The organism is Belliella marina (genome assembly GCF_042682445.1).
GTDB classification, from domain to species: Bacteria; Bacteroidota; Bacteroidia; order Cytophagales; family Cyclobacteriaceae; genus Belliella; species Belliella marina.
Window position 1 is genome coordinate 205,239 of record NZ_JBHUHR010000039.1, and the last position, 57,671, is coordinate 262,909.

The 57,671-nt window shown below is 40.0% G+C and carries 47 protein-coding genes (2 of these 47 cut by a window edge); 34 read left to right on the plus strand and 13 right to left on the minus strand.

Features of this window, described 5'->3' with window-relative positions; translation table 11 throughout:
* Window positions 1–513: the 3' portion of a type I glyceraldehyde-3-phosphate dehydrogenase gene (gene gap / locus ACFSKL_RS14815; RefSeq protein WP_376887092.1), read on the plus strand. Its footprint begins 486 nt before the window's first position; 513 of the gene's 999 nt are visible here — the last part of the coding sequence; the start codon falls outside the window, past its left edge; its stop codon occupies window positions 511–513.
* A gap of 220 nt (window positions 514–733) precedes the next feature.
* Here gap and ACFSKL_RS14820 read toward each other — a convergent pair whose 3' ends face one another.
* The 7 genes from ACFSKL_RS14820 to ACFSKL_RS14850 form a co-directional block, all read right to left on the minus strand.
* A complete protein-coding gene (locus tag ACFSKL_RS14820; RefSeq protein WP_376887093.1) occupies window positions 734–964 on the minus strand; it encodes an acyl carrier protein in 231 nt (76 codons plus the stop codon).
* Window positions 965–1,223: 259 nt separating this feature from the next.
* Window positions 1,224–4,382 (minus strand): efflux RND transporter permease subunit, encoded by a 3,159-nt coding sequence (locus ACFSKL_RS14825; protein ID WP_376887094.1) that lies wholly within the window; start codon window positions 4,380–4,382, stop codon window positions 1,224–1,226.
* A 2-nt stretch (window positions 4,383–4,384) separates the two neighbouring features.
* Window positions 4,385–5,437, minus strand: coding sequence for an efflux RND transporter periplasmic adaptor subunit (locus tag ACFSKL_RS14830; RefSeq protein WP_376887095.1), 1,053 nt, complete (start codon window positions 5,435–5,437; stop codon window positions 4,385–4,387).
* Window positions 5,438–5,445: 8 nt separating this feature from the next.
* Window positions 5,446–6,816, minus strand: coding sequence for a TolC family protein (locus tag ACFSKL_RS14835; RefSeq protein WP_376887096.1), 1,371 nt, complete (start codon window positions 6,814–6,816; stop codon window positions 5,446–5,448).
* A 72-nt stretch (window positions 6,817–6,888) separates the two neighbouring features.
* On the minus strand, window positions 6,889–7,353 hold the full coding sequence (locus tag ACFSKL_RS14840; protein ID WP_376887097.1) for a GbsR/MarR family transcriptional regulator: 465 nt from the start codon (window positions 7,351–7,353) through the stop codon (window positions 6,889–6,891).
* Window positions 7,354–7,442: 89 nt separating this feature from the next.
* Complete coding sequence (locus ACFSKL_RS14845) at window positions 7,443–7,847, minus strand: GNAT family N-acetyltransferase (protein WP_376887098.1); 405 nt, start codon at window positions 7,845–7,847, stop codon at window positions 7,443–7,445.
* 52 nt (window positions 7,848–7,899) lie between these two features.
* Window positions 7,900–9,348, minus strand: coding sequence for a protein adenylyltransferase SelO (locus ACFSKL_RS14850; protein WP_376887099.1), 1,449 nt, complete (start codon window positions 9,346–9,348; stop codon window positions 7,900–7,902).
* A gap of 403 nt (window positions 9,349–9,751) precedes the next feature.
* Here ACFSKL_RS14850 and ACFSKL_RS14855 point away from each other — a divergent pair, with 403 nt between their 5' ends.
* The 8 genes from ACFSKL_RS14855 (at window position 9,752) to ACFSKL_RS14890 (ending at window position 20,635) form a co-directional block, all read left to right on the plus strand.
* On the plus strand, window positions 9,752–10,273 hold the full coding sequence (locus tag ACFSKL_RS14855; protein WP_376887100.1) for a sigma-70 family RNA polymerase sigma factor: 522 nt from the start codon (window positions 9,752–9,754) through the stop codon (window positions 10,271–10,273).
* Window positions 10,274–10,384: 111 nt separating this feature from the next.
* A complete protein-coding gene (locus ACFSKL_RS14860; protein WP_376887101.1) occupies window positions 10,385–11,350 on the plus strand; it encodes a FecR family protein in 966 nt (321 codons plus the stop codon).
* Window positions 11,351–11,473: 123 nt separating this feature from the next.
* A complete protein-coding gene (locus tag ACFSKL_RS14865; RefSeq protein WP_376887102.1) occupies window positions 11,474–14,926 on the plus strand; it encodes a SusC/RagA family TonB-linked outer membrane protein in 3,453 nt (1,150 codons plus the stop codon).
* Window positions 14,927–14,939: 13 nt separating this feature from the next.
* Complete coding sequence (locus tag ACFSKL_RS14870; protein WP_376887103.1) at window positions 14,940–16,403, plus strand: SusD/RagB family nutrient-binding outer membrane lipoprotein; 1,464 nt, start codon at window positions 14,940–14,942, stop codon at window positions 16,401–16,403.
* An 11-nt stretch (window positions 16,404–16,414) separates the two neighbouring features.
* Entirely contained in the window at window positions 16,415–17,686 is a 1,272-nt protein-coding gene (locus ACFSKL_RS14875) for a DUF5689 domain-containing protein (protein ID WP_376887104.1), read from the plus strand.
* 258 nt (window positions 17,687–17,944) lie between these two features.
* Entirely contained in the window at window positions 17,945–19,510 is a 1,566-nt protein-coding gene (locus tag ACFSKL_RS14880) for a calcineurin-like phosphoesterase C-terminal domain-containing protein (protein WP_376887105.1), read from the plus strand.
* 212 nt (window positions 19,511–19,722) lie between these two features.
* Complete coding sequence (locus tag ACFSKL_RS14885; protein ID WP_376887106.1) at window positions 19,723–20,004, plus strand: hypothetical protein; 282 nt, start codon at window positions 19,723–19,725, stop codon at window positions 20,002–20,004.
* Window positions 19,979–20,635, plus strand: coding sequence for an ROK family protein (locus ACFSKL_RS14890; protein ID WP_376887107.1), 657 nt, complete (start codon window positions 19,979–19,981; stop codon window positions 20,633–20,635). Before ACFSKL_RS14885 ends, ACFSKL_RS14890 begins: the two co-directional genes overlap by 26 nt.
* Before the next feature lie 453 nt (window positions 20,636–21,088).
* On the opposite strand, the gene arfB is transcribed toward ACFSKL_RS14890, so the two are convergent.
* Window positions 21,089–21,505, minus strand: coding sequence for an alternative ribosome rescue aminoacyl-tRNA hydrolase ArfB (gene arfB, locus ACFSKL_RS14895; protein ID WP_376887108.1), 417 nt, complete (start codon window positions 21,503–21,505; stop codon window positions 21,089–21,091).
* 430 nt (window positions 21,506–21,935) lie between these two features.
* Between arfB and ACFSKL_RS14900 the strand changes: the two genes are divergently transcribed.
* Window positions 21,936–22,439: a GNAT family N-acetyltransferase gene (locus tag ACFSKL_RS14900; RefSeq protein ID WP_376887109.1), complete on the plus strand. Its 504-nt coding sequence runs from the start codon at window positions 21,936–21,938 to the stop codon at window positions 22,437–22,439.
* A gap of 68 nt (window positions 22,440–22,507) precedes the next feature.
* Here ACFSKL_RS14900 and ACFSKL_RS14905 read toward each other — a convergent pair whose 3' ends face one another.
* Window positions 22,508–23,353 carry an SDR family oxidoreductase gene (locus tag ACFSKL_RS14905; RefSeq protein WP_376887110.1) on the minus strand — a complete coding sequence of 282 codons (846 nt, stop codon included), beginning with the start codon at window positions 23,351–23,353 and terminating at the stop codon, window positions 22,508–22,510.
* A gap of 226 nt (window positions 23,354–23,579) precedes the next feature.
* Here ACFSKL_RS14905 and ACFSKL_RS14910 point away from each other — a divergent pair, with 226 nt between their 5' ends.
* The 4 genes from ACFSKL_RS14910 to ACFSKL_RS14925 all read left to right on the plus strand — a co-directional run bounded on the left by ACFSKL_RS14910 (window position 23,580) and on the right by ACFSKL_RS14925 (window position 31,666).
* Window positions 23,580–24,968, plus strand: coding sequence for a 3-keto-disaccharide hydrolase (locus tag ACFSKL_RS14910; protein WP_376887111.1), 1,389 nt, complete (start codon window positions 23,580–23,582; stop codon window positions 24,966–24,968).
* 12 nt (window positions 24,969–24,980) lie between these two features.
* Entirely contained in the window at window positions 24,981–26,330 is a 1,350-nt protein-coding gene (locus ACFSKL_RS14915; protein WP_376887112.1) for a Gfo/Idh/MocA family protein, read from the plus strand.
* A gap of 581 nt (window positions 26,331–26,911) precedes the next feature.
* Window positions 26,912–29,932 (plus strand): SusC/RagA family TonB-linked outer membrane protein, encoded by a 3,021-nt coding sequence (locus ACFSKL_RS14920; RefSeq protein ID WP_376887113.1) that lies wholly within the window; start codon window positions 26,912–26,914, stop codon window positions 29,930–29,932.
* 24 nt (window positions 29,933–29,956) lie between these two features.
* Window positions 29,957–31,666, plus strand: coding sequence for a RagB/SusD family nutrient uptake outer membrane protein (locus ACFSKL_RS14925; protein ID WP_376887114.1), 1,710 nt, complete (start codon window positions 29,957–29,959; stop codon window positions 31,664–31,666).
* Window positions 31,667–31,714: 48 nt separating this feature from the next.
* Here the strand turns inward: ACFSKL_RS14925 and ACFSKL_RS14930 are convergent, their stop codons facing one another.
* A complete protein-coding gene (locus ACFSKL_RS14930; RefSeq protein WP_376887115.1) occupies window positions 31,715–32,731 on the minus strand; it encodes a LacI family DNA-binding transcriptional regulator in 1,017 nt (338 codons plus the stop codon).
* 152 nt (window positions 32,732–32,883) lie between these two features.
* Between ACFSKL_RS14930 and uxuA the strand changes: the two genes are divergently transcribed.
* Together uxuA and ACFSKL_RS14940 are read left to right on the plus strand one after the other, a co-directional pair.
* Complete coding sequence (gene uxuA / locus ACFSKL_RS14935; protein ID WP_376887116.1) at window positions 32,884–34,065, plus strand: mannonate dehydratase; 1,182 nt, start codon at window positions 32,884–32,886, stop codon at window positions 34,063–34,065.
* Window positions 34,066–34,154: 89 nt separating this feature from the next.
* Window positions 34,155–35,339 carry a Gfo/Idh/MocA family protein gene (locus ACFSKL_RS14940; protein WP_376887117.1) on the plus strand — a complete coding sequence of 395 codons (1,185 nt, stop codon included), beginning with the start codon at window positions 34,155–34,157 and terminating at the stop codon, window positions 35,337–35,339.
* A 134-nt stretch (window positions 35,340–35,473) separates the two neighbouring features.
* On the opposite strand, the gene ACFSKL_RS14945 is transcribed toward ACFSKL_RS14940, so the two are convergent.
* Together ACFSKL_RS14945 and ACFSKL_RS14950 are read right to left on the minus strand one after the other, a co-directional pair.
* Window positions 35,474–37,489: an alpha amylase C-terminal domain-containing protein gene (locus ACFSKL_RS14945; RefSeq protein WP_376887118.1), complete on the minus strand. Its 2,016-nt coding sequence runs from the start codon at window positions 37,487–37,489 to the stop codon at window positions 35,474–35,476.
* An 88-nt stretch (window positions 37,490–37,577) separates the two neighbouring features.
* A complete protein-coding gene (locus ACFSKL_RS14950) occupies window positions 37,578–37,790 on the minus strand; it encodes a hypothetical protein (protein ID WP_376887119.1) in 213 nt (70 codons plus the stop codon).
* Between the two features lie 266 nt (window positions 37,791–38,056).
* Here ACFSKL_RS14950 and pxpA point away from each other — a divergent pair, with 266 nt between their 5' ends.
* From pxpA to ACFSKL_RS14975, 5 genes are all read left to right on the plus strand, one after another.
* Window positions 38,057–38,788, plus strand: coding sequence for a 5-oxoprolinase subunit PxpA (gene pxpA / locus ACFSKL_RS14955; protein WP_376887120.1), 732 nt, complete (start codon window positions 38,057–38,059; stop codon window positions 38,786–38,788).
* 3 nt (window positions 38,789–38,791) lie between these two features.
* Window positions 38,792–39,502 carry a 5-oxoprolinase subunit PxpB gene (pxpB, locus tag ACFSKL_RS14960; protein ID WP_376887121.1) on the plus strand — a complete coding sequence of 237 codons (711 nt, stop codon included), beginning with the start codon at window positions 38,792–38,794 and terminating at the stop codon, window positions 39,500–39,502.
* The gene (locus ACFSKL_RS14965) at window positions 39,495–40,364 is read left to right on the plus strand and encodes a 5-oxoprolinase subunit C family protein (protein WP_376887122.1); all 870 of its coding nucleotides are present in this window, start codon (window positions 39,495–39,497) and stop codon (window positions 40,362–40,364) included. The genes pxpB and ACFSKL_RS14965 overlap by 8 nt, the downstream gene beginning before the upstream one ends.
* A gap of 169 nt (window positions 40,365–40,533) precedes the next feature.
* On the plus strand, window positions 40,534–41,217 hold the full coding sequence (locus tag ACFSKL_RS14970) for a hypothetical protein (protein ID WP_376887123.1): 684 nt from the start codon (window positions 40,534–40,536) through the stop codon (window positions 41,215–41,217).
* 64 nt (window positions 41,218–41,281) lie between these two features.
* Window positions 41,282–42,793: a DUF4301 family protein gene (locus ACFSKL_RS14975; RefSeq protein WP_376887124.1), complete on the plus strand. Its 1,512-nt coding sequence runs from the start codon at window positions 41,282–41,284 to the stop codon at window positions 42,791–42,793.
* A 164-nt stretch (window positions 42,794–42,957) separates the two neighbouring features.
* Here ACFSKL_RS14975 and ACFSKL_RS14980 read toward each other — a convergent pair whose 3' ends face one another.
* The gene (locus tag ACFSKL_RS14980; protein WP_376887125.1) at window positions 42,958–44,052 is read right to left on the minus strand and encodes a hypothetical protein; all 1,095 of its coding nucleotides are present in this window, start codon (window positions 44,050–44,052) and stop codon (window positions 42,958–42,960) included.
* A gap of 654 nt (window positions 44,053–44,706) precedes the next feature.
* Between ACFSKL_RS14980 and ACFSKL_RS14985 the strand changes: the two genes are divergently transcribed.
* The 13 genes from ACFSKL_RS14985 to ACFSKL_RS15045 form a co-directional block, all read left to right on the plus strand.
* The gene (locus ACFSKL_RS14985) at window positions 44,707–46,002 is read left to right on the plus strand and encodes an ATP-binding protein (protein ID WP_376887126.1); all 1,296 of its coding nucleotides are present in this window, start codon (window positions 44,707–44,709) and stop codon (window positions 46,000–46,002) included.
* 9 nt (window positions 46,003–46,011) lie between these two features.
* Window positions 46,012–46,587: a Pvc16 family protein gene (locus tag ACFSKL_RS14990; protein WP_376887127.1), complete on the plus strand. Its 576-nt coding sequence runs from the start codon at window positions 46,012–46,014 to the stop codon at window positions 46,585–46,587.
* Window positions 46,588–46,649: 62 nt separating this feature from the next.
* A complete protein-coding gene (locus tag ACFSKL_RS14995; protein ID WP_376887128.1) occupies window positions 46,650–47,414 on the plus strand; it encodes a hypothetical protein in 765 nt (254 codons plus the stop codon).
* Between the two features lie 13 nt (window positions 47,415–47,427).
* The gene (locus tag ACFSKL_RS15000) at window positions 47,428–49,416 is read left to right on the plus strand and encodes a phage tail sheath family protein (protein ID WP_376887129.1); all 1,989 of its coding nucleotides are present in this window, start codon (window positions 47,428–47,430) and stop codon (window positions 49,414–49,416) included.
* Window positions 49,417–49,444: 28 nt separating this feature from the next.
* Entirely contained in the window at window positions 49,445–49,873 is a 429-nt protein-coding gene (locus ACFSKL_RS15005) for a phage tail protein (RefSeq protein WP_376887130.1), read from the plus strand.
* Between the two features lie 3 nt (window positions 49,874–49,876).
* Window positions 49,877–50,320, plus strand: a complete 444-nt coding sequence (locus ACFSKL_RS15010) for a phage tail protein (protein ID WP_376887131.1) — start codon at window positions 49,877–49,879, stop codon at window positions 50,318–50,320.
* Between the two features lie 4 nt (window positions 50,321–50,324).
* Window positions 50,325–50,477 carry a DUF5908 family protein gene (locus ACFSKL_RS15015; RefSeq protein ID WP_376887132.1) on the plus strand — a complete coding sequence of 51 codons (153 nt, stop codon included), beginning with the start codon at window positions 50,325–50,327 and terminating at the stop codon, window positions 50,475–50,477.
* Window positions 50,477–51,169, plus strand: coding sequence for a CIS tube protein (locus ACFSKL_RS15020; protein ID WP_376887133.1), 693 nt, complete (start codon window positions 50,477–50,479; stop codon window positions 51,167–51,169). Before ACFSKL_RS15015 ends, ACFSKL_RS15020 begins: the two co-directional genes overlap by 1 nt.
* Window positions 51,166–52,908 carry a type VI secretion system tip protein VgrG gene (gene vgrG, locus ACFSKL_RS15025; RefSeq protein ID WP_376887134.1) on the plus strand — a complete coding sequence of 581 codons (1,743 nt, stop codon included), beginning with the start codon at window positions 51,166–51,168 and terminating at the stop codon, window positions 52,906–52,908. Before ACFSKL_RS15020 ends, vgrG begins: the two co-directional genes overlap by 4 nt.
* An 11-nt stretch (window positions 52,909–52,919) precedes the next feature.
* A complete protein-coding gene (locus ACFSKL_RS15030) occupies window positions 52,920–53,210 on the plus strand; it encodes a PAAR domain-containing protein (protein WP_376887135.1) in 291 nt (96 codons plus the stop codon).
* A 2-nt stretch (window positions 53,211–53,212) separates the two neighbouring features.
* Window positions 53,213–53,623 carry a GPW/gp25 family protein gene (locus ACFSKL_RS15035; protein ID WP_376887136.1) on the plus strand — a complete coding sequence of 137 codons (411 nt, stop codon included), beginning with the start codon at window positions 53,213–53,215 and terminating at the stop codon, window positions 53,621–53,623.
* An 8-nt stretch (window positions 53,624–53,631) separates the two neighbouring features.
* Window positions 53,632–56,772, plus strand: a complete 3,141-nt coding sequence (locus tag ACFSKL_RS15040) for a baseplate J/gp47 family protein (RefSeq protein ID WP_376887137.1) — start codon at window positions 53,632–53,634, stop codon at window positions 56,770–56,772.
* Window positions 56,773–56,776: 4 nt separating this feature from the next.
* A protein-coding gene (locus tag ACFSKL_RS15045; RefSeq protein ID WP_376887138.1) for a YegP family protein crosses the window boundary here: on the plus strand, window positions 56,777–57,671 show its 5' end (the start). It continues 1,754 nt past the right edge of the window; 895 of the gene's 2,649 nt are visible here — the first part of the coding sequence; the start codon lies at window positions 56,777–56,779; its stop codon lies off the right edge, out of view.

Genomic DNA, 57,671 nt, shown 5'->3' on the forward strand with positions numbered 1-57,671 from the left:
AAGATATTGAATGAGAATTTTGGAATCGTGAAAGGCTTTGTTTCTACAGTTCATTCCTATACCAATGACCAAAATCTCCATGATGCACCACACCGTGATTTGCGAAGGGCGAGAGCGGCAGCTTACTCGATCATTCCTACGACTACACATGCAGCTTTGGCTATGGAGATCGTGTTGCCTGAGGTGAAGGGAAAGATCGAGGCATCAGCCATGAGAGTCCCTGTTCCCGATGGCTCCTTGACCGATTTGATTGTGATATTGGAAAAAGAGACTACTGCTGAAGAAATCAATTCGGTTTTCCGGAATGAATCACAAGGAAGAATGAAAGGGATCGTAGAATATACTTCTGATCCCATTGTTTCGATAGACATCATAGGCAATCCACATTCCTGTATATTTGACTCTGGTTTAACCTCTGCCAAAGGGAATTTGGTCAAGATAGTTGGTTGGTATGATAATGAGTCTGGCTATGCAAACAGACTTGTGGATTTGGTCTTAAAAGTAAAAATGTAATGTGGTTTCCCGATACTTTACCGAGACGGAAATCAATAAAATATATCAGATAAAAATCAACGTACAAAAGCTGTGTACGGTGGCATAGTCAACAGGCTGGATAGATCCTTTGTTGAGGTTGGTCTATAGGACTACTGGAAAAGAAGCGTATTTCTATATTAAATTAAACCTGATATTGGAAAAAAGGCTGCCAAGAGAATCTTGACAGCCCTTTTTTTATTTAATTCATCAGCAACTCTATTAGCTGTACGGGTGCTTTCACCTCTTCAACTTGATCATCAGCTATCTGTTTTTGGAGTTGGTATTCCAATTCGAATATCAAGCCCATTACAAACACCTTGTCCATTCTCAAGTCCCTGTCAAAGCTGTCATATTTTCTTTTTCCAGTCAAGACGATCCCATAATCATGGAAAACCCTTGAGATCTTTTTTAATTCAGTATATCCTTTCATAATTTTTATTTTAGATGCGAGAGTCAAGAAGCGAGACGTCAGACACAAGTGTCATGTCCTGAAACTTCGATATAAAGTGTCAAGTAATTTTAGGACGTAACATGTACCAAGTAAAGCTCTTGTAACTTTGAAATTTTCTAATCTTTCAATTCATTGAACCAAGTATTAAGTACCACGAACAACCCCTAATCCAGAGCAACCTAACCTTCCAATTTTATAATCTTCTAATTTTTCAATTTTAAAATCTTCCAATCTTCAATTACACATACTCCGACGCCTCAGATTCAAACTCCTCTACCGGTGTATCTTCCAGATGGATTTCTTTTTGTTCTGATTTTCCGATCTTAAACAGCAACCTGTCAAACAGATAATAGATCACAGGAACTACCACCAATGTCAGGAACATAGAAGAGATCAATCCACCGATGATAACCCAAGCCAAACTGTTTTTCCATTCAGATCCGGCACCACCTGCCAAGGCAATTGGCAGCATACCGATTACCATCGCCAAGGTTGTCATCAAAATAGGCCTAAACCGGATTTCAACAGCTTTCACAAGTGCTTTCTTGACTTCTACCCCGGCAGCCTTCAGCTGGTTGGTAAAGTCAACCAAGAGGATGGCATTCTTTGCTACCAATCCCATCAGCATGATCAATCCCATGATACTGAATATACTCAATGTGCCTTTGGTCAATGCCAAAGCAAGGAAAGATCCGATAAGTGCCAATGGCAAGGAGAACATCACTACCAATGGGTAAACATAGGAGTCATACAATGCAACCATGATCAGGTAGATCATCAGAATGGATGCAATCAATGCCAACCCCAAGCTTCCAAAACCTTCTGATTGGTTTTTCATCTGCCCTTCATAATTGATCTGTACCTGATCGGGAAGTTCCAATTCACTCAGTTTTTTGGTGATTTCAGCACCTACTTCACCGGAAGTAACACCGGCAACTTGAGAGGAAACATTCACTGAAGGAACCCGATCCCTTCTTTCCAGTCTACTTGCACCCTCTGATTGGATCACTTCTGCGAATTGGCTTAACTTAATCAACTCCCCTCTGTGATTGAGCAAAGTGACGTTTTCCAAATCAGAAATAGATTTCCTGTCAAAATCATTCAGTTTGACAAGGATATCATATTCATATTCCCCATCACTGTATTTGGCATCGTCATTACCATTGAATGCTATCTGCAAGGCACCTCCGACTACATCCATCGTCAATCCCAATTCATTCATTTTTTGCCTATCCACCTCTACACTCAGTTCAGGATTTCCTTCTTCCAAAGAGGAAGTTACTTTTCTGGCTCCCCTTACCCCTTGCAAAATATCCTGGACTACCATTGAAGTGCTGTATACGTTTTCCCGGTCAGGACCAGATACAATGATCTGTATGGGGGATTCATCGGCAGTTCCCAAGATTGAGATTGGCACAGCTGTATACTCTGCCCCGTAGATATTCTCTTCAAGGTAATTTTCCACCATTCTGGAAAACTCAGGTGCAGTGAAATCCCTTTGTTTGGCGTCCACTAATTTGATCGCTATTTCCGAAGTATAAGGGACAGATTGTGAGCCCGAAAGAGATCCACTTGTCATCCCAATTGTAGTGTACACCTGAGATACTTCAGGCAATGAATTCAAGTACTGCTCGACTTCCTGTGTTTTGAAATTGGTTTGTTCAAGGGTTGCATCTTTTGGCAGCTCTACGCGGATGATGAATTCACCTTTGTCTCCTTGGCTAACAAATTCGCTACCTATAAACCCATTGGTGACCAATAGAAAAGAAGAGAAAAACAAGACAATCGTGATGACTATCAATGCCAATTTGTGATTGAAACCCCAATTGAGGATACCAACGAGCCATGCGACAAATGCATCCAAACCACGCTCAAAGCCATAGATGATTTTTCCAAAGAAGGAGTTCTCGTCCAAATGCTCCAACTTGGAAAATCTGGATGTCAGCAAAGGAATCAAAGTGAATGCTACAATCAATGAAATCAAGGTGGCTGTGGCAACCGTAATGGCAAACTGTGTCAGAATCCCACCAATCAAACCACCTGTCATCGCCAATGGTACGAACACCACCACAATAACCAACGTAATGGAAACTACCGTAAAGCCGATCTCACGGATACCGTCATAGGATGCCTGTGCAATTGTTTTTCCCTTTTCGAGATGGCGGTAGATATTTTCAATCACCACAATGGCATCATCCACAAGAATCCCAACCACCAGTGAAAGCGCCAATAAACTCATCAAGTTCAATGTAAATCCAGCCAAATACATGACTGTGAAAGTGGCAATGATGGAAGCCGGAACAGCAATCATCACAATCACGGCATTTCTGATACTGTGAAGGAACAAAAGCATAATCAATGCCACCAATATAATCGCAATAATCAAGTCACTGATTACGTGATCAGCTGCTTCCAAGGTGAAAATGGAGCTATCCTGATACGTCTCAAATACCAATCCTTCTGATGCAAAGGTCTTTTCTATTGCTTTCAATTCCTTGTTTACAACTTCGGATACCTGGACGGCATTGGCATCTGACTGCTTCTGGATATTAAGTCCAATAGCCGCTTTGCCATTCAGCCTAGCCAATACCTCAGTTTCTTTGAAACTATCCCTTACCTCAGCAATCTCTTTGAGGTAAATCGGAGACTCATCTTGTCTATAAGCAATGGGCAAATTCTCCATTTCTTCCAATGAAGTGAATTTACCTGCCAATCTGATCAGTATTTGGCTATCTTCATTTTTGATTTTTCCTGTAGGAAAATCCAAATTGGATGAACGAAGGATCTGTACCACAGAAATGGGGGAAATCCCAAAAGCTTCAAGCTTATTTCTATCCAAGCTTATATTGATCTCACGCTCGGTACCACCCAGCATATTTACTTGGGCAATCCCTTGGATCTTCGATAGGGATGGCAATACCCTGTTTTTCACCAAATCATAAAATTGGGCTGGATCAAGGTCAGAATATACCGCCAATTGCATGATCGGTAGATCGGCTATATCAAACTTCCCTATGCTGGGCCGCTCGGCGGATTCCGGCAAATCGTTGAGGATTTGGTTGATCTTCTGATTGGCATCCTGTACTGCAAAATCAATATCTATCTCCCCTTCCATCAACAATGTCACTATCGAAACACTCTCTTGGGAGATGGAGTTAATCGTTTGGATCCCCTCCAATGATGCCAAGGCATCTTCAATGTGCTTGGTAACAGAAGTTTCTACTTCAGCGGGTGCAGCGCCCGGATATATGGTAGTGACGGTGAGTATATTTTGCTCAAATTTTGGTAAAAGCTCATAAGATAGCTGGTTATATGAGAATAGTCCCAATAAGGTCAGCACAGTAAAGAGCACAACGACGAGCGTTGGTCTTTTTATAGATAATTTGGTTATTTGCATGCTTACTGAACTTTAACTTTTGTACCGTCTTTTACATTGATCAAGCCGGATGCAATCACTACATCGCCCTCTTGAAGCCCTCCTACAATCTCTACATTTCCGTCTTTCAGTGGGTTGATGCTTACTTTTTGATATTGTGCGATATCATCCTTGATAAGGAATACTCCTGGATCCTTCAAACTACCTGTGATTGCCTTTCTGCTGATCTGTAATACATTCTCCTCTTGGGAAAACTCAAACTCAGCAGTACCAAACATCCCTGGTTTGATTTTTTCCAGATTGCCAGCATTCATCAGGATGATTACCTCATATTTGAATGCTGCATCTGCTTTTTCGGAGATGAAATCAACCTTTCCCTTGAACTTTTCATTGGCAACCGCATTTACACGCACAGAAACTTCCTCTCCCAGCTTGATTCTTGATACCTCACTTTCAGATACATGAACATTCAGTTTCATTGGATTCTTATTGATCAGGTTTACCACGGGCATTCCCGGATTCAGTAAGGAGCCCATTTCATAAAAATCTTCATTGATAAATCCTGAGATAGGTGCTTTGATCTTTGTATCATCCAATCTTTTCTGTAAGCCCAATAGTTGGTTTTCAGAAATCTGGAACAACTTCTCACTGTCCTCGAACTGCTTCTTGGTAATAGCATCAGACTGGGCTAGATTCGTGTATCGCTTCAAGTCCCTTTCTGATTGGTCTCTGTTGAGCTTTGTAATATTGTATTCTGATCGGATCAACCTATCATCTATTTGGAGGATGATATCCCCTTTTTTTACATAATCCCCTTTTTTCTTGAATATCTGTACTACTGCGCCATTTGTCTCAGACATCACCTGTAGTTCTTGGTATGCCTTAAAAACCCCATTGGATTCAAAATTTCTAGTAACTGCTTTCTGCTGTACTTTTTCTGTAGTCACAGATATAAAATCACTTGTTTTCATAGCTGCTTCCGCCGTTTCATTTAGCTCTGCCTTATTGTTGTATAGGGTATAGGCAGTCGCTGCTACTCCGCTGAGGAGCAATATGATGATGATAGCTTTTTTCATTTTATTGATTAATTAAGAAGATTTTTGATGTTGCCAGTAGCGTTTAATATTTCCAATTGGGCAATTCTCACTTGGATTATTTGGTTGTTGTAGCTGCTTTGTGCAGTCCTGAGTGTAGATTCAGCTTCCAATAAGTCGGTAAGTGGGCTGAGCCCCTCTTTATAGAGCAACTCTGTCTCGGACATCACTTCCTTGGCAAGCATTAGGTTGTCATTGAGTGAGCTGAGGGTGTGGACTGAGTTAAAATACTTGCCAGTTGAATTCTGGTATTCCAAATTGGCAGACTCTTCTGCCAATGCAATGTCATATTGAAGCTGCTTGGATTTGACTTTGGATTGTGCTGCTTTGGATTTGGTGACAAATCCATCGAAGATGGGAATGTCAAGTCTCAATCCTATCAGGAAACCTTGGTACCAAACTTTGCTCTGGCCAAACCAATCAAAATTTTGTGCAAAGGAATTCTTGTTGAAATCTGCAAATCCACCAAGTTGTGGAAGGTTTGCCGCTTTGATGTTTTTCAGTTCATAATCATACAGCTTTTGCTGGATCCCCAATAGCTGCAAATCTTTCCTGTCATAAAGACTCAAGGCTGACAAGTTGAACCCTGGCAAGTCATTGTCCTTGATTCCCAATTCCATATCCAATGCTATCTCGGTATCCACTGGGATTCCCATAAGCAATTTCAAATAGCCTTCCCGTTGAGTAATGCCTATTTCAAGATTTTCCAACTCACTTTGTAGGCTTGTCAGGTTGACTTTTACCCTGTTGAGATCTACTTTCCTGGCAAGGTCATTTTTATATTGGGCTTCCAATATTTTTTCCAAACCTTGCAACTGGTCGATGTTTGCCAAAAGATTCTCTTTCTGCAATTCCAACTGGACTGTACCAAAATAATTGACCGCAATATCGTAGATCACGTCTTCTTCTGTCTTTTGTGACAAGAGACTGTAAAATTCCTCCCCGGTTTTGGCTGCTTTCAGCCCAATCAGATAGGATTGATTATATATTAATTGGGTCAACTGTACCCCACCTTGAAGAGATTGGGGTACACCGAATGCCACGACTTCTATACTTCCCGGTTCACCTCCAAGAAAGCCGCCAGGCAATGCTTGAGGAAAAACATCTATAAAATTCCTGTATTGTCCATATGCATCGATGTGCGGCAAGCCTGCGCCCCTGATTTCATTTCTGTTGTGCTTGGCCCCTTCTTCATCCAGGTATGCTTTTTTTAAGGTTCTACTATTTTCAAGTCCGATTTTCAAACTTTCTGCAAAAGATAACTTACCGCTGGATTCGGGTGAAGTCTTGATATCCTGTTGTGCTCCCAAATCCAAGGGTGCAATCAGAAACATGGCATAAAATAAATACTTCCGTAACATAAATTAAATTAAGATAAATATACTATTATATAGTTTGTTCTGTAATAAAAGAACTAATTGGGCAAATTTTTTTTACTTTTGCTTTTGGTTTTTGTATTTTTCAAAAATCAAAGGAATCTCTTTTTTGAAAAATTTGATAAAATCCAAAAAATCAACCAGACCACAATTGAATTCAGAGTTGTTGTCTCCTCTTTCTATCAAGACCTCTTCCAACACTTCTTCTACTTTGACAATTTCCATCATCTCTTTTTCCATTTCTGTACAGAAATCTTTGATGGGCAAATGGAAGTATCTTTTTCTGTCTCCTGGTTTCGTATGATATACTACTTTATTGACTGCTTGCAGATATGTCAAAGCGTTGCTGACAGCACTTTTACTTACATTCAGCTCTTCCACTATCTCTTCAAAAGTCACTTCAGCCCTCTCGTGCAACAGCATTAAACCAAGGATCCTTCCAAATAAAGGTTGCATTCCCTTGCATTCGAAGTGCACTCCGATTCTTTCGATCAGTCCACGTTTTTTCTCTCCTAGTGCCATTTTTATATTTGCTTTAGAGCTTATTAACGGGACAAAGGTAAATAAGTTTTTTTAATTCTGTAATTACAGAACCAAAATATTTTATTTTCTTAAAGTTTTTTTTCCATCACTACATAATCCAATCCGGATTTCTTGAAAGTAATGTTTGTTTTACTCAGTCCAAACCCGGAATAAAAATCGATTTTTGATGCCCTGGCATTGCACCAGATTTTTTGAATATTCTTTTTTTGGACGTGGCCTATCATATAGACCAACAATTTACTTCCATATCCTTTTCCCTGATATTCAGGGAGTGTTGCGAATTTCCTGAATTGTGCTCCGCCTTCCTTCTGGAAAACAGAAACTACCGAAATCAATTTTCTATTGACAAAAAGTCCCAAATGTAATGCTTCATCATCCCCGGGGACTTTTACAAAATCTATATCTTTATCGGGCCACATGGCTTTATGCCGAATTGGTAGTGCTTCTTTGGTCGCTATTTCTTTGATCAACATGGTGGGTTATTTTGGTGGTTTTTGGATTAAAATGCTAAAATAGTATAAATTTTCAAGTTCCACAGAAAGTTTGGTAGCCATCATCACCTTCTATAGGTGGAAATTGATAAGCGGTAGTATTTTCTTTGGCTTGGTAAGGGGTTTCCATTATATGAAGCAATTCATTGAAAATCCCATAATCATTGTTTTCAGTTGCCTGAAAAAGAGCTTCCTCTACTTTATGGTTACGGGGAATATATTGGGGGTTGTACTGGGACATAAGAGCTTGAACCTCCTCCAAGCTTTGTCCATTCCTGGTAGCCCTTCGAATCCAATTCACATACCAATCTTGGAAACTATCACTTTGAAATAGTGGGTTTTCTGAAAAATCCCCTGATTGTATATCCAAAAAGGTATTGGTATAGTCAGCTTTATATTGATGCATCAAATTCAGCAAATCTTCTATTAGGGCGATGTCATTGGGCTCCTCTCCTACCAATCCCAATTTATTTCGTATTGCTTGATTCCATTTTTGCTGGTAGATGCTTGGAAATTCATCCAATGTTTCCTGTGCCTTTTTGATAGCGATTTCTTGGTTTTCATCGATTTGTGGAATTAAGGAAATGGCAAGTCTCGAAAGGTTCCAATGTGCGATTTTAGGCTGGTTGCCAAAAGAATATCTCCCCATGGTATCTATAGAACTAAAAACCGTTTTGGGCTCATAGATATTCATAAATGCACAGGGACCATAATCTATTGTCTCTCCGGAAATACTCATATTATCGGTATTCATCACACCATGTATAAACCCAACTCGCATCCAGTCTGCAATCAAATCAGCCTGCATATCCATCACTCTCTTGAGTAAATCCAATGCAAGTTCATTTGAATCCTGGATCTCTGGATAATGTCTTTTGATCACATAGGCAGTGAATTCCTTTTGTTCCTCCAAGGATAAATATTGATGGGCAAATTCAAATGTCCCCACTCGGATATGGCTCTTCGCAACCCTGGTAAGGATAGCACCTTCATTGTCCCATTCCCGCTGTACAGTCTCACCAGTCGACACCACTGCCAAAGAGCGGGTACTTGGTATCCCCAAATAATGCATGGATTCACTGATCAAGTATTCCCTCAGCATGGATTTCAGAGTAGCCCTCCCATCTCCACCTCTGGAATAGGGAGTTCTTCCCGATCCTTTCAGCTGGATATCAAACAGGTTTTGACCTTCGGTCAATTGCTCTCCTAGTAATATAGCCCTCCCATCACCCAACATGGTGAAATTGCCAAATTGGTGCCCTGCATAAGCTTGGGCAAGTGGCTTTGAGCCATTTGGCAGTACATTTCCAGAAAAAAATTGGCTTAATTTTTCTTCATCCAAGGGATTCATTTCCAAACCGAGTGACTTTGCCAATGATTTGTTGTGCAAAAGCAGTTTGGGGGATTTTACCGAGATTGGATTCATTTGGGTGAACAATCTTGGGGGCAATTGGCTATAGGTATTTTGGAGATTCCATTTCATAATTCAAAAGTGCTGGGTTTAAATCTGCAACAATACAGAAATTCAAAAGTCAAACAAGCAGGTAGGTAATATAATTCCCTGGGAAATCTCTTTTGAAAAGAAACTACAGGTCAACCGATAGATTACGATAAAGGGATGAGGAAAAAATGTTAAAGTAACCTTTCGAGTGTCTATGCATAATCACCATGGCATATATCCCGCATACCAATCCACCGAAATTGATCCATCCTCGAAGGATTTCGCACTTTGAAATTGTAAAAAGCGATAACATTTACGGATAATCTGGTATTTTTTCCTTAACGTTACCTAAAAAAGTCCAAAGTTAATAATATCATAACCCTGCCAAACAAACCTTTTGACTTGACCGAATTATCTTTATATTTGAATAAAAGCAACACAATCTATGCTGTTGGTAAACAGTCCTAAGCAATTCGAAGAAATATTCAATGAGTACTGGGAAGTGCTCTACAAGGCTGCATTTAACCGAACCAAAGACCAAGCAATCACAGAAGATATTGTCCAGGAAATTTTTATTGATTTTTGGCAGCGTAGAAAGGAAATCCAGATCAAGACAAGTCTTAAAGCTTACCTATTGACGGCAGTCAAATATAAGGTGATAAAACACTTTGCATTTTCGGATTTGCACACAAACAATTTACTGGATTGTGAAGAAATTGGAATCCATGATTACAACAAGATGGAATTTGATGATCTATATGACGCATTGGAAATAGCCATCGAAAAACTGAGTCCGAGATGTCAATTGGTCTTTAGAATGAGTAGGATTGAAGGTTATTCAACCTGTGAGATTGCAAGCAAATTGGACATTTCCACACAGACAGTCCACAACCAACTGAGCAAGTCACTGGGAATAGTAAGAAAGGAATTAAAGCATTTGACACCAATTTTATTGATGTTCTTTTAGTATATACATTAATAAAATATTAAGAAATTAATGTTTTAGTAACTTTTTATTAACCCGCATGCATAGTAGTGATTCCCTATTTTTTGGACTATATAGTATAGACCTATTGAAATGGACAAAAATATACTATACAAAACCCTCCGCAGACTATTTTCCGGAAAGGCTACAAAAGAGGAAATAAGGGATATAAATAGCTGGTATGATTCCTATGATACGGAAGAAAAAACTATCATTGAGGATTATAAAAATAGAAGCAGGCAAGAAATCAGGAATGAGCTATTCACCAACATTCAAGCTAAATCTGGCATACAATCTCTCGAAAGGACAAGAAGAATCCGGAATATCACTTTAGGATTAGCTGCCAGTTTGTGTATTGGTCTGTTTACACTTGCTTGGAGAATCTCCAGTCCATCTGTTTCAAAACAGCAGCAGGATACTTTTATCAGCTTTGACAATGGGGTCGGCATGATCAAAAAAGTGAAACTTCCCGATGGATCATCTGTACAACTTCACCATAACTCTACAATTGAAGTGAACAAAAATTTTTCACAAAACAGGTCTGTATACCTTAAGGGGAAAGCATTTTTCGATGTCAAGCCAAATGAAGACCTTCCATTTACTATTGAAACCAATACTTTCAAAACCACAGTTCTTGGGACATCCTTTTCGGTTGAGAGCAGGCTTGGGGGAATCGAAAGAGTGGCAGTAAAGTCAGGCAAGGTGGTTGTGAAGACAGATGAATTTGGGGAGGTAAGGTTGGGAAAATTTGAGTCTGTAGAACTGAACAATAGTCAACTGTCCCAAAATACCATTCGCAATGCTGATTTAGAATTCGGATGGACCGACAAGACCATAGTCTTTGACAATACGGAGGTCAGTTCTATGATCCAGCAGATTGAAGATTGGTATGGGGTAAAGATCTCATGCAACTGCAAAGATTTACCGAAACGAAAAATATCAGGTGCCTATAAAGACATGAGTTTAGAGGTATTGCTGACCGCCATACAATTTTCCATTCCACTAAAATTTGAAATCAATGAAGAAAAAATCCAGATAGAGTTTCAGGAATGTAAATGAAGTGGAGCCGCGGCAACGGCTCCACCCATATAGTTCCAAAATCAATAATCCCGCAAAGAATCATTAACAAGAACATCTAAAATTATGAAAAAAAAGTTACCCCACTCATTTAATCTGATTACAATGAGATTATTCCTAACCTGCTTGCTCCTGGTCATCCTGCAAAGTCTCGTATTTGCAGGAAACAGTGATGCTCAACAAATGCATGAGATACAAATTAAAGTATCCAACAACAAACAGAAAGTCTCCCAGTTTTTTGGTGATGTAGAAAGCCAAACCGAGTTCAAATTCTCCTACGAAACTGGACTGAACCTCGGTCAAGAAGTTCATGTCAGGACTAAGAACCTGAATTTGGAAGAGCTGTTGATTGAGATATCCAAAAACAGTAACCTAAAATTCAAACAGGTCAACAAAACATTGGCAGTAAGTCCAAAGGCATCCACTGCAGCAATTGCAAGTCGTTCTTTGGATGAAACCACCGTAACAGGTCGGGTCATAGATGAAGAAACTGGGGAAGGCTTACCTGGTGTCAGCGTGGTAATCATGGGAAGGAATAAAGGTACGATTACCGACATGGAAGGAAATTACAGTATTTCTCTGGAAGAGGGGGAAATATTGGTATTCTCGTATGTAGGTTTCAAGAAAGAAGAGATCTTGATCAGAAACGAAACCATCGTCAATGTATCCCTAAAGCTGGATGACACTTTGGAAGAAATCGTGGTGACAGCACTTGGCATCAAGAGAGAGGAAAAAGCCCTTGGATACTCTTCTAGAACAGTCAGTGGAGAAGAAATCACCGATGCCTTGCCGAACAACTGGAGTGATGCGCTTACAGGAAAAGTAGCAGGCCTTAACCTGATAAAATCAGGTGGCGGACCTGCAGGGTCAACCCAGATCATCCTAAGGGGTGAAACTTCTTTGACAGGTGACAACTCCGCGCTGATCGTGGTAGATGGAGTCGTGATTTCCAGTAGTAGTGGGCAGTTGACAGGACAGGGAAGTGGCTCGTATCTGAGTGCCGATTCCCCTGTGGATTTTGGCTCTAGCCTTTCCGATATCAATCCGGATGATATTGCCAGTGTCACGGTATTGAAAGGTCCAGCTGCGGCAGCATTATATGGATCTAGGGGAGCCAATGGAGCGATCATGGTCACTACAAAGAGTGGCAGCAATATAAACAACAAAGGGCTTGGAATCACATTTTCCTCCAACACTGCCTTTGACTATATCAACAGATGGCCGGATTATCAATATGAATATGGCCAGGGAAATGTAGGTGGAGACCTCTATTATAGTTATGGCAATACCGAAGATGGACCAAGTACCTTTTCGACCAGCTCTGCTTGGGGACCTAAGTTTGATGGTCAATATTATTACCAATATAATCCTGATTTTCACAGACTCACACCACCAGAGCGGACATTGTGGAAAGCATATCCGAATAACCGTCGGGACTTTTTTGAAACAGCAAAGACTTTTACGAACAACCTTTCGATCCAGGGTGGAAATGAAAAAACGAGGACTAGGCTTTCATTTACCAATATGAGGAATGAGTGGATTGTCCCAAATACCGGCTATAACAGAACGACTATTGCTTTCAGTGTCAATCACGAAATCACCCCCAAACTTAGCTTAAGCACCAAAATCAACTATAATTACAGACAGTCTGATAACTTGCCTACCACTGGGTACAATAACCAGACAATCATGTATTTCATCAGGGGGATGGTACCAAATGCAGACATCAATTGGTTCAAACCAGCCTGGGTTCCTGGACAGGAAGGTGTATTGCAGAATAGGCCATTTTCCAATCTTTTGGACAATCCGTACCTACAGGCATACGAGATGCTCAATGCATCAGAAAGAAATGGCTATGTAGGAACTGCGCAGGCCAATTACAAATTCACTGAGGAACTCAATCTGATGGTACGGACTACTGTCGATTTGATGTATGAATCCAGAAGCCAGCAAAGACCAATGGGAACCCAGAAATACAATGAAGGGATGTATCGTGAGCAAGATATCTATGCACATGAGATCAATTCAGACTTTTTGCTTTCCTATAACAATACCAGGGCAAAAGATTTTGATTTTAGTATGTCCCTAGGCGGGAGTTTGATGAACAATACCTATCGCAGGGATGAATATAGAGCAGAAAGGCTGTTGTTTCCGGGAATCTATAATTTCGCCAACAGCAAGGATCTGCTGATACCATTGCCGTACAGAAGAAATTATGCTGTCAACAGTCTTTATGCATTGGGTACATTCAGCTTCAAAAATGTCCTGTTTCTAGATGTCACAGGTAGACAGGATTGGGCAAGTACATTGGCCTCCCCCATCAATGGCAATGTGTCTCCATTTTTCTATCCTTCAGTAAACCTGAGTGCCATCATCTCTGACATAGTCAGCATGCCCCGCCAATTTGATTACCTCAAATTGAGGAGTTCCTATGCATCAGTTGGCGGTGGCGGTACGACTGCATATTTGACTGATTATGCCTATAGCCCTTTGGCTACTTTCCCAGGGGGATTGACGAATCCAGGTGCGATACCTGATCCAAACCTCAATTTCGAAAGGACCAGGAGTGTTGAAGTTGGTATGGACTTGAAGATGTTCGGAAACAGGTTTGGCTTGGATTTGACTGTATATAGAAGCAATTCATTCGACCAGATCTTGAGTACTCCGATAGATCCGGCGAGTGGTTATACTTCCAAGATTGTCAATGCCGGAAATGTCCAAAACCAAGGGATAGAAATTGAGTCTTACGTCATTCCAATCAAACGGAAGAATGGGTTGAATTGGAGGATTTTTGGCAATTTCACGCATAATGACAGCAAGGTTATCTCATTGGCGGATGGTATGGAAAACATGGTATTGGGTACTGTTTTTGGAAGCCGCGGCACTGTAGAGGCAAGACCTGGAGGTAGATATGGTGATATCTATGGATTGGGCTATGAAAGGGCTCCAAATGGTGACATTCTATATGAAGGTGGCTATCCTGTCTTGGGAGACTCTATTCTTTATCTTGGCAATGCCACTGCACTCTATAGGTTTGGATTGGGCCATGAATTCAAGTACAAAAATTTCAGGTTCAGCTTTTTGTTTGATGGACAGTTTGGTGGACAAGCATATTCTCTGACCCACTCTGTACTGATGGAAGAAGGAAAACTCAAAAAGACAATTCCCGGAAGATACAATGGAATCATCGGAAATGGATCGATTGCCAACAGCGATGGGACTTACAGGCCAAACGATGTAGTGGCCACTTCTATCCGGGATTACTATTTCAGACATTTCAACAGGGACAATCTGGAATCTAATATTTTCAGTACAGACTATATCAAGCTGAGAGAAATGAGATTCGATTATAAAATCCCTGCCAAATACTTACAACGGGTATTGCTCCAAAATGCCACAATTGGTGTTTATGGAAGGGATCTTTTTGTATTCAGCAATTGGCCTTCATTCGATCCTGAATTTGGAACATTGGGAAATGGTGATATCTCAAAAAGTGCAGAAGTCGCCCAGTTTCCTTCTACCCGTACTATAGGCTTCAATATATCATTAGGTATTTAAATCAAGCATAGAAATGAAAACGAAAAATATATTCATAGCATATTGGATCATGGTTTCTGCTTTTGTGACATTCTCTTGTACAGAGGGGTTTGTGGATATGAACACCAACCCAAATGCATCGACAGCTGCAAACCCTGAATCCCTTCTGGCCCCTACCCTGCATGACTTGGTATGGAGAAATCAAAACAGAGCCATGAGACTCAACAATGAAATCATGCAGGTCCATGTGACCACCGTAGATTCAAGGGAGTTTCACAGGTATTTCATCAGGCCAACAGAATCTGATTATATGTGGAGAAACTGGTACGTGCAGTTGACCGATATCAAAGATATGTACGACAAAGCGGAAGAAAGCAAACTTCCAGGTTTTGAAACATTCAAAGGGATTTCCTTGGTATTGGAAGCTTGGACGTTTTCCATGTTGACTGATATGTTTGGTGACATTCCATTTTCGGAAGCCAACCAAGGGAAAAATGGAAACGTTACACCGAAATTTGATCCACAAAAGGATGTTTATCTCGGTCTGTTCGAAAAACTGGAAGAAGCCAATACACTTTTGGCTACCAGCGGAGATTTGCCCGGTGTCCTTACAGAGTATGACCCCCTGTATGCTGGAAATGCTTTGCTTTGGAGGAAATTCGGAAACTCACTTTACTTAAGGTTGCTCCTGAGGGCTTCAGGAAAAGCGGAAGCGAATGCCTCCAACAAAATACAGGAAATAGCAGTCACTTCCGGAAACTTATACCCGGTATTTGCCAATGCTGAAGAATCTGCCATATTACCGGTTGGCAATACCCAGCCGCTTACCAGTGCATTTTTCAATTTCCGGGATTTTGACTTCAATGGAGACAAAGGCTATTCTGAGTTTTTTATCAACAACCTCAACTCTTGGGAAGATCCCCGTCTTCCTATTTGGGCAACAATTGCTTCGGGAATCTATGCAGGTATCCCAAGTGGATGGTCTTCTGGTCAAATCCCCGAAAGACAGAGCACGCTTCAGGTTGGTTTGAAAACCGACCCAAGGCTTGGCAATATTATGAACCATGCAGAGCTACAGTTTATCCTTGCCGAAGCCAGTCTGAAAGGGTTTATAAGTGGAGATCCAAAAGCATACTATGAAGCAGGAATCCAGTCAGCTTTGGCTCATTGGGATTTGGAATTGCCAGAGGATTTATTGGAAAGGCCTTTTATCTCTTGGGAGGATGATTGGGATTTTGACCAAAAAATGGAAGCCATCCATCTCCAGAAATATTTTGCACTTTTCTTCACGGATTTCCAGCAATGGCATGAGTATAAAAGGACAGGCCACCCAGGTCTGATACCAGGGGAAGGCACACTCAATGATGGGAAAATGCCAGCCAGGTTTGGCTACCCGATCAATGTGCAGGCTTTGAATGCAACAAACTACAATGAAGCAATACAAAGAATGGGACCTGATAATATCAATACAAAAGTGTGGTGGAATATTGAAGATTAATTTATAAGCACATGAAAACGAAAATAATTATACCTTTTCTAATACTGATATTTGGGTTTACATCTTCTTGTATGAAAGAGGATATCAACCCTGCCGAAGGAATACCGAACCCAATCGCAGCACTTCCTGTAGTGCACCAGGTGTATAAAGGTGAACCACTACCCTTGGGGCCAGAGAGGCTTTCCGGGGCAAAATTCACCCAAGGATATGTGATTTCTGACCAAGAGTCAGGCAATATCCCCTCCAACCAAGTGGTAATCGAATACAATTGGAGAGGATTGAACAGAGGACTTGTCCTCTTTTTGGAAGATAATTTGGCTTCTACATTCAGTACCGGTGATTTCCTTCAATTAGACCTGACCAATACGACTATTGAGAGGGTCAATGGTACCTTGGGTATCAGTGGCTTGACACAGAATAAAATCGAGAAACTGGAAGATCCGAAGGAACTGGAAGCTGCCTCTGTTGATATAGCCAGACTGAAGGCAAATTTTTCCAATTTTGAAAACACCTTGGTCATGGTAACGGCCGATTTGATTGAGTTTCCTGAAGGAGGGACAACATTGGCAGGGAGAAATTATATCATAGATGGAAGTGGTGACAGTATTGCGATCTATACCGACCCTTCAGCAGATTTTAGCGATGTTAGGCTGGCTCCCAGTGCAGGATTTCGGGGCATTGCCTATCAAGGCAACGATGGGATTGAAATCAGGTTAAGAAATGCCAACGATTTGATAGATCCAAGTGGTCCTATCTACAGTGGTTATCCAGAGGATTTCGAATTTCCTGATGCAGGCGAAAAGGCTAGTTACAATATGCCAGCAATAGATAACCTAGTCACCTTGGCAACTGGTGAATGGAGATTGTTCTACGCTATTTTGGGAGACATAGCCAATAGGGACAGGTATGTGAGTGGAAGCCAAGCTGTCAGGATGCAACAAAATCTCAATTTCCCTATTTTCCTGGAGATGAATTATGACTTGCCCAATGGCGCATCCAAAGTTACCTTTTGGTATGGTTCATACTTCAATGACCAAAGCTGCACATTCCAATTGGAGTATTCGGTTGATCAGGGTGAGACCTGGGAAATTATCGGAGAACCTATTACTGATGCCCACACCTTTGCCACCAGCCCAATTGCAAAACAAGCTTCATTCCTCGTGGATATCCAAGAACCTGTAAGGTTTAGAATCAACAAATTGGGCCTTGGTCCAAGCAATGGTTCTACGGTACGCAATGGCAGGTTGGGAATAGATGATTTTGCAGTTTATCAGAGTTACTGACTTAACCTGAATTCTAGGTCGATCCGAAAATAACGTAAAACGGCCAATCATAAGGAGGCAAACTAAACTACTATCGGTTAAAGACAGATAGGTTTGGTTTCGCCTAAAGGAGACTAAAGTGCATCCAAGACTTTGTGTTCTTTGTGAAAAACTTGGTGATCCATGTGGTTATAATTTTTACCACATGGAAGACAAGTTCGGCTAAATAAAAAACAAAAATAGTAATCGTTGCATATAATCAATTTTAATATAACACAAATGAAAAAAATCATCAGTGGGATCATCTTTACCTTGTTTGTAGGTAATATTTCCGCCCAAGAAATTGCCAAGGGACTAGTTTTTGAGGACCTCAATGGCAATGGCAAAAAAGATAGAAATGAAAAAGGGATTTCCGGAGTAGGCATATCCAATGGAAAAGAGGTAGTCACAACCGATGATAAGGGAGCATACAGCATTGAGGTGAGTGATGGCGATTTGGTTTTTGTCATCAAGCCTACTGGATACTCCTTGCCATTGAACGAATATAATTTCCCAAAGCATTATTATATCCACAAGCCTACTGGATCACCAGAACTGGAGTTCAAAGGATCTGACAAGACAGGCCCACTTCCAAAATCCATAGACTTTGGGCTTCGAAAAGTCCAGGAGAACAAAAAGTTCACAAGCTTAATTTTCGGTGATCCACAACCCTATGATCTGGAAGAAGTTGGTTTTTTCGAAAGAGCAATCGTCAATAACCTTGAAGGTGTAGAAGGTGTAGCTTTTGGGGTTTCTTTGGGAGATTTGGTTGGGAATGATTTAAGCCTATTTCCCCATTACTCTAAGGTTATGTCAAAAATCGGGATTCCCTGGTACAATATCATGGGTAACCATGACCTGAATTTTGATGTGGAAGAAGACAGATTATCAGATGAAACATTCCAAGAACATTTTGGGCCGGCTACCTATGCATTCAACTATGCAGATGTACATTTTATCCTTTTGGAAAATATCCTGTATCCTGACCCAAGGGACGGTGTAGGCTATTGGGGAGGATTTAGGGATGATCAGTTGGAGTTTATTGAAAATGACTTAAAATTAGTTCCCAAGGACAAATTGATCATTTTGGCAATGCACATCCCATTGTTTGAAGAAGGTGATTCTTTCAGGGATGCAGATCGAGAAAGGCTTTTTGAGTTGCTGGCAGATTACCCTAATACTTTGTCTTTTTCAGCACATACACATTACCAGAGACAGGATTTCTTTGGAAAAGAAGATGGTTGGAAGCAGGAGAAGCCGCATCACCATTACAATGCCGGTACACCTTCGGGGGATTGGTACAAAGGCGTGTTGGATGAAAACGGCCTGCCTACTTCTACCATGAGGGATGGAACTCCAAAAGGCTATGTTTTCTTGGATATAGATGGAAACCAATACAAAACCAGGTATCAGGTCGCAGGAAAATCTCCAGATTACCAAATGGAAATATTCGCCCCAAAAGTAATCGAACAGGGGAAAAAGACAACTTCCGGCATCTATGTCAATTTCTTCATGGGTACAGAAGGTGATGAAGTAAAATACAGGATCAATAATGGCAAATGGGTAAAACTCAATTACCTCGAAGACTATGATCCAAAATATCTTGTCGACCTTTTGCAATGGGATACGACAGAAAAGCTTTTGGATGGCAAAAGACCTTCATTGCCAAGACAGAGTCATCATTTGTGGAGAGCTAATATACCGAATAAATTGCCTGTGGGAGTCCACACCATTGAAGTTGAAGCGACAGACATGTATGGACAAAAGCATTCTTCCCAAGCAAAAATGGAAGTTCGGGAGAAATAGTCATTGATCCCAGGATTTATGGATGTTTACCATCCAGTTAGCTATTCAAGGATATTGTTTGAATAGTTATTTAGTCAATATTTAAAAACATTATGATTATCCACAATGGCACCAGAAGGTGAACATATCACTTGTAATTATGAGAATAATCATCAACAGTCTACAGTCATCCGACCACAGCCGATTGAAATGAACTTCAAACAATATTATAAATGGCTACTGGTGTAAAAGCGGATATACATAATAAGATATTTCAATCCAACACAGTTAAAAAGGTCATCTCAAATTTGGGATGGCCTCTTTTATATCCAATTTTCCCAAAGGGACTTAGCCCTGATATCTTCACTTTGTTGGTATTATTCCATCGGAGGTTTGTTTTGCCATTTATGAAGAAAATTATAGCCCAACCAAAACTATGCTTTGTTCAATGTGAAATATCTTCTAAATTGGAATTTGAAAAAAATAAATATGGGTTTGAAAATATTGGTTATTGATATAGGGGGAACTAATGTTAAGGTTAGGGTTAATAATGGTGAAGAGAGACGCAAGATTCCTTCCGGTACTTTTATGACACCCCAAAACATGGTGAATGAAGTGTTGAAACATACAGAAGATTGGGAGTATGAAGTAATTTCCATTGGCTTTCCCGGTGTTATCAAAGAAGGAAAGATCACCTCAGAGCCCAAAAACCTAGGTCATGGCTGGGTAGGTTTTGACTTTGGGTCAGCATTGGGGAAACCCATCAAAATCATGAACGATGCTGCCATGCAGGCATTGGGTTCTTATGAATCTGGAGTGATGCTTTTTCTCGGGTTGGGAACTGGATTGGGTTCGGCGATCGTTAGCCATGGCCATGTAGTTCCGATGGAACTGGCTCATCTGTCTTATAAAAAAGGGGTTTTTGAAGATTATCTAGGCAAAAAAGGATTAAAGGGCCTGGGGGTTGGGAAATGGACAAAGCATGTGAACGCAGTAGTCAGAAGGTTTACCATCGCTTTTATTCCAGATGACATAGTCCTAGGTGGAGGAAATTCAAAGCACTTGACCAAACTACCACCAAAATGCAGACTGGGAAACAACCATATGGCATTTGACGGTGGATTGAAAATGTGGGAAGATCGATAGATGCATTAAGTATTAAAGTCAAATTCACTTTAAAATTCTGTCCGTATTGTTGCTTGAACTGTTCAGTATTGAAACAATACAAAATGTAAAAAGGCTCTATGATAGCCTGTAGAGCCTTTTTGATACTGGTACTTTTTTTGGAGCTGATAATTTAAAATACAGTTATGATCAGTTTCCTACTTTGGTGTATCCTATTTATATTATGTTGGCCAATCGCCATTTTGGCTTTGTTGTTATATCCAATTGTTTGGCTACTTCTTCTCCCCTTTCGACTATTGGGGTTTGCAGTCGAACTTTCTTTTGATTTGGTAAAGGGTATATTTATGTTGCCTTTTAGGATTTTGGGGGCGAAATAAAGAATCTCCCCAAAACATATCCAACTCTTGAAAGAAATACCAGTACCCAAAGACCTGTAGTGTTCCAAAAAAGAGGTTCAGATTGAAAGAGTTGTGACTACCACTCCCCCCTCCTGTTTTTCTTTTTGTCGGCATTCACTTTTTTGGCTTTTAGTCTGCTTTCTATTGCCCCTTTACTTGGTTTGGTTGCTTTGCGTATTTTCTTCCTCTCGAAGGCTTTATGGAGAGCATCATAAAACTTTCTTATGGCTATTTCTTTATTCTGCAATTGGGAGCGCTTTTCCTGGCTTTGGAACATCATCTTTCCTGTAGCATCTACTTTTGCTGACCATTTTGCCATCAGGATTTCCTTTTCCTCATCAGAAAGCACTTGGGATCCATTGATATCAAAAAACAGCTGGACTTTGGAATTTACCTTGTTTACATTTTGCCCTCCAGGACCACTGCTCCTTGACATTTGGAACTCAAACTCTGGGTTGAATAGCTGGAGCTTTATTTTCTTATGAATATGCATTTGCTTGGGTTTGCCTTTCTAATAATCTAAATATATGATTATCCGCTACTTTGCCAGTAAGGAAATAACAAAGCTATTAAGTTTCGGATAATCGTCAACGGTCAAAAGTTAACAGTCAAGAGACCAAATAGTTCCTTTGCTGGAGATATTTAGATATGAGTATCCGCAATGACACCAGTATGTAAATTGAATTATTCAATCAATCGGATAATCGTCGACGGTTGACAGCAGCAGAAACTAAACTACTATCGGCTAAAGACCGATAAGTTTGGTTTCGACGAAAGGCGGCTAAAGTGCATCCGAGAATATCTCTTTAATAGATAGCTGCTTCATTCTAACTTTGCCAATAACCAAAAATCTGCGGGAAATCTATCCAATCATCGATAAGGAATATTAATTTTGTGATAATTCACCAACGAATCATTTATACATGATAGAAATCCGTAAAGCCTCCTTGGATCAGTTGATAGAAGTCCAGAAAATTGCATACGCTACTTGGCCTGAGACATTTTCCAACATCCTGACTCCTGTTCAAATAGATTATATGTTGAACTGGATGTATGATTTGGATGCCCTGAAAAATCAAATGAACGAGAAAAACCATGTTTTTTTGTTGGCATCTGAAGATGAAAAATTTTTGGGATTTTGTAGTTATGAACTCGCCAGTGAAAACAGCAAAAAGGTTAAGATTCACAAAATCTACATTTTACCCAATACCCAGGGAAAAGGAATAGGGAGAAAGCTGATCGATGAAGTTAAGAAGCTGACTATCCAAAATGGGTTTGGATCCCTTTATCTCAATGTGAACCGATTCAATTTAGGTGCAATTGACTTTTATCTGTATCTGGGTTTCAAAGAAGTGAGGAAGGAAGTAATCGACATAGGAAATGGCTTCATCATGGATGACTTGGTATTGGAAATGGAAGTGCAATAAAAGAAATCAGCTCCTTCCAACATAGAAAGGAGCTGATTGATATTATAAACCCTAAATTATTGAAATTTTTAAACGCCACTAAAAGCACTGAATCCACCGTCAACAGGTACAACTATCCCCGTCACAAAAGAAGAACCGTCTCCCACCAACCACAACAAGGTTGAATTCAAATCCTCTGGTTTCCCAAATCTGCCTAATGGCGTATGATCTATCACTTGGTTGCCTCTAGCAGTCAAGCTTCCATCTTCATTGGTCAGCAAGGTCCTGTTTTGTTCAGTTAAGAAAAAGCCTGGAGCCAAGGCATTTACGCGTATACCCATTTTTGAAAAATGGACTGCCAGCCATTGGGTGAAATTCGAAATAGCTGCTTTTGCCCCACTGTATGCAGGGATTTTGGTCAATGGTGTAAATGCATTCATGGAGGAAATGTTGATGACAGAGCAACCTGTTTTTCCTACCATATCTTTTGCAAAAACCTGAGTAGGTAGCAAAGAGCCAATAAAGTTGAGATCGAATACAAACTTGATCCCTTCGGGATCAAGATCAAAGAAGGTCTTTAACCCCTCTGTATCCAGATCACCTTCTTCCAAGAATGGCTTGGCTGTAGTTCCCATAGGGTGGTTTCCGCCTGCGCCATTGACCAATATATCACAAGGTCCCAATTTTTCATTGACTTCTTTGTGTGCAGCTACCAAACTTTCTTTTTGAAGGACATTGGCTTTTACACCAATGGCAGTTACTCCTTTATCTCTTAATGATATAGCAACCTCTTCTGCCTTTTCCAGATTTAAATCCAAAATAGCCACTTTTGCACCTTCATTTGCCAAAGCCAGTGCCAATACACCACAAAGTACACCACCACCACCGGTAACTACCGCAACTTTTCCTTCTAGGGATTGAGTTATCTTATCCATGTTTTCGTTTTCTCTCCTTATTTATAATGTCAGCAATTTGAAGATTATACCAAAGAGAGGCAAACCAAACAATCAAAAAGTACGCAAACGATTTCATTGGGTTGGGAATATTGATTTTGGGTTTGCATCTCGCAAACGATTTCGTAAATTAAAGCTTTTTAATACTGTTATTACCGCATAATTCTCAATATTGGACTTTGAAAACGATAGAACTCAAAACAATAAAATGAAAAATTTGAAAACATTAGCGCTTTTGTTCGGACTGGTATTGGGATTTTCTTCCTGTAAATCTGAACCCAAAGAAAAAACAGATGGAAATTGGAGAAATTTGTTTGATGGAGAAACCTTAAATGGCTGGAAAACAGTCATGGGAGAAGCTCCATTTGAAGTAAAAGACGGGGTGATTATAGGTACTGCCATATTCAATACACCAAACACTTTTCTGATTACAGAAGAGACCTTTGGGGATTATATTTTGGAAGTGGACATTATGATCAACCACCCATCTTCCAATTCCGGTGTGATGGTTCGTGGCCAGTATGACCAATCGGGTCGAGGTGGCAAAGGACTGGTCTATGGATACCAGATCGAATCTGACCCAACAGATAGAGCTTGGTCAGGGGGGCTTTACGATGAAGCTAGAAGAGGCTGGTTATACCCACTGGATTTAAACCCGGACGCCAAATCTGCCTTCAAAATGGGGGAATGGAACACTTATAGAATAGAAGCTATTGGCAATGAAATCAAATCATGGATCAATGGCCAAGAAGTAGCCTATGTAGTAGATGATATGGACAAGAGTGGATTTGTAGGATTGCAGGTTCATTCAATCTATGATGAAGCACATGTAGGTGAGAAAACATATTTTAGAAATGTCAGGATCCAAACCGAAGATTTGGAGCCAAAGCCATTCAAAGGTGATGTCTTCGTAGTAAACACCGGATACAATGAATTGACAGATCTGGAGAAGCAAAATGGCTGGAAGCTATTGTTTGATGGAGAAAGTTCAGATGGTTGGGTTGGTGCCTATAAAGAAACCTTCCCTGAAAAAGGATGGAATATCAAAGATGGTGTATTGACAATCCAGGGAGCTGATGGTTCGGAATCCACAAACTTCGGAGATATTGTGACCACAGAGATGTACAGTGCTTTTGACTTGGCTTTTGACTTTAAGATCACAGAAGGGGCAAATAGTGGCGTGAAGTATTTTGTCACTTTATCAGAGGGAAATACTGGTTCGGCAATAGGCTTGGAATATCAGATATTGGATGATGAAAGACACCCCGATGCCAAAATGGGCAGAGATGGCAACAGAACATTGTCATCACTTTATGATCTGAAAACATCCACAAAACAAGCCAGGTTTGTACGCAAACCGGGAGAATGGAACCAAGGCAGAATAGTAGTCTATCCTGACAACAAAGTGGAGCATTATATCAATGGAGTAAAAGTATTGGAATATGTGAGGGGATCAGAAGAGTTCCGGGAGCTCGTTGCACAAAGCAAATACAAAATTTGGGAGAATTTTGGGGAAGCTAAGGAAGGAAGAATCCTACTTCAAGACCATGGTGATGAAGTAAGCTACAAAAATATCAAGATCAAAACCCTACAATAACTTGTCTGAAAAATGAACAACAAATCATCATCTCGAAGAGAGTTTATCAAGAAAACGACACTTCTTTCTGCCGGTATATCCTCTCTTGGTTCTTTGGGTTTCTCAGCCAAGAGCTATGGAAACATCTTGGGGGCTAATGATCGGATCAATGTAGCGGTAATTGGATTGGGAAGAAGGCTGGAAGCATTTATCCCTCCCTTGACCAATGGCAAAAACAATGTCACGGTAGCTTACCTCTGTGATGTGATGGAATCCCAAAGGGAAAAAGCGGCCACTACATTTTCCAAGAGGTTGGACTATACACCAAAGCTTGAAAACAGTTTTTTCAAAGTAATAGAAGACAAAAGTGTAGATGCCATTATCAATGCTACTCCCGATCATTGGCATGCACCAGGGACTTGGTTGGCATTGGAAGCTGGAAAAAATGTATATGTAGAAAAACCATGTAGCCACAATCCGAGAGAAGGTGAATTGCTTGTAGAATACCAGAAAAAATATGGGAAAGTAGTCCAAATGGGCAACCAGCAGCGTTCTTCTGACCATACCATTGAAATAATCAAAGAGATTCATAATGGAGTAATCGGAAATCCATACATGGCTACAGCATTCTACAACAATGGAAGAGGTCAGGTTCCTTTACCTAGCCCATCAAATCCACCGAAGGGATTGGATTGGGACTTGTACCAAGGTCCTTCTCCAAGAAAACCTTACATGCATGATACTTGGAACTACAATTGGCATTGGTATGGCTGGGATTTCGGGACAGCCGAAACGGGCAACAATGCAACCCACGAGCTGGATATTGCCAGATGGGCTTTGCAGGTCGAATTTCCAAACCATGTAGCTGTTGATTCCGGTAAATATCATTTTCCGGAAGATGGATGGGAAATGTATGACACGATGTTGGCTACATTCAAATTTGACAATAATAAGACCATCATCTGGGATGGAAAAAGCAGGAATAACTATAACATGTATGGTGGTGGCCGGGGAACAGTCATTTCAGGTACGAATGGTTCTGTATTTATCGACCGCGAACTTTATCGGCTGTATGATGTATCCGGAAAATTGGTCAAAGAAGTAAGATCAGCTGGAAAAGAAAGTGGAACAGGCTTAGGTGGTGGTGGTGATACCAGTACTGAGCATGTAGTCAATTTCTTCGATAGCATCAGGGGAAAAGGAAAACAACGCTCACCAATCGATGAAGGTGCCAAGAGCAGTTTGCTATGCCATTTGGCAAATATTTCGTCCAGGATCGGTGAGGATTTTGACTGTAATACCGCCAATGGCCATATCTACAACAGAAAGGGAATGGAACTTTGGTCCCGAGAATATGAAAAAGGCTGGGAACCAAAAATTTAAAACTTGATTTCAATTTGAACAAAGGCATTGAAACCCAAATCAGTTGGGTTCAATGCCTTTTTTTATGGAGTATCTTTGATAGGATAAAAATAAATGTTGAGGACAGTCCTATAATACTTTTGATACAGGGAATTTACCAGTAAATGAATTAGCGTTGATATTTCTGTTGAATAGTTTCCAGCCCTATTTTATCTGGCTTAGTGGTGAAAAAATTTAACCACAAGGGACACTATGAATACACAAAGGACACAAAAATATCAAACTTATATCTTCGTGCAATGACGAGCTATTTTCCTCTATAATGAAAGGTTAAATTTCATTATAAATGAATTTTGACTGATAAATATTACTCTTGACTAAATTTCAGAAGAACCCTACCCACTTGTAAAACAAATCCCATTTTCGCAATCGATTGCGTAATTTAGTGAGATAGCTTACTTTTTTTTTCAACAATACTATTAAATTTAATTAGGCAAAACAATCAAAACTTGGTAGAATATTTTTTATGTATCTCCATGTGCAGTTAAAAGATTAGAAAATACATTGCTTTACCTTAATAATTAACCATAACCCAATTTATCATGAAACAGAAGTTTTACTTAAAATCAGGAATTTTCATATTCCTGCTTGCATTGTCCATGAATCTATACGGACAATCGAGGGTAGTACGAGGACAGGTGACCGATGAATCAAATGATCCGATTCCAGGTACAACCGTCCTCGTAAAAGGCACTACAGTCGGTACCACTACCGATTTGGATGGAAATTACAGTATAACAGTACCAGACAATGGAACCCTTGCTTTTTCATTCATAGGTTTTGTTTCCAAAGAAGTTCTGGTAGCCAATCAAAGCATTGTCAATGTCATCCTCCAAACTGATTTGTCAGACTTGGAAGAAGTCATTGTCGTTGGTTACGGTACCCAAAGGAAAAGCCAATTGACCGGAGCCATTTCGTCAGTTGGTTCCAAAGAAATCCAAGAACTACCGATTTCCAATGCAAGGCAGGCATTACAAGGCCGTGCTGCAGGTGTTGATGTAACCATCGCAGGAAGTAAGCCTGGCGCAGGACCACAAGTCAGAATCAGGGGAAGAAGGTCCTTCAATGCCGGAAATGACCCATTGTATGTGGTTGACAATATTCCAATTGTAGGCAATATTGATGATATCAACCCCCAAGACATCGTTTCTATGGAAGTATTGAAAGATGCTTCTGCTACAGCAATTTATGGTTCCAGGGGTGCAAATGGAGTCGTACTCGTGACTACCAACAGAGGTAAGGCAGGCAAGACAATTGTTTCTTTCGACATGTTTACCGGGATCAATAAATCACTGGGAAGAATCGAGGTGATGGATGGTCCACAATTTGCCGAGTACAAAAGAGAGTCAAGAAGGGCTACTGGTGACTACCCTGAAGGACCTGCCACTCCAGATGCAGATGCAGCGCTTTTTGAACCTGTCGAATTGGAAGGTATTGCTTCGGGTAGATCTACCGATTATGTCGGTGCCTTGCTCAGGACCGGGATCATCCAAAATTACCAAGTGGGCGTACAGGGAGGCAGTGAAAAAACAACCTTCTTTATCTCAGGTAACTACTTCAATGAAACCGGGGTTATCAAGAACCAGGACTTTTCAAGATATACTTTCAGGGTAAATCTTGACCATAAAATCAATGACAGGATTACAGTGGGTACCTCCACCCTATTGGTAAACAGCCTTCGAAATGGAGAAAACTTCAACCCAATCGGTGGAGCCATGCAGGAGAATCCACTCGGAAAACCATTTGATGATAATGGCAACCTGATCTTTCTTCCTACCAATGACGGATTGAGAACCAATCCATTTGCAGAAATTGTACCAGGAGCCCATCTCGATGAAGTATCTAGATACAGGATGTTCAATAGTATTTACGCTACGGTCAAACTCCACAAAAACCTATCTTTCAGGACAAACTTCGGTCCTGATTTCAGTTTTCAAAGGGAAGGAAGGTTTATAGGTTCACAGACCAATGCCAGAAGGGGAGCCCAGCCAACAGGAAGTATAGGCGAAAGGTGGGATTTTAACTATACACTTGAAAACATATTGACCTATGAAAAGACCTTCAACGATAATCACAGATTGAATTTTACAGGTCTTCAGGCACTTCAGCAAGACAAGTCAGAAAGGTCAAATATATCTGTGCTGGGAATTCCAGCTGCCAGTCAGCTATATCACCGGTTGGGAGATGCAAGTCAGATTACCGGTGCCAATACAGAGTTGATAGAATGGACTCTCTTATCCTACATGGGGAGGATCAATTATGGATTTAAAGACAAGTATTTATTGACGGCAACCATGCGGGCAGATGGATCTTCTAGGTTTGGTTCTAATACCAAATGGGGATATTTCCCTTCAGTTGCATTAGCATGGAACATTACCAATGAACCATTTATGGCCAATTCAAGCATAGACCAGTTGAAACTGAGAATGAGTTATGGCTCAATTGGAAACCAGGGAATTGACCCTTACCAAACCCAGCCACTCTTGGGCAGAACTGTATATGCCTTTGGAACAACTCCTGCCTTCGGATTCAGGCCCAACTCCATCGGGAATCCAGATCTGAGATGGGAATCATCCGCAACACTCAACATAGGTCTGGATTTTGGGCTTGTCAAAGGCAGGTTGAGTGGTAGCATGGAATTTTATGATACCCGTACAAGCAGCTTACTTGCCCCCCAGCCACTACCCAATTCAACAGGTTTTGGTGGATTCATAACCAATGTTGGGCAGACTCAAAACATTGGCTTTGAGCTGACCTTAAGTTCAATCAATATTGACAAATCTAATTTCAGATGGTCAACAGATGTAGTTTTCAATACCAATAAAGAGCGCATCCTAAGCCTTGCCGGTGGAAAGGTAGATGACATCGCGGCAGCAAGGTTTATAGGACAGCCACTTTCTGTATTCTATGACCTGAAAAAAATCGGGATTTGGCAGACCCATGAGGAAGATGTGGCAGAATCATATGGAGATAAGCCCGGTGAAATCAAAATAGAAGATTTCAACGGTGACGGAGTCATCAATGCCAATGACAGACAGATTTTAGGTTCTGCAGTTCCAGACTTCATCCTTGGTGTCACCAATAGGTTCAACTATAAAGCCTTTGACTTCTCGTTCTTTGTATTCGCAAGAGTGGGCCAAATGCTTCGCAGTGATTTCCACAGTGCAAACAACCACCTGTTTGGAAGATATAATAACCTAGCGGTGGATTATTGGACACCTGAAAACCCAACCAATGAATTCCCAAGGCCAAACCAAAACCAGGAATTCCCGAAGTATAATTCCTCCATGACATATTTTGACGGTTCCTTTGTCAAAATCAGGAACATCAATCTGGGATATACATTGCCAACACCTTTGGCCAATAAATTGAAAATGCAAAGTCTCAGGATTTATTCCAGCATTCAGCAACCCTTCATTTTTGCAGAATACAGGTCTAGATACAAGGGCATAGATCCTGAAACCTTCATAGATGGTGAGCAGGGAGTAGAAGGTGGAAGGGTCAGTTCAAATGTTGCACCGGCCATTACTACATATACCTTAGGCCTTAATGTTAGATTCTAATCCGGACAATTAAACAATCTAGTTATGAAAACCATAATAAAAACATACATAAAATCATCCAGACTGCTCAAATCCACCATACTTCTGGTTTTGTTCATTGCAGGATCCTGTCAGGGATTATTGGATGAAGATGTCATTTCCAGGATAGGGAGCGATTATATGAATACCGCAAATGGATTCAATGATGGTGTCAATGCAGCCTACAGCACTTTGAGAATGTGGTATGGTACCGAAAGGGGAAACAACTTTACCGTATTTGGTACAGATACTTATAGACAAGGTTCAGATGGGAGCTGGAAATTCATCAATGAATATACCAACCAGTTTGACTCCAGAACTGGCCAACTGAATGAAATATGGGATGAATTCTACAGGGGGATCAATACCTGCAATGCACTGATAGATAGAGCCCCAAATGTGACTGGTATAGCAGATGCAACTATGGATATGCGCTTGGCAGAAGTCAGATTCCTCAGGGCCCATTATTATTTTATATTGGTACAGCTCTTCGGAGGGGTCGACTTAAGGCTGACTGAAACCCTTTTGCCTACCAAAGAAATAGAAAGATCAACAGCTGCCCAAGTATATGAGGCTATCATCAAGGATTTGAACGAGGCCATTCCAGACCTTCCTCCTGTCATCAGGTCGAGTGATTACGGAAGGGTCACACGTCCTGCAGCTGAGCATCTACTGGGCAAGGTACACTTGACCAGAGCCACATCTGAAGCACAGGCCAGTGACGATTATGCCAAAGCGGAGGTACTGTTGAAAAAGGTGGTTTCAGATTATGGGTTTATACTTTTACCTGATTATCAGGATGTACATGGTTTTGGAAATGAAGTCAATGACGAAGTCATCTTCTCTGTCCAATATACCCGCGATCCATTGACTAATTTACAGAATAATACAAATGAAAACCCTGTTTTGAACTCAGGAAACAATGGCCATGTGTTTTTCCTTATGGAATATGATATTCAGCCAGGTATGAGGAGAGATACCGAAAATGGCAGGCCATTCAAAAGGTTTAGGCCTACCGATTATACATTGAATGTAGTATTTGCTGATAGGGAAAATGATGCCCGATATCAAAAATCCTTCAAGCATGTCTTCTATAGCAATAGGCCGGGAACTTATAACACCACATTTGATACCTCAAAACCTTCAGTCACTTTTGCCTTAGGCGATACGGCCATGTATTTGCCAGGAGTGGAAGTTTCCAGTGCTGTGAGGGCTACAAAACCTTATCAGGTATTGACACCGAGTTTATATACAGATAAATTATACCCTACTTTGAATAAATTCCTTGACCCCGGAAGGGCTGATTTGACCCAGTTTGAAGGCGGCCGGGATTATATAGCTTTCAGGTTGGGAGATACTTACCTGATGCTGGGCGAAGCACTTTTCAGACAAGGGAAAAATGCCGAAGCAGCCACAGTTGTCAACCATGTAAGAAGAAGAGCAGCATTTCCAGGGAAAGAAGCAGCCATGGAAGTGACAGCAGCTGACATCAATCTTGAGTTCTTTGTCGAAGAAAGAGCAAGGGAGTTATTGGGTGAGCAAATGAGATGGTTTGACTTGAAGCGTTGGGGTTTGTTGTTGGAAAGAGTCAGGTTACACAATCTCGACGCAACAGCCAATATCAAAGACCACCATGTACTCAGACCTATACCACAAAACCAAATTGATAGGGTTATCGGTGGTGAAGCAAATTTCCCGCAAAACCCGGGATACTAATAATTACCACTTGTTATTAGAAAGGGCCTCTCGTTTGGGAGGTCTTTTTTATTTTCCGGTAGATTCTCTCAGGCTGATTTGGGATGGCAAGACGATGGTTTTATCTTCCAAGTCCGGTTGGTTTTTTCTTGTCAACTTTTTCATCAGCAGATTGGCACATTCCTTACCGATTTCAAATGCAGGTTGGGATATGGTAGACAATGGTGGATTCAATAAATCAGCAATTTTCATATTCGAAAAACTGATCATCTTCACCTGATCCGGCATTTTGATGTTAGTCTTGGCAAGTGCCCTGTAGGTAGCCAAAGCAAGTTTCTCTACAGAGGCCAATACACCATCGGGTCGGTCAAGCTTATAAAAAAGGTTTTCCAATAAGTCGATATTTTTGGCTTCCGAATGTCCACAGACGACTATCCAGCTATTTTCGAAAGGGATGTTATGTGCTTTCAATGCATCTAAATACCCTCGCATTCTTTCTTTTCCTATAGAAATCTCTTTTGATAAGACCAAAAAGATGATTTTCCTACAACCCTTCTTGATGAGATGGGTAGCTCCATTGTATCCGGCTTCATAGCCGTTGGTAATGAGTTTTGTGGTTGGGAAATCATGCGGGATTCTGTCAAAAAACACAACAGGGGTTGTTCTGTTCTTCAAAATATCCAAATGTTTTGATTTTTCATTTTGCCCGGAGATAGACATCACGAGTGCATCTACCCTTCCCCCAAGTAACAAGGTCAAGATATTCTTCTCCTGCTCTATGTCTTCATTGGAATTATATACCAGCAAGTGATATCCATGAACTTTGGTTACAGTTTCCATTCCATCGATCACTTGGCTAAAAAAATTATTGATCCTCTCAGGAATAATCACTCCTATTGTTTTGCTCTTTTGTTCTCTCAGGCTTCTTGCATACGGGTTTGGCTGGAAATTCAGTTCCTTTGCCAAATCCAACACTTTTTTCTTGGTATTGGCACTGATCTCATGGCTATCATTCAAAGCCCTTGATACCGTCGAAGGGGCGAGTTTAAGTTTTTCAGCTAAATATTTTATTGTAATTTCAGCCATTGCAAAATGTAGAGTGGTTTAAAAGTGTACAAGGAGGTTCAAATATGATTAAAATTTCGGAAACGATTGCACATAAAATCCCTAAATACACATGAATCGGTCATTCTATTTTGTAAAATTAAACTTTGAACCATAAGTTTTAACACGAATACATGAATCAACCGATATTTAAAATGGAGCAGACCATGCGTTGGTATGGCCCAAAAGACCCAGTCAGCCTGAAAGATATCAGGCAAGCAGGTGCTACCGGAATAGTGACCGCACTTCACCATATTCCCAATGGTCAAACTTGGACCAGGGAGGAAATCAGCAAACGGAAGCAGGAGGTGGAAGCGGCTGGTCTGGTGTGGTCTGTGGTGGAGTCTATCCCGGTACATGAACAAATCAAGACCCGTTCTGGAAATTATAAAACCTATATAGAGAACTACAAAACGAGTATTGAAAATTTGGCGGCTGAAGGAGTATTTACCGTCTGCTACAATTTTATGCCGATCTTGGACTGGACCAGGACAAACCTGTCCTTTGAACTTCCCAATGGAGCCAAGGCTTTGCGTTTTGAAAAAAATGCAATTGTGGCATTTGATGTTTTTATACTCAAAAGACCAAACGCAGAGAAAGATTATTCTGAAGAGGAAATCAACAAAGCCGCAGCATATTTAGAAGGATTGGACGAAAAATCAAAGGAACTCATCGTCACCAATGTGATCAAAGGATTGCCTGGTTCCGAGGAAGGATATACTTTGGAGCAGTTTCAGGCTGCATTGGATACTTATGATGGGATTGGAAGAAGTGGATTGGAAGAAAATTTGAGGTTGTTCCTTTCTGAAATTGTTCCCGTAGCCGAAGAAAACAAAGTCTTTTTGGCCATCCATCCCGATGATCCTCCATTTGATATTTTTGGTTTGCCGAGAGTCATGAGTACATCCAAGGATGTGAGAAGATTGATATCAGAAAATCCAAGTCCCTATAATGGAATTACATTCTGCACAGGTTCCTATGGGGTCATTTCGGAAAACAACCTCCCCGAAATGGTCAAGGAATTTGGCGAGCGGATCCATTTTATACACCTCAGAAGTACCAAAAGAGATGAAAATGGAAACTTCCACGAAGATAATCATCTGGAAGGAGATGTGCCGATGGTCCGTGTAATCTCAGAATTGATCACTATTCAGCAGCAGCTGGCCAGGTCAATCCCCATGCGCCCCGACCATGGACATCAGATGCTGGATGATCTCAACAAAGTAACCAATCCAGGATATTCTGCCATTGGAAGACTCAAAGGATTGGCAGAAATCCGCGGAGTCGAAGAAGGTATTATTTTCTGTAAATACTAAATAGAAAATTTACCGTTGGAAAAAGACAGTTTTGGATTAAGAACATATACAAACTATATTCAAAAATCTAAAACCTAAAAAAGTAACCGTTGAAAAGAAGGAATTTCATAAAAGCAGGTGCCATACTTGGAGTTGGAGCAGCTATACCTGCATTTTCTATACATCATCATTTAAACAGACAATATAAAGTCGGGATCTTGGGCTATGGAGACCGTGGTTCTGGACTCCACAGTGTCTTGGCACAAATGCCGGAGAAGTATAAAGTCACCGCTATTTGTGAAACCCTGGATTTCAGGATCCAAAATGCCCGTAAAACCATGCTGGATTCTGATGTAAAGGTTTTTAAAGACCATAGGGAAATGGCAGCATACAAAGGGGTAGATATCATTTTCATCGCCACGCCACTTTCCATGCATTTTGATCATGCCAAAACTGCCTTGCAGGCAGGCAAGCATATCTATTTGGAAAAAGCCATGACCCATACCATTGAAGAAGCAAAAGCTTTGCAGGAATTGCATAGACAGTTTCCAAAGCAGACGATTCAGGTTGGCCACCAATACCGGTATTCCCCGCTTTATTTTAAGGTGAAAGATTATATCCAATCAGGGTATTTGGGGAAAGTGACCCAGATAGAATCCAGATGGGATAGGAATCACAATTGGAGAAGGCATGTGCCAAGTCCAGAGTTGGAAAGACAGATAAATTGGAGAATGTATGAAGAGTATTCGGGCGGCCTGGTTGCAGAGCTTCTCTCCCACCAGATGGATTTTGTCCATTGGGCTTTTGATACCGTACCTACCAATATCTTTGGGACAGGAGGCATTGATCATTTCAAAGATGGTCGAGAGACCTTTGACAATGTTCAGGTGGTGGTCAGATATGAGGAAGAGGGTATAATTGGTAATTATGGTGCTACTTGCAGCAACCAATATGAGGGTTATATCTTCAAAATAAAGGGTAGCAAAGGAACCATATCTTTATTGACCAATGATGGTTACTTCTACCCCGAACCAGACCATTTGAAAGAACTCCAACAGATCGATGGTGTCTCCGGTGCTACAAAAATCGAGTGGTCAAACAACAAAGAAGGAATCAAATTGCTAAATGAGCCCCTGAAAGATGGGACATACTATGCTTTGGAGGACTTTTATAAATCCATAGAAAAATCTACTGAACCCTATTCCAATGTCTTCAATGGAGGAAATACATCCATAGCAGTGGCTATGGCAAATGAATCCCTGAAAACTGGCGTATTGCAAAAATGGCAGGGATAAATAAAGTCTTATGTTTGGGAGAAAAAAAAGAGGGGGCATTTTGCCCCCTTTTTAATGAAACAATATCAATCCCCAATATACTCATCCCAACTCAATTCAGCTTGAGGGTGTGGAAATTGGGTGAATATTACAACTCAACTTTTCCGTTTTTCCAAAACCATGGCTGTTCTATTTGGCAGATAGATTTGAATATTGTTTTGGTCATCAGTAGGATAGCTTATGCTGGGATCTATCCTCTGAAAACCGCCGAATTCAGATTCATCAGAGTCAAGGATTACCATATATTCACCGGGAGTTGGGACATTGATCTCATATCCAAAGTAAGACTCACTGATATTGAAACTGAATACAAAAATCAGATCAGCTCGCTCAAACACCAAAATCTTTTTCTCTGCATCAAGGTAAATCTGCTTGGCATGCTCTGATTTCAAGACTTTGTGTTGATCGATCAGACTGATCATTTTCTTGTCCCAGAGATCTAAGTATTTGTATTTTAAGTCTTCATTATCTGCCAAAGACCACTGCCTTCTGGCATATTGATAACTCCAATCATTACCCACACGAGGAAAATCCACCCACTCTGGATGCCCAAACTCGTTTCCTATAAAATTCAAATACCCTTCACCACCAAGACTGATAGTGATCAATCTGATCAGTTTGTGGAGTGCCATCCCCCGATCTACTACCAAATTTGTTTGTTCTACTCCCATGCTGAAGTACATTTCTTTGTCCATCAGCCAAAAAGCAATGGATTTGTCTCCTACCAATGCCTGGTCATGGGATTCCGCATAAGCTATGGTTTTTTCTTTCTTGGGCCTATTCGTCAACTCGTGCCACATCTCGAACATGTCCCAATGTTCATCCGGTTTATGTTTCAGGGTTTTGATCCAAAAATCAGGGATTCCCATAGCCAATCTAAAATCAAATCCTATTCCACCATCCTCTGGAGATCGACTGATCCCCGGCATACCACTTACTTCTTCTGCTATGGAGATTTGGTTTTCGGAATAGGTATGGATCAAGGTATTGGCAAGTTGTAAATATAGGACTGCATCGTAGTCCACTCCTTCATCGAAATATTTTTCTGTAGAATCAAAGTCAGTATGTCCATGGTGCAGATACAAAATCGATGTGACACCATCAAACCTAAATCCATCAAAATGAAATTCTTCCATCCAATACAGGATATTTGACAAAAGGAATTGCTTAACCTCCAGCTTTCCATAGTCAAACAATTTTGAGTCCCAACCTTCATGGTATCCTTTTGGTCCAGGGTGAAAATACTGGTGGTCTGAACCGTCGAATTCATTCAGACCTTCATTGATATTTTTGACAGCATGGGAATGGACTATGTCCATGATGACAGAAATACCCATTTCATGAGCCTTATTGACCAAATATTTCAATTCTTCCGGAGTACCAAACCTTGAGGTAGGTGAGAAAAAATTGGAGACATGGTAGCCAAATGACCCATAATAAGGATGTTCCATGATTGCCATCATTTGGATGGTATTGTATCCACCTGCTTTGATCCGGGGAAGTATATTCTCGGCAAATTCCAAATAGGTTCCCACACCAAGTTTCTCTTGTGCCATTCCTATATGACATTCATAGATCAAGGGGTGTGATTTGTTGTTTTCTGCCGAAAAATCGTGGTCTGTCCATTGAAATTCAGTTTCAGGAAACCATAACTGACCAGCAAAATCATGGTTTTCAGGATCTTGCTCTACCCTTCTGATGTAAGCAGGAATCCTATCATAAGCTCCATTATCAGCTTCTACATGTACCTTTACTTTTCCTTTGTGCAGAATTTTATCCTTGTACTTATCATAGGGAAGGAAAATCTCCCAATCTCCACGATAGTTCCGTTTCATCGGATGGCTGTACCTATCCCATTGGTTGAAATCCCCCGTTAAAAAAAGATTGTGTGCATTTGGAGCCCATTCTCTATAAATCCAGCCATTCCTGAGTTTTTCGAAATGGATACCATAATACTCATGTGACCTGGCAAATTCCAAAATACTTCCACTATAGGAAATGATTTCCTCCATTGCAGACTGGTATCTCTGATATCGCTTATATATGTCCTGGGTATGTCCTTCTAGCCAAGATTCATCTTGGATGATAGGAAGAATGTTAGGGTCTTTCACAAAAATAGTTTTAATGGAATTCTAATTTAGAAAAAAATGGACTCCTTTCCGCTTAATGAGATAGAATCCTTCCTAAAATTTTATAGACTCAGATAAAAAAGTAGAGCATTGCCGAAGCACAGATATAACCAAAAAGAAAACATAGGAAAATAGAACCGCCCAATGCAAATTTCTTATACTCTGGCAAATGTCTATGGCGAAATGATGGGTTCAATTTTTTGATGTACCTTTCTGGCATAATGGAAAGGAACGCAAGTCCATATATTGCTGTCAGCAAAATAAGTGTGAATAGTGTTTCCATATCTTTTTACTAGGGTTGGACAAAGTTAATATTTATGGTCGTTTTTGAAATAAATCCAAGCATTATTTTCCGTAGTAATTGATGGGCATCTTCATGCCATCCATTGGCTCAACCCTGGGAACTCTTCATCGTCTGCTATGTAACCATCGTGTACTCAGACCACACTTGAAACTTTGTACTATCACACATCCATATTCTATGTCAACAAAGAATTGGAAAAATCACGTTTCAAGCTAATTGTACTAGGTAAAAAAGTTAACTTTGATATGATGAGTAAGATCAATACAGCTATCGACATAAATTGCGATTTGGGAGAGGGCATGCCCAACGATGCACTTTTGATGCCTTTTTTGGGAAGTTGTAACATTGCATGTGGTGGGCATTATGGAAATGCAGTGACTATATACAATGCATTGGCTTTGGCAAAAAAATACGATGTCAAAATTGGTGCGCACCCCTCCTATCCTGATCATGCTAATTTTGGTAGGATTAGCTTGGATATTGAAATGAAAGCATTGAAGGAATCCTTACTTTCCCAACTAGCTGGTTTTGCAAAAGTATGTCAATCCCAAAACTTAAAAATCCATCACATCAAGCCGCACGGTGCACTTTACAATGATTTGGCCAAAAGAGAAAATCTAGCAACCATGTTCCTAGATCTGATACGGATTGATTATCCCGATGCCATACTTTATTGTCCACCTAGTTCAATCATTTCGGAACTTGCACCTCAATTCAATGTAAAGATAGCCCTTGAAATATTTGCTGACAGAAATTATGAAGACGATTTGACATTGGTATCTAGAAATCATCCCAAAGCCCTATTGACAAACCCAGATGAGGTTTATGGGCATGTAAAAACAATGGTTTTCGGAAAATCCATCAAGACTATTTCAGGGAAATCCATACCTGTCAATGCTGATACATTGTGTGTTCATGGAGATAATCCAGCTGCATTGGAGATCTTGAAAATGATCCATACCCAAATTTCAATTTAAACTATGGTCAAAACATATTTTCAGATCCATCCAAATCTAATTGAGATAAAATGGCCCAAGGAAATCAATGATAAGATTCTCTTGGAACAGATTGCTGTGAAATCATTTCTGGAAGAATTTTACAGAGATATTATCCTTGAAATAAGAATAGGTTTCAACACGCTCAGCATTCTCTTTGACATAGAAATCAGCAATCAACCCTGGGATGAAATATGGAATAAGGTTTTGAATGTCGATCATTCAGAATCCGGTATTGAATCCACCACCTGGAAAATCCCAGTATGTTACCAAGGAGAGTTTGCATTTGATCTGGAAAATTTAGCCAAAACTAAAAAAATAACCACATCTGAATTGATCACTATACATTGCTCCAAACCCTATAGACTTCATTTTTATGGATTCTTGCCTGGATTTATGTATTTGGGAGGATTGGATTCTAGTTTGCATTGTCCCCGTAAATCAAGCCCCAACTTGGTTATTCCAAAAGGGTCCGTAGCTATAGGTGGTAGCCAAACAGGTATTTACCCTATGCAAAGTCCGGGAGGATGGCATGTAATTGGGAAAACACCGTTGGTTCTTTTTGATAACCAAAAAACAGAAGTTACTATAGCAAAACAAGGAGATCGAATCCAATTTCAAAGTATAGAAATGGATGAGTTTGACTTCATTTCAAATCAAGTAAAGGAAGGAAAATATAACTGGGAAAATGCTTAAATCCATATCCTATATCCATTTCATCAAACCAGGTGCACAGTGTAGTGTCCAAGATCAAGGTAGGTTTGGTTATGCTGATTTCGGTGTTCCCTATTCAGGAGTTATGGATCGATTTTCATTTTTTCAAGCCAACATGCTGTTGGGAAATCCTGAAAATGCTGCGGTGTTGGAGATTGCCATGCTCGGCCCTATCATGGTTTTTGAAATGCCTACCAGAATTGTTTTTACAGGGGCAATAGCTGAAATCTACCACAATAGCTCCCAGATTCAGATGGGGCAGGTTGTAAATATAGCTGCTGATGATGAAATCAGAGTTGGGAAAATAATACATGGTCAATGGCTCTATATGGCAATTGAAGGTGGTTTGGAATCGCCTGTTTTCATGGACAGCAGAAGTTGGTTTGCAGATATCAGTGAAAAGTCCCGAATTGCAAAAGGTGATTCCATCAGCTATTTGTATGAGGATAGATACCATTCCAATCTTCTATCCCACCCCAAACTGGATGGCTTATGGTTTGAGGATGAAACTTTGGATGTATTCCAAGGTCCTGAATGGCAGGAATTACCCGAGGATATCCAGCTACAAATCCTTCAGACTGAATTTGAGATTTCTCCTGTTTCCAATAGAATGGGAATTCAGCTTAAAAACCCCATGCCAAATCAGTTGGAGCAGATCCTCACTTCCCCAGTCTATCCCGGAACAGTCCAGCTGACTCCTTCCGGAAAACTGATCGTCCTGATGAGGGATGCTCAGGTCACAGGGGGATATCCGAGAATTCTTCAGCTCAGCGATCATGCAATCAACATTATTTCCCAAAAAAACTTTGGTGAAAAAGTAATGTTTAGTATACTTGAATCATGACAATTCCTTTTTAAGCAAGATTATTGGTTTTGTACCTGATATTATTGATATTAGATATTGATGGATATCTATACTGTTCTGGTATTGATTTTAAAATCTTGGTGTCTTGATGAACCTTAATTTTACCCATAAAAAAATTACTTTTTGCCAAATTATACATCCACAAAACATGATAGATATTTTTAAGCAAGAACTACGGTTTCTAAAATCTATGCCCCATACCAAAAGGATCAGGTATCACAGGGGAAATAAAGCAAAGAAAATTTGTGTGACCTTACTTTTTTATTTGTTGATAAAAATCGTGGTCGCACTTACAATTGGCTTACCCATATTAGCATTGTTTCCAAAAATAAGTGATGCATACATTTTAGATATTGATTTGGATTTTGAAGGTATATTCTTAATAGTATTGTTTGTCCCCTTAGTGGAAGAATTGGTATTTAGGTTACCACTCAAACTTTCCATTCTCCGATTCAATTTCTTCCTCTTCCTTATTTCGCTGGGTAGTTTTTTCATCCACATGTATGTTGGTTTCGGAATGCTATTGATATGGGCTCTATCATTGAATTTATTTTTCAGCAAAAAGTATTTCAAACTTATTAAAACAAAATGGTTACGATATAAGGTAGAGGTTTTTTACCTATTTACATTTCTTTTCGGATTGATGCATGCCGGAAATTTTGACCCTCAAATCCTCCCATGGTATGTTTTTCCCATAGTATTTCTCCCCCAATTGATCGGTGGATTTTTTACTGCCATTGTCAGGTTACGGTTTGGCTTTTTTTATGGGGTATTGTTACATTCCTTTTATAATGGAGCCATTACTTTGATAGAATTTATTACTGAATCCTAAGATTCTTTTCCTAATGCCAAAATCAATTTATATATTGAAACTTTCATAAACTTAAAACCAGAGCATGGATCCACAAATTGAAAAACAGATCTTGGGACAGGGTATGTCCTTGGAAAATGCACAAGAGCAGATCATCAATTTTAAAAATGGATTTCCTTTTTTGCCGATTGTTTCAGCAGCAAAAATTGGAGATGGAATCAAATTATTGAGTCAGGAAGAAATTGAAACTTTTCTGAATTCCTATCCATCGAAAGCCTCAAAAATTAAGGTGGTCAAATTCGTCCCTGCAAGTGGTGCAGCATCAAGAATGTTCAAAGACCTTTTCTCATTCCTTGATGGAGATGGAGATCTGGAAAAGAGTTCTTTTACCAAAAAATTCATCGATAATCTATCCGATTTTGCTTTCTATAATGACCTAGACGAAACGTTGAAACAAAGAGGTTCCAGTATTCTGCAAGCCCTCGAAGCTAGGGATTACAAAAGCATTGTCGGTGGGCTATTGAATGAAGATGGTTTGGCTTACGGTATTTTGCCCAAAGGTCTACTGAAATTCCATCATTATGAAGATCATGATAGAACTCCAACTTATGAACATTTCATCGAAGGGGTCATGTATGCCATTGGGAAAGACAACACAGTAAGACTACACTTTACCGTATCACCTGAACACGAGTCAAAATTCAAAGAGGAAGTTGCCAAAATCCAAAAACCATTGGAAGATAAATTCAATGTGAAATTTGATGTCAGCTATTCCCAACAAAAGAAATCCACCGATACCATTGCTGTAGACATGGACAACAGGCCATTTGTGGAAGAGGATGGATCGATTTTGTTCAGGCCTGCTGGTCATGGAGCTTTGTTGGAAAACCTCAATGATATAGAAGCTGATCTTATATTTATCAAAAACATCGACAATGTGGTTCCAGATAGATTCAAGGGGGAGACAAAGAACTATAAAATTGCCCTTGGGGGATTACTCTTGGAGATTCAGGAGCGGGTTTTTGAAGCTCTGGAAAAATTAGAAAATGATTATTCAGAAGAGAATATTGCTTTGGCTGAAACAGTACTTATCGATGACTTGGGAGGAAAGCTCTTGAAAGACTATGCCAATCTGGACACTGAAGGGAAAGTTCGGTATTTGTACCAAAAGCTGAACAGGCCAATCCGTGTATGTGGCATGGTCAAAAACACAGGAGAACCAGGCGGGGGACCCTTTTGGGTCAAGGATGATGATGGTTCCCTGTCATTACAAATCGCAGAGACTGCACAGATTGATCTGGATAAGGTCTTGCAAAAAGAAATCATGCAGTCATCAACACATTTCAATCCAGTGGATTTGGTATGTGCAACCAAAGACTACAAAGGCAAAAAATTTGATTTACTGGAATTCAGGGACATGAAAACAGGTTTTATAACCGGAAAATCAAAAAGCGGCAGAGATCTAAAAGCCCAAGAACTTCCCGGACTTTGGAATGGTGCAATGGCAGGTTGGAATACAATTTTCGTAGAAGTTCCCCTGATTACATTCAATCCTGTGAAAACTGTAAATGATCTGTTAAGAGACGAGCATCAATAAAAAGTTGATAAAGTCAGGAACAGCAAGTCAATTATTTTAGAACTAATTGACTTGCTGTTCCTAGTTATTTTTTATCAGTCGATCAGTTATTGGTCAACCAAATAATATAAGTAGTAAATTGTTGTTTTTAAGGTGAATAAGATAAACCAACTTTGGCATTAAATTCATTGGTTTGAAGCTAGATCTAGTTTATAAAAGGTCACAAAATCCTCTTCAACTTCAAAATAATCTTGATTTTTTAGCGCAAGGATTTCACCTTCATTATTGACTACAGATGACCATATTAATCCTTTTGGTAAAAGAATATCCTTTTGAACCAACTGATGGTCATTGTCAAATACAGCTGCATACCGAGGAATATTATATATGAAATCCATCCATTCAGTTCTATTTTCAGGATTATGGTTTCTTGAAATTTCTTCTTCTACACCTTTGGTGTAAATGACAATTACATCATTTTCTCTTCTATAGAGTTTTTCAATTTTACCAAAAATAATATTCCCTTTTTGCTCGTACCATTCTTGATAATCTTTCATTGGAACGCCGGGCATTGGAATGGCATCTTCAATATTCAGGTCTACCTCCTTTACAAACTCTATTTCTCCTTCATTTTCCTTGTAAACAAAATATTTCATCTCTGCAAGTAAAAAAACAATCCATTCCTTCCCAAACTTGATAATACTAGGAGGTATAGCATTATAAAATTGGCCTGTACTGTATACTGTATTCTCGGGGAATTCCATGGTGTTTCTAATCGTACCGGATATAGGATCAAAAACTTCTATCAGTGGACTTTTGTAATTACTTACCAATAAATCAGCAAGATCATCCCATGGAATCCCTTCAGAGCCAATACTTTCTCTTTCAGGTCGACTATAGGCATAATTTTCTCCAATTTTCTGTGCTGAAAAACTAAGTCCATTCAAATAAAAATAATTATCTGGAATGGGAATTTTATTTACAATCTCACCTTCGTTAGAAAATTGAATCAATCCACTATGCTGATCCATGATGGTAAACTTCCCTTCTAGAAAACCAATTCCTATTGCCCATTTGATGGCATTTGGACCTTCAGATGGTAATTTATATTTTTGGTGAAAATTTCCTAAATCATCAAAAAGCACATACTCATCATTGGAATTCCACCTTCCCAAATACAATCCATTATCAGAATTGTAACCATATATAAACAGATTGCCTAAGTAATCAACTTGAATGGAGTCAACTATTGCAATTTGGAATTCCGCTTCACTGTCCATGTTTGCCTTTTCAGTATTACAACATGCCAGGGTGATAAGACTAATTATGAGAAGAAAAGTTTTATTTTTCATTTAGGAAATGTACTTCACTTAGCTTGATAAAAAAACCTAAAAATTCTAAAATATACTTATCGACTTGCTAGGCAATAGACAAGATAAAAGATTTTATCTACGTTGTTGAAGACTTGATCAATGACAGGTCTCAATTGTTAATTTTACGTTAATTTAGGAAAAAAAGCATAAAATATTGGAGAGGATATTTTTTATATATTATTTCCTGTGTATATTTGATCTGCAAATATTAATTTTGTTATTTCGCAAATGACAAGGTAACCTAATTATAAATTTAGGTAAATCAGTTTTTACTTTTGCCAATTATTTCTTGCCAGCATAATAATTTTGATCTGGCAATATGAATGGTAAACAGTTTTTGAGTTTTAGAATGATTACCAAAGTCCCAACCCAGTATTTGAAGGGATTTCAAATATAAATCTTAAACAGTGATTAAAATGGCGCTGTTTGCTTTTCGGTCCTCAATTCGTAACTGAGGTTTTATTCCCGTTGTTGGATTTTTCATCTATGTCATAGATCGGAAAATGGGGTTTGGCTTTTTGGATACTGTTTATTTTAACTTGAAATTTTAAAACATCGACTATGGATGTTATTTACATGAACCAATTTTTAATGGAAGTTTTTGATTTTAGGAAGCAACATCCAAAATCGAAGATCAATCTGAAATTCAAATCATCGGGAAGTCCTGATTTGGATGATTTTATAGCTGAAAACAAACTAAAGACAGAAGAAATCATTTTCCTTTTGTTGGTTTTGATTCCATATATCAATCCTAATTTCCTGATCACCGTTTTCAAGGAATCATTTTCTCCAAATACTGACAATCCAATCATGGGTGGTGTCAAAGGCAAAGGGCATCGTGGCGTTTTGCCAAATGGCGAATTACTACTATACATTTTGGCAGGGGAAGATTTGGAAGCCAGGTTGAACTATTTTCCATTGTTGGACGAAAGCCACTTGTTTTTCAAAAAACATATCATCCAAATGATGAATTCAGCTTCCGAAGAGCCATTTACAGGTGAAGTATTGGCCATTAGCAAGGAGTATTTGGAACTTTTCATCCTTGGGAAAAAATACAAGCCTGTACTCAGCAGCAAGTTCCCAGCCCAATTGATAGAGACAAAATTGGATTGGTCAGATCTGGTACTTGGCAAAAATACAACCAGTCAAATCAAGGAAATACAAATTTGGCTCGAACACAATGAAACCCTCATCCAAGACAAGTCTTTTGGAAAAAAACTGAAAGCAGGCTATGTCTGTATGTTTTATGGACCATCAGGTACCGGCAAAACACTGACGGCTACGCTTTTGGGCAAGTATACCAATAAAGATGTGTATAGAATAGACCTTTCCCTAGTTGTCTCCAAGTACATTGGCGAAACAGAAAAAAACCTGTCCTTACTTTTTGATGAAGCTAAAGACAGAAATTGGATTCTATTTTTTGACGAGGCAGATTCGATTTTTGGCAAGCGGACCAACGTGAAGGATGCCCATGACAAATACGCCAACCAAGAAGTTTCTTACTTGCTGCAAAAAATCGAAAACCATAATGGCTTGGTGATCTTGGCTTCCAACTTCAAAGGGAATATTGATAGTGCATTTACCAGGAGATTTCAATCGATCATTGAATTCGAGATGCCAAAAGTACCCGAAAGATTAAGGCTTTGGCAAAGCAACCTACCAAGTGGGCTTCCTTTGGAAGATACGGAAGTATTGGAAGGCTTGGCAAAGAAATATGAGTTGAATGGTGCTAACATCATCAACATCATCCATTATGCAGGATTGCAATCCCTTGATCAGAAAAACAAGAAAATAAAGCTGGAAACACTCCTGCAAGGCATCAAAAGAGAATATAAAAAAGAAGGTAGGCTGATTTAATCCAAAAAAATGATTTACGAAACTTTACAAATATTGACTTCCGACTTAAGCAATGGTTTCCGGGAACTGACCGAGCAGGAAGGTATTGTAGAAATGAATCATTTGATTTCCCAAAATGAAGAGGGAAGTCCAGAGAAAGTAATTGTTTCGCTCCTGCACATGATGCAAGAAAGCACACTCAAAAACATACCAAACAATTTTCAGATTGGTAGCAGAACCCAGCAATTGAACAAAAAGGTGCCACTCAACCTATATGTTATCTTTTCCAGTAATTTCTCTGCCTATGACAATGCCCTGAAAAACCTATCATTCATCATAGAATACTTTCAGGCCAAGAATGTTTTCACCGATAAAAATGCCCATTTCAACAGAGAAGGTGAAGAAATGAAAAACCTGAGGGAGTTCAAATTTACTGTGGAATTGTTTACCCCGACTTTTGATGAGCTGAACCAAATCTGGGGTGCCAATGGTGGAAAGCAAATGCTTTCGGTTATTTACAAAGTAAGTGTGGTCCAGCTCGAAATGAGAATTCCCCAATCACAGACGGGTATTGTTACGGATATCATTATCAATTCGAAATTATAAATATGGGCAATACGTATACATATCGGACAATTTTTGATTTTAAGATCAGCCATAGTTATTTTTTGAATAGAGGTCAATCAATATTTGAAAATGCCTCTGAGGAAGAAAAAACTAAAAGGATGCAGGATTTTGATTGGAGGGAATTCATACGCCTCACTCCCACCCCAGAAACTGCGAAATTGCTCATTAACCATCGGTTGATTCTAAAAGAAAGCAGTCAAATACTTTCAGTGATAGGCAAGGTTGATCAAGATCAAAATGCATTGATTGGTATCTCGCAACATGAATTCTTTCAGTTCTATATTATCTGGAATGACCCTGATTTCATCAATTATACTCCATTGGAGGTTACTGGAAATAGTTACTTGTTCATCAGCAACCATCCGCTTTTGGATTATCTCCCGGATTTTGTTGATATAGACACCAAACCAATCAATGCAAATCATCTGGTCGATAAAAATGTACTGGCCAACAATATGAAAGACAGTGCGCCACTACCCAACAAATGTATCGGTGTAATCTCCATTGCTTCCAAATCTACATTTGACGACCTGAGCTTAATTGAAAACGACGGGACTTTGAAACCTAGTCAACATTTCACCATACATTTTGAAAACAGGTCCACCTACTGGAAATATATCTTGAAATCCGGTGAAGCTTTGATCACAGAAGAAATGCTTCCCTTGACCAAAAATGGCTTTATAACAATCACAGAGGATCATCTGACAAATATCTCTGATTATGAAACCATTTTCCCCAATCCCAACAGCGCAAAGTTTACTACCGAAGATGGCAAAACATACTCAGAAATATTTATAAACTATTAAAATCAATTCAAACATGGCAAGTACTTATAAAACACCAGGAGTCTATGTAAGGGAAATTTCCAAGTTTCCGCCTTCAGTGGCTCAAGTAGAAACGGCTATCCCTGCATTTATAGGATATACGAAAAAAGCTAAAAAAATCACCAATGATGATTTACTGAACAAGCCTACCCGGATTACTTCTGTGTTGGACTTTGTTTTGCTTTTTGGGGATGCACCAGAAGTCACGATCAATTCGGTTGACCTCAATGCGCTCAATCAAGTTACAGCGATTGATATTACTGACAAATACTATATGTATGAAGCCATCAGGTTGTTTTATGCCAATGGTGGTGGTCCTTGCTACATTGTCTCAGTAGGTAAATATGGGGATTCGATCCAAAATGGAGATGGCGTTAGCAGCCCAGGTTTTCTGAAAGGACTGGATGCGATCAGAAAGCAGGATGAGCCTACCATTCTTCTGGCTCCAGATGCGGCCATGATGAGCCAATCTAACATGAACTCATTGCACCAAGCCATGCTGAGGCAATGCAATGACCTACAAGACAGGGTTTGTGTTTTTGACCTAAAGGAAAATGCAGGGAAAGACTATTCTGAGATAGTCGAGGACTTTAGAAATGGAATTGGGATGAATCACCTGAAATATGGTGCAGCCTATACACCTTGGATAAAAGCCAACCTGCCAAGGGAAGTGGACTACAAAAACTTAAAAGGAAAAATAGAACAAGCAGGTTCTAATGTAGATTTGGCAGATTTGGTCAAAGACCCTTTGTCAAAAGCCACTGCAAATGCCTTGGATAACCTTGTCGATGATCAAGACGATATCGACGATGCTTTGACTTCAATTCAAACCCTAGGTTTTCCTTCTGTTGAAGCAAGGTTCGAAAGCTTGGCAACGATACTAAGAAATGGACCAACAAGACCAAGGTTACAAAATTTATTGCAGTTTTATATCAACGTGATCGATACAGTCAGAGATACACTTGATATTGGAGATTTGGAGAATATCACATTAAAGCATAGAGGAAGCCCAAGCAGTCTGTTTGAAGTACTTACAGAAGACCTTGCAGGATCAGTCAATGCTGGATCTATTCATCAGGTGGTAGATGAAATCAGAAAAATGATCGCTGACAGTACCCCTGCCAATACTACTTTGGATAGCCCAGTTAGCGTTAGTTCTGCTTCTGGCTTGAATTTGGCCGATCCTTCTGCATCTACGACAAATTATTTTGGGACTGGGGCAAACGATGCCGAAAAAATCGCTCCGCATATCCCTGCAATCGCTGGATTTTGGCCTGTATTAAGATCGTCGGTAGAACTTATTCGGGAAACTGTTGACAATTTGATCAAAACAACCCAAGAAGCTGCAGTTGAATCCATTCCTGCCTTGAAAAATATTTTTGTAGCCATTGCAAATGAATACCTCACTTTGCCACCTAGCTCTGCGATAGCTGGGGTGTATGCATCTGTTGACAGTGACAGAGGGGTATGGAAAGCACCAGCCAATGTCTCCCTAAACAATGTAGTGGATGTCACGACCCTGATTGATAGACAGATCCAGGATGGGCTGAACATAGACACTGTTTCAGGCAAATCCATCAATGCCATCAGGCCATTTACAGGAAAAGGAATTATGGTATGGGGCGCAAGAACCCTCGCCGGAAACGACAATGAATGGAGGTATGTCCCTGTGAGAAGATTTTTCAACATGGCGGAAGAATCCATCAAGAAAGCTACTGAACAATTTGTTTTTGAACCAAATGATGCCAATACATGGGTAAAGGTGCGTGCGATGATAGAGAATTTTCTGATCCTACAATGGCGGGCCGGAGCACTAGCCGGTGCTACACCTGATGATGCATTTTATGTAAGGATAGGATTGGGCCAGACGATGACTGCAGAGGATATTCTCAATGGATATATGATTGTCGAGATCGGCATGGCTGTGGTAAGACCGGCAGAGTTTATCATATTGAATTTCTCCCACAAAATGCAGGAATCTTAATTATTAAAATCATTTAAACTATAATCAAATGAGCTATCCATTATCAAAGTTTCATTTCTCTGTTGAGTGGGGTGGAACAAAAATAGGTTTTACTGAAGTATCCGGATTGGATGTAGAAACAGAAGTCATAGAGTATAGACATGGGGCAAGTCCCGAATATGGGAAAATCAAAATGCCCGGCCTGAAAAAAGAGGCTAACATCACCTTGAAAAGAGGCACATTCGCCAGTGACAACGAGTACTTTGAATGGTACAAAACTATTTCGATGAATAAGGTTGATCGAAGGGATGTGACGATTTCATTGCTCAATGAATCCCATGAACCGGTAGTAGTCTGGAGGATAAAGAATGCCTGGCCAACCAAAATCCAGTCGACAGACCTCAAAGCCGATGGGAACGAAGTTGCTATCGAATCCATGGAATTGGTGCACGAAGGCTTATCTATCATCAACGACTAAACCATGACCTACTACCCTCCCGTTGGCTTCCATTTCAAGGTTGAATTCAATGGAATTTCTTCACAGGAATTCGATGTGCAATTTCAGACGGTATCCGGTCTTACTGCAGAATTGGAAACCGAGGAAATTGCCGAAGGTGGTGAAAATAGATTCAAACACACCCTACCTGTGAAAAGCAAATACAGCAATCTGATTTTGAAAAGAGGGATCGTCCTTGATTCAAAACTGATTGATTGGTGCAAGAAAGCCATTGAGGATTTTGAGTTCAGCCCGGTAGACCTTACCATCAACCTGCTCAATGAAGAACACCAACCTCTGTTGAGCTGGTCGGTCGTCAATGCCATTCCGGTCAAATGGGAAGTGGATGAATTGAATGCCATGGATAGTAAGATCATGATGGAGTCATTGGAATTGAAATACAATTATTTTAAAGTAATCAAATCATAGGTATATGCCAATTGAGATCAAGGAACTTCACATAAAGGTCCATGTCGCTTCAGAAAGTAGCAACGGAAACACCAATCCAAGCAATTCAAAAGATGACATGATCCAAGAAGTCATAGAAACTGTATTGGAGACACTGGATCGTAAAAAGGAACGCTGATGGCTAACTCAGGTGCATTGAAGAAAATGTTTATCAAAGCATTTAGCGATGAAGAATTCAAAAATGAAGTAGAAGGTGGTACCTATACTGCACTTTTGAATCCTGAAGGCTATACTTTCAATTATACGACCGTCCAAAACGAAGACCAGGCCTCTGGCACAAGTGGAGCTGCCCCAAAATTCAATAAGATTCTACCACAAGAATTGGAATTTGAGTTCCTTTTTGACAGAACCGGAGCGATCAAAGACAGCCCTGCCAAAAATGAAGGCATCATAGATGATATCGAATTATTCAAAAAAGTAGCCTTCGATTACCAAGGTGATACACACAGGCCCAATTACCTTAAAATTGCCTGGGGCTCTTTGCTTTTCAAGGGGGTCTTGACCAGTTTGGATATCAATTTCAAGCTCTTCAAAGCCGACGGAACACCACTCAGGGCTGTAGCTAGTCTGAAGGTTACTGGATTTGTTGAGGACAATTTGCGGGTGGCATTAGAAAACAACCAATCACCTGACCTGACCCATTACAGGGAAGTGAAATTGGGAGACACGTTGCCTTTGATGAGCAATCGGATTTATGGTGATTCCAAATATTACCTCGAAGTGGCTAAAGCCAACAGCATCTTTGATTTTAGAAACCTGAAAGTAGGGACACAAATTTACTTCCCACCATTAGAAAAATTGACTAAATGAGCAATAGCGAAACCATAAACACAAGCAGAAGTGCTGATTTGGTCACTCAAACCATTTATATAGATGGTAGGGAGTTGTCTAATGTTTTTCATTTGCTCAATGTGGTGGTACACAAAGAAGTCAATCGAATCCCGATGGCAAAGCTTGTTTTTTCGGATGGAGATCCTTCTACGAGAGATTTTTCCTTGAGCAATATGGATGAACTGATGCCGGGCCAATCGATCGAAATTGCCGCTGGATACCATAGTGATGAAACAGTCATATTCAAGGGGATTATTATCAAGCATCAAATAAAGGTAAAAGGCACATCCTCCTATTTGATAGTGGAGTGTAAGGATCAGGCTGTAAAATTGACAGTTGGCAAGAAATCCAAAACCTATCATGATATAAAAGACAGTGAAGTCTTCGAACAGCTTCTTTCCGAAAGCCAAATTGATCATCAGGTCGAAGCTACAGCCTATACCCATAATAAGTTGGTCCAATACAATAGCACGAACTGGGATTTCATGGTATCAAGGGCTCAAGCTTGTGGGAAGCTTTGTTTTGTTTCCGACGGGGAAATAAAGATAGAAGCACCAAAACTCGACTCTGACATTATCCAAAAAGTGACCTTTGGAGCCACCATACTTGATTTTGATGCAGAAATGGACGCTAGGGATCAATTCAAAAAAGTGGTTGCACAGACTTGGGATGGTCCACGACAGGAAATCATTGAATCCGAAAAGGAGCTTGCAAACCTTTCGTTGCATGGGAATTTCAGTAATACCGATTTGGCAGATGCCATTGGCTTGGACAGCTTTGAACTGAAAAATGGAGGCAATATCTCAGATGAACTGCTTCAGGATTGGACAGAAGCTACGATGCTTTACCAATCTTTGGCAAAAGTCCGGGGAAGGGTGAAGTTCCAAGGCATCCCGGAAGTATTGCCAAACACCTGTATCGAACTTGAAGGCGTTGGTGATCGGTTTTCCGGACGGGCATGGGTCTCAGGTGTTTTTCATCAAATCAACGAAGGGAATTGGACTGTAGATGTGCAGTTTGGAATGAATCCAGAGTGGTTTTCAGAAATCTACAATATCAATGCCTCTCCGGCATCTGCCTTGATTCCGGCGATCAAAGGCCTGCAGATAGGCATTGTGAGCCAACTTGAAGATGACAATGGTGAAGATAGGATTCTTGTCAAGATCCCTATCATCAATTCATCGGATGAGGGTATTTGGTGTAGGGTCTCTTCCTTGGATGCTGGCGAAAGTCGCGGGGTCTTCTTTAGACCGGAAATCGGTGACGAGGTTGTAGTGGGCTTTTTGAATGAAGACCCCAACCAACCCATCGTGTTGGGTGGATTGCACAGCAGTGCAAAACCCGCTCCCATAACAGCAAAAGACGATAATCATGAAAAAGGGATTATTACCCGCAGTGAGTTGAAAATCACCTTCAATGATGATACAAAGACGATATGTATCGAAAGTCCGGGTGGTAAAAAGATTTCTTTGGATGAGGACGGCAGCCAAATTTCAATCGAAGATGAAAACAGTAACCAGATCATTTTGGATGCTGATGGCATACAAATCATATCCGGCAAAGACCTTAACATCAAAGCCTCCGGTGATATAGCTATAGAAGGGATGAATGTCACTGGGAAAGCGAGTGCACAAATCAAAGTCGAAGGAAGCGCTGGTGCGGAAATCAGCAGCAGTGCATCTACGGTAGTAAAAGGAAGTATAGTACAAATCAATTAAACAAGATTCAAATGGGAATGCCAGCAGCAAGAATCAATGATATGCATGTCTGTCCAATGGTAACAGGTACTGTCCCGCATGTGGGCGGCCCTATACTGCCACCCGGAGAACCGACAGTTTTGATCGGCGGAATGCCTGCCGCAAGGGTTGGTGATATGGCTACCTGTACAGGACCACCAGACAGCATTATTGCCGGATCAGCCACAGTAATGATTGGGGGGATGCCAGCAGCTAGATTGGGGGATAGCACTGCACATGGAGGATCCATTGTGCTTGGGGAATTCACAGTATTGATTGGTTAACCATGGAAAACAAAAAACCATTTCTGGGAAAAGGATGGTCATTCCCTCCTACTTTCAACCAAAAATCCGGTAGCATAAAAATGCTTTCCGGTGAAGAAGACATTGAAAGTAGCTTGGAGATATTGCTATCCACCAAACAAGGGGAACGCATCATGCACCCGAATTTCGGCTGCAACCTGGAAGAACTGCTTTTCAATCCCCTAGACAGAACCTTGATCACCTATATTTCTGATTTGATCAAAACGGCCATTTTGTATTACGAACCCAGAATAGATGTACAGAAAATCGAAATCTATGAAGATGATATCATCAATGGAAAAATCATCATTGAGGTCGAGTATATCATTAGAGCAACCAATTCCAGAAAGAACAAGGTTTTCCCTTATTACAAAGATGAGGGCATAGAAATCTAAATAAGGAAATGAGCAAAAGCGACGAAAAAATATTGAGCATTTTGAAACGAAATGGATCCAGTCAGGAAAGCCGTTTCAACAAAAGCCTTGATCCTTCCCAACTGCAATTGATGGAGTTTGGGGAAGAGGATTGGGTTTTGTTTGCCTATAATTTTGCCCAAAAACTTAAATTTTTCAACCTAAGCAACAAGGCTGAAGGAACTTGGGATGAGTTTTTCAAAGAATTGGATTTAGACGCTTCGCAGCTTTCTTTTGAAAACCAATTTGAACTCCAAAGTATTAAAGGTGAATTGGGAAATGTATTGACTGCCTATGGCAAAAACAGTGAGCTATCACCACATCTTACCTTGTTTATTTCCTTTCTCAGGGTTCTGGATATCACCAAGTCCAAATTCAATCTGTTGACTAAAAGGCATCTCGATTTTTACTATCGGGAAGTATTGCAGATGGACAAATTACCCCCTTCAGCAGATAGTGTATATGTGGTGTTGGAGCTTGCAAAAAATGCCCAAAATCAAAGAATTGAAACCCAAACCCTATTCAATGCAGGAAAAAATGAAAATGGAAGTCCTCTCTTATATTCCAATTCTGATGAAATCAGCATCAATACGATCAATGTAAAAGCCATCATGAACATTTTTCATGATCAGGCCAAGAATAAAGTCAGACAAAATATGCTTCTTGATCCAAATGATGGCGAAAGCCAAACTTTGGAAAACAAGGAAAGTTGGTGGCCATTTGGCCACTCTTTGGAAAATGATCCTCAAAGTACAGATGCTGAATTTGGTTTTGTCATCTCTTCAAATGTCCTATTAGCCAAAGAAGGAAGGCGAAAAATCACATTCGATTTCACCTTCGGAAACGACATTCCTTTTGGTAAGGATGAATTTAGAAAATTCACTTCAATCTACCTCAGTACTGCGAAAGAGTGGCTTGAGCTGGATGAAGTTTCCATTCAGGATATTAAAATCCAAAATGCCAAACTGATAGTAACTATCTTGTTGGATACTTCCCTTCCCCCCATAGAATATTTCAAGACGGAAGATCCTTCGTTCAACCTTGCCAACCCTTTTCCCTCTGCCAAATTTATGTCGCATATAGATGAGGATCAGGGATACCAGGTATTTGATTTCCTATCCAACAACAGCCTGCAAAAATTGAGGATAGACATAGATGTGTCAGAGGTGAAAAACATCAATTTGGAAAATGATCAAACGACGATCAATGCCCAAAAACCATTCTATCCTTTCTCCACAAGACCATTCAAAGGATCCAGCTTCAGCTTTTCATATCCAGAGGCATTTTCAAAAAACTGTTCTGAGGTTAAACTGAATTTTGAGTGGAAAAATACGCCTGATAGTTTTAAAGAGCATTATGAAACCTATATTCTTGAAGCAAAGAAAAACATTTCATCCAATTATCTGATTGAATTACAAAGCTTCAGCTATTTGCAGAATGCCGAAATCATCGGAAAACTCAAGGAAAACCTAAGTATCGGAGAAAATGTAGTGCTAAGGGCATCAAAAGAAAGTAACCCACCAGCGCGAAAAGCAACAACCAGCCAAACTTCGGCACAATCAACCTCTCCAATCGTGAGTGGTGATGATTATTTCAGGTATAAATCAGAATTGCTCCTCAATGGTATCAAAATAAAAAACCTGAATACTGTAAACAACAGGGTATTTGAAGAAGAGAATGACACTTTCAAATTCAAATTCCAAGTCAACAATCAAATCAATCAAGTCCCTACAGCAAGTATAAGGGTCAATCTGCAACAATCCTTCCTGCACGATATCTACCCAAAAATCTACGCAATGGTTCTTACCTCTGAGAAAGACGACAAGATTCTGCCCAATGAGCCCTACACTCCGTTGGCAGCTGATCTATCCCTTTCCTACAAAGGATCTGTGGAATTTGGCCAGAACAATGAAAGCAATAGAATCATACACTTACATCCCTTTGGCTTTGGTAGGCAAGACAACCCGAGCCTAATCAGCCGACAATATGAAAAAGATGGATACTTGTATATAGGACTGGAAAAAACCAACCCAAATGACATCGTGTCCCTATTGTTCCAATTTGCCGATGGTACAGAAAATCCACTGTCTGTAGATGGTGAGCCGATCAAATGGTCTATTTTGAAGGGAAACACTTGGGAAGTGATACCAAAAGCTTCAATCCTTCTCAATGAAACCTTGAATTTCCTAAGGTCTGGTATTGTCAAAATTCAATTGCCACCATCAATTGATACGAATAATACTGTATTTCCTGAGGGGTTAGCATGGATTCGGGTGAAATTGGATGGAAAATATGATGCTGTCTGCCAATGCATCAATATCCACGCCCAAGCGCTCAGGTTGGAGGCAAGAGACGCTTCCCTTGCGACACATTTGCCTGGCCAATTGCCCGCTGATACGATTTCTAAATTGGAAAGGCGTATTTCCCAAATCAAATCTGTCGCACAGCCCTACCCTAGTTTTGGTGGAAAAGGCAAGGAAACTGACCTGAATTATTATAGGAGGGTTTCTGAAAGATTACGTCACAAAAATCGGGCGGTTACCCAGTGGGATTATGAACACTTGATTTTGGAGGAATTTCCTGAACTTATTTCTGTCAAGTGCCTCAACCATACCAACTCTATATCATTCAATGCTCCTGGGCATGTTACTCTGGTGGTCGTACCACAAGTCCGGCAGATAAATCCCGATACCTTGGTATACCCAAGGGTAAGTAGCGCAAAACTCGAAGAGATCAAGGATTACATATCTTCTTACATAAGTCCTTCCATAGAGGTGCATGTGATCAATCCCGAATATGAGTTTCTGCAGATTCAGGTGGATATACAGGTGGTAACAGGGTTGGATTTCAATTTTTATCAAAACCAATTGAAAAAGGACATAACCAATTTCCTCTCTCCATGGGCATTTCAAGAACAGACCCTTTTGAATTTCAATAAAGAATTTCACAAAAGTCAGATTGTATATTTTATTGAAAATCTGCATTATATAGATTACATATCAAAGCTTGAGTTGAGATTGGATAAAACCCCAATCCAGAACAAAGTAATTCCGACTTCGCCGAAAAACATCATCGTCAGCGACCAAATCCATATTGTAAACCTTGCCAAAAACCAATGTGCTAAAGCATAACCCTATGTCTATACCTGATCTCAAAATATCTAAAAACATTCAGACTCAAGATGACTTGGATTTTGATTTCCTTAGAAAAAAAGGTATCGAATACATTGAGCAACTTGGTGGGAAGCTGTGGACAGATTTCAATACACATGACCCCGGAATCACCACACTTGAACTACTATGCTACGCCATCACCGATTTGGGATTAAGGATCAACATGCCAATCCAAGATTTGCTGAACCCCGACGAATCATCCAAGCAATTCTTCGAAGCACATGAGATCATGCCAAACAGGGCATTGACTACATTGGATTATAGGAAATTGTTTATTGACATCGATCCTCTCAAGATCAACAATTGCTTTTTGAAGCCTTTTTCCCAAAAGCTGTTTATAAACTGTAGAGATGCCAAAGTTAGTTTGCTCCAAAAAAGTTTTGAGGCTGTTCCAAAAGAACTGTTGAAAGAAGCCAATATAAGAGGACTCTATACACTTTGGGTAGACTTTTCAGAAGATGTACCCAATACCAAAAGCTTGGAAACTGAACTCTGGAAGACATACCACTCAAACAGGAACCTTTGCGAAGATTTGGTAGAGATCAAGGCAGTGGGAAAGCAGGAAATCAAGGTCTGTGCAGATATTGAATTATCTCCCCAAGCAGATGAAAATCTTGTCAATGCCCAAATCCTGCTTGCTATTGACCAATATTTTTCACCAAAAGTGAAAATCCACTCTCTGGGAGCTATGTTGGAAAAAGGGTTTTCTACTGATGAAATATTTGAGGGACCACTGCTCAAGCATGGTTTTATTGTCGATGAAGAATTGAGAAAAAACCAATTGAGATCAGAAGTGAGGTTGAGTGATTTGATGAATCTTATCCTGAAAATCGATGGAGTCTTGCTGATCCATGATA

Bases quoted from the DNA above. Each gene is read 5' to 3' on its own strand.
- pxpA (WP_376887120.1), top strand. From the start codon at position 38,057: ATGATGAGTAAGATCAATACAGCTATCGACATAAATTGCGATTTGGGA.
- ACFSKL_RS14820 (WP_376887093.1), bottom strand. From the start codon at position 964: ATGAAAGGATATACTGAATTAAAAAAGATCTCAAGGGTTTTCCATGAT.
- ACFSKL_RS14890 (WP_376887107.1), top strand. From the start codon at position 19,979: ATGGGTTTGAAAATATTGGTTATTGATATAGGGGGAACTAATGTTAAG.
- ACFSKL_RS14835 (WP_376887096.1), bottom strand. From the start codon at position 6,816: ATGTTACGGAAGTATTTATTTTATGCCATGTTTCTGATTGCACCCTTG.
- ACFSKL_RS14860 (WP_376887101.1), top strand. From the start codon at position 10,385: ATGGACAAAAATATACTATACAAAACCCTCCGCAGACTATTTTCCGGA.
- ACFSKL_RS14920 (WP_376887113.1), top strand. From the start codon at position 26,912: ATGAAACAGAAGTTTTACTTAAAATCAGGAATTTTCATATTCCTGCTT.
- ACFSKL_RS14970 (WP_376887123.1), top strand. From the start codon at position 40,534: ATGATAGATATTTTTAAGCAAGAACTACGGTTTCTAAAATCTATGCCC.
- ACFSKL_RS15015 (WP_376887132.1), top strand. From the start codon at position 50,325: ATGCCAATTGAGATCAAGGAACTTCACATAAAGGTCCATGTCGCTTCA.
- ACFSKL_RS14950 (WP_376887119.1), bottom strand. From the start codon at position 37,790: ATGGAAACACTATTCACACTTATTTTGCTGACAGCAATATATGGACTT.
- ACFSKL_RS15010 (WP_376887131.1), top strand. From the start codon at position 49,877: ATGACCTACTACCCTCCCGTTGGCTTCCATTTCAAGGTTGAATTCAAT.
- ACFSKL_RS14990 (WP_376887127.1), top strand. From the start codon at position 46,012: ATGATTTACGAAACTTTACAAATATTGACTTCCGACTTAAGCAATGGT.
- arfB (WP_376887108.1), bottom strand. From the start codon at position 21,505: ATGCATATTCATAAGAAAATAAAGCTCCAGCTATTCAACCCAGAGTTT.
- ACFSKL_RS15035 (WP_376887136.1), top strand. From the start codon at position 53,213: ATGGAAAACAAAAAACCATTTCTGGGAAAAGGATGGTCATTCCCTCCT.
- ACFSKL_RS14910 (WP_376887111.1), top strand. From the start codon at position 23,580: ATGAAAAATTTGAAAACATTAGCGCTTTTGTTCGGACTGGTATTGGGA.
- ACFSKL_RS14900 (WP_376887109.1), top strand. From the start codon at position 21,936: ATGATAGAAATCCGTAAAGCCTCCTTGGATCAGTTGATAGAAGTCCAG.
- ACFSKL_RS15020 (WP_376887133.1), top strand. From the start codon at position 50,477: ATGGCTAACTCAGGTGCATTGAAGAAAATGTTTATCAAAGCATTTAGC.
- ACFSKL_RS14845 (WP_376887098.1), bottom strand. From the start codon at position 7,847: ATGTTGATCAAAGAAATAGCGACCAAAGAAGCACTACCAATTCGGCAT.
- ACFSKL_RS14915 (WP_376887112.1), top strand. From the start codon at position 24,981: ATGAACAACAAATCATCATCTCGAAGAGAGTTTATCAAGAAAACGACA.
- ACFSKL_RS14870 (WP_376887103.1), top strand. From the start codon at position 14,940: ATGAAAACGAAAAATATATTCATAGCATATTGGATCATGGTTTCTGCT.
- ACFSKL_RS14830 (WP_376887095.1), bottom strand. From the start codon at position 5,437: ATGAAAAAAGCTATCATCATCATATTGCTCCTCAGCGGAGTAGCAGCG.
- ACFSKL_RS14850 (WP_376887099.1), bottom strand. From the start codon at position 9,348: ATGAAATGGAATCTCCAAAATACCTATAGCCAATTGCCCCCAAGATTG.
- ACFSKL_RS14865 (WP_376887102.1), top strand. From the start codon at position 11,474: ATGAGATTATTCCTAACCTGCTTGCTCCTGGTCATCCTGCAAAGTCTC.
- ACFSKL_RS14825 (WP_376887094.1), bottom strand. From the start codon at position 4,382: ATGCAAATAACCAAATTATCTATAAAAAGACCAACGCTCGTCGTTGTG.
- ACFSKL_RS14905 (WP_376887110.1), bottom strand. From the start codon at position 23,353: ATGGATAAGATAACTCAATCCCTAGAAGGAAAAGTTGCGGTAGTTACC.
- ACFSKL_RS14975 (WP_376887124.1), top strand. From the start codon at position 41,282: ATGGATCCACAAATTGAAAAACAGATCTTGGGACAGGGTATGTCCTTG.
- ACFSKL_RS14965 (WP_376887122.1), top strand. From the start codon at position 39,495: ATGCTTAAATCCATATCCTATATCCATTTCATCAAACCAGGTGCACAG.
- ACFSKL_RS15030 (WP_376887135.1), top strand. From the start codon at position 52,920: ATGGGAATGCCAGCAGCAAGAATCAATGATATGCATGTCTGTCCAATG.
- uxuA (WP_376887116.1), top strand. From the start codon at position 32,884: ATGAATCAACCGATATTTAAAATGGAGCAGACCATGCGTTGGTATGGC.
- ACFSKL_RS14980 (WP_376887125.1), bottom strand. From the start codon at position 44,052: ATGGACAGTGAAGCGGAATTCCAAATTGCAATAGTTGACTCCATTCAA.
- ACFSKL_RS15005 (WP_376887130.1), top strand. From the start codon at position 49,445: ATGAGCTATCCATTATCAAAGTTTCATTTCTCTGTTGAGTGGGGTGGA.
- ACFSKL_RS14925 (WP_376887114.1), top strand. From the start codon at position 29,957: ATGAAAACCATAATAAAAACATACATAAAATCATCCAGACTGCTCAAA.
- pxpB (WP_376887121.1), top strand. From the start codon at position 38,792: ATGGTCAAAACATATTTTCAGATCCATCCAAATCTAATTGAGATAAAA.
- vgrG (WP_376887134.1), top strand. From the start codon at position 51,166: ATGAGCAATAGCGAAACCATAAACACAAGCAGAAGTGCTGATTTGGTC.
- ACFSKL_RS15000 (WP_376887129.1), top strand. From the start codon at position 47,428: ATGGCAAGTACTTATAAAACACCAGGAGTCTATGTAAGGGAAATTTCC.
- ACFSKL_RS14930 (WP_376887115.1), bottom strand. From the start codon at position 32,731: ATGGCTGAAATTACAATAAAATATTTAGCTGAAAAACTTAAACTCGCC.
- ACFSKL_RS14985 (WP_376887126.1), top strand. From the start codon at position 44,707: ATGGATGTTATTTACATGAACCAATTTTTAATGGAAGTTTTTGATTTT.
- ACFSKL_RS14855 (WP_376887100.1), top strand. From the start codon at position 9,752: ATGCTGTTGGTAAACAGTCCTAAGCAATTCGAAGAAATATTCAATGAG.
- ACFSKL_RS14880 (WP_376887105.1), top strand. From the start codon at position 17,945: ATGAAAAAAATCATCAGTGGGATCATCTTTACCTTGTTTGTAGGTAAT.
- ACFSKL_RS14875 (WP_376887104.1), top strand. From the start codon at position 16,415: ATGAAAACGAAAATAATTATACCTTTTCTAATACTGATATTTGGGTTT.
- ACFSKL_RS14885 (WP_376887106.1), top strand. From the start codon at position 19,723: ATGGCTACTGGTGTAAAAGCGGATATACATAATAAGATATTTCAATCC.
- ACFSKL_RS14840 (WP_376887097.1), bottom strand. From the start codon at position 7,353: ATGGCACTAGGAGAGAAAAAACGTGGACTGATCGAAAGAATCGGAGTG.
- ACFSKL_RS15040 (WP_376887137.1), top strand. From the start codon at position 53,632: ATGAGCAAAAGCGACGAAAAAATATTGAGCATTTTGAAACGAAATGGA.